We start from the raw sequence: 57,671 nt of genomic DNA, 5'->3' as shown, positions 1-57,671 counted from the left end.
CAAACGGCTAAAATTTCACAATCAGCGGGTGGAATTGGATTATCTATACACAATGTTCGTGCTACAGGTTCTTACATTCGTGGCACTAACGGTACTTCTAACGGTATTGTTCCTATGTTGCGTGTGTTTAATGATACGGCGCGTTACGTAGATCAAGGTGGTGGAAAACGTAAAGGAAGTTTTGCCATTTATATTGAAACTTGGCATGCTGATATTTTCGATTTCTTAGATTTGAAAAAGAATACTGGTAAAGAAGAAATGCGTGCCCGTGATTTATTCTTTGCAATGTGGACATCAGATTTGTTCATGAAACGTGTGCAAGATGATGGATTATGGACGTTAATGTGTCCAAATGAATGTCCAGGTTTATATGATGTCCATGGTGAAGAATTTGAAGCACTTTATACTTCGTATGAAGCAGCAGGAAAAGGTAGAAAAACCATCAAAGCACATGAATTATGGGAAAAAATTCTAGAATCGCAAATTGAAACTGGAACGCCATATATGTTGTATAAAGACGCAGCCAACAGAAAATCAAATCAGAAAAATTTAGGTACCATTCGTTCTTCGAATTTATGTACCGAAATTATGGAATATACATCAAAGGATGAAATTGCAGTTTGTAATTTAGCCTCGCTTTCACTACCGATGTTTGTTGAAAATGGAGCCTTTAACCACGATTTATTTTACACTGTTACTAAACGTGTAACTAAAAACTTAAATAAAGTAATTGATAGAAATTATTATCCAGTAATTGAAGGAGAAAATTCTAACAAACGTCACCGACCAATTGGATTAGGGGTGCAAGGTTTAGCGGATGCGTTTATCATGTTGCGATTACCATTTACAAGTGATGAAGCCAAAAAATTAAATCAAGAAATTTTTGAAACCATGTATTTTGCAGCAGTAACTGCTTCAATGGAAATGGCGAAAGAAGAAGGTCCTTATTCTAGTTTTGAAGGTTCTCCAATTTCTCAAGGAGAGTTTCAATATAACCTATGGGGAATTCAAGATTCCGATTTATCTGGTCGTTGGGATTGGGCAAGTTTAAGGAAAGAAGTAATGGAATTTGGAGTGCGTAACTCCTTATTAGTAGCACCAATGCCTACAGCATCGACTTCACAAATTTTAGGAAATAACGAAGCATTTGAACCGTATACTTCAAACATTTACACTCGTAGAGTGTTGTCTGGAGAGTTTATAGTAGTAAACAAACACTTACTAGAAGACTTGGTAAAATTAGGATTATGGACAGAAGATTTAAAACAAGAATTAATGCGTGAAAACGGATCCGTTCAAAATTTAAATATTCCACAAGACTTAAAAGAATTATACAAAACGGTTTGGGAAATGTCTATGAAAGATATTATTGACATGTCGCGTCACCGTGGGTATTTCGTAGACCAGTCACAATCGTTAAACTTATTTATGCAAAATGCAAATTATGCAAAATTAACATCCATGCATTTTTACGCTTGGCAATCGGGATTAAAAACAGGAATGTATTATTTACGTACAAAAGCGGCAGTTGATGCGATTAAGTTTACATTAAATAACGATAAAAAAGCAGAACCTATCCAAAATATTCAACCAAAAGAACAATTGGAAGTAGTGGAAGCAGCTGTAGAGCCAGTAAATGAAACCATGTCTGCGGAAGAATACAGAGCAATGATTGAACTAGCCAAAAATGCTGGCCCAGACGATTGCGAAATGTGTGGTTCTTAGATTAAGAATAAATTTAAATAGCATTCAAAACAGGTATTATTTTTAATGCCTGTTTTTTTATACCTTTGAAAAAAAAATCATGGCAAAGGAAAAAGGAGTTTATACAGGATTAATTGAACAAGATGCCGACGGGAATTTTTTCTGCGGTCCGTATCTGTTAGATTATAAATTAGTGGTTTCAAAGTTTAAAATTGGCGATGAGGTAAATCTGAAAACCGTTATTGAAAATCCAAGCGATAAAAGTTACGATAAGTATCCAAAAAAATCAAGTTTGTTTTTCTTATCTAATTTAAAAGAGTAAAATTAAAATCCTTCATTATGAAGGATTTTTTTATTTCTAAATTCCTATCTTCGTATTTCTAAAAACCGATTACAATGATGAAGTGGGAACAACTTTTGTCTTTAAAACGACAAGGCGACACGAGTAAAAGACTACGAAAAGAACAAGACGACACCCGTTTGGGTTTTGAAGTAGATTACGATAGAATTATATTTTCTTCCGAATTCCGTTTGCTTCAAGATAAAACGCAAGTAATTCCGCTTTCAAAAACAGATTTTGTGCATACGCGATTGACGCATAGTTTGGAAGTTTCGGTAGTGGGTCGTTCAATTGGAAGATTAGTAGGTAAAAAAGTGTTGGAAAAATACCCGCATTTGCAAGAAATTCATGGGTATCAATTAAATGATTTTGGTGCGATTGTTGCGGCAGCTTGTTTGTCGCATGACATTGGAAATCCTCCTTTTGGCCATTCAGGTGAAAAAGCAATTGGAGAATATTTTTCTACAGGAAGTGGGCAGAAATACAAGTCGGATCTAACTGAAAAAGAGTGGCAAGACATTGTTGATTTTGAAGGAAATGCAAATGGTTTTTCTATTTTAACATCAAGTAGAGAAGGTGTGGAAGGTGCTTTGCGATTGTCGTATGCGACTTTGGGAACATTTATGAAATATCCCAAAGAAAGTTTACCAAAAAAGCCAACTTCAAACATTTGTGATAAAAAGTACGGATTTTTTCAACAAGACAAACAATTCTTTCAAGAAGTAGCTTCCGAGTTGGGTTTGATTTCAAACAAATCTAATCCAAACGTGGGCTATTTTCGTCATCCTTTAGCCTTTTTAGTGGAAGCAGCAGATGATATTTGTTACACCATTATTGATTTTGAAGATGGCATAAAACTCGGTTTAATTAATGAAGATTTTGCGTTAGAATATTTAATAAAATTGGTTCAAAAATCTATCGATTCTAAAAAATATAATGAATTAAAAACCAAAGAAGACCGAATTAGTTATCTACGTGCTTTAGCTATTGGTAGCTTAATAAATGACGCGGTTTCTATATTTATGGAAAATGAATCAGAAATATTAAAAGGATCCTTTTCAGTTTCTTTACTGGAAAAAAGTCAATACAAAGCACAAATTTCAGATATTATTAATATTAGTGTGAAAAACATTTACCAATCCAAGGAAGTAATTGAAAAAGAAATCATTGGGTATAAAGTTATCCATACGCTTTTAGATGTTTTTATTCAAGCTTATATTAACACGTCATCTAATTCAGGTACTAATTTTGATAAATTAATCATGAATATTCTTCCCGAAAAATACAAAGTAAATAAAGAAACGATGTACGATAAATTATTAAATATTTGTCAGTTTGTTTCATTATTAACAGACGGAAAAGCGATTGAAATTTATAAAATTATCAATGCAGCTAAAATATAATTGAACAAAATAAAAAAGAATATTAATTTTTTTGTGTTTTATTCATTTATAGATTAATTTTGAGTTTTATTTTATAACCCAAACTGTTTATGAAAAAGAACTTACTTCTAGTTGTTGGAATTTCTTTATTTAATTTTATCAGTTGTACTGAATCAAAATTGATTAAATCAAAAGTAAATAAAGTATTAACTAAAGAAAATACCGTATTTAATACATCAATACCTAATCCAATTATACCGAAAGCTAAGTCAAACTCAGTTGAGTATTTAAAGCTAGTTTCAGTAAAGCCAATTTCTAAATTCGATGAATTAAGATCTTTACATGAATGTTATTTGTCTGAAAGTCCATACAAAGAAACTTTAAAAAAATCTAAAATTGAAAGACAAGCTTTAGGTCTTCCACCAAATAAATATTACGAAAGCGATTGGGAAGCAACAATGGATCCAACAATTGGAAGACCTACTCCTGAGAAACTTGAAATATTAAGACAAGAACTTGAAAGACAACGAAATGAAGATTTAACAGCTTTAAGAACTCCTGGAGATGGAATTGATAATAGCTGGATTGAACGTGGCCCTACAAATGTAGGTGGCAGAACTAGAGCTGTTATTTTTGATCCAAATGATGTTACAAATGAAACCGTTTATGCTGGTGGTGTAAGTGGAGGAATCTGGAAGAACACAAATATTTCTAATGAAAATTCTATTTGGACACGTGTAAATATTCCAGATAATTTAAATGTAACTTGTATTGCTGTTGATCCAAACAATCCAAGTATTTTTTATGCGGGTACTGGAGAATCATATGTTGGAGGCGATGTTACTGGAGATGGATTATGGAAATCAACAAATGGCGGAAATAATTGGGTAAAAGTACTCGGAGGTGTTTCGGGAGCTACTTATTTTCAATCAGGTTCATCTGTTACTGTAAATTCTCCAGCACTAAGTTCATTTTCTGCTATTGAGACAACTGATTTTGGTGCGCCTATTACAACAGCTATAACTTCTAATATTGTTTTGGTGGATGACGGCACTATGCTGCCTAATGAAGGTTGTGGGCCGTTTATAAATGCCGCAGCCGTAAATGGTAAAATTGCATTGATAAAAAGAGGAACTTGCCCGTTTATTCAAAAATGTACTAGTGCTGTTAATGCGGGTGCTATAGCTGTAATTGTCATCAATAATGTATCAGGAATTCCAGCAGCAATGGGTGGTGTAGATACTTTTGGAACAGTTACTATTCCCTCAGTTGCAATTTCACAATTAGATGGCAATTCATTAATTACAGCGCTTGAGAATGGGCCTGTAAATGTTACTTTAAACCCATTAAATTCTTCTATTCTTACTGCAAATTTTGTTCCAGGTATTCAACATATTAATGATGTAGCGATTAGAAATAATGCAGGGATTTCGGAAATATATGTAGCTGCAGCTTCAACTCCAACTGCTGGTGCACTTTTAGGGGGTAACGAATATGGTTTATATAAGTCTTCGAATCATGGTGTTACTTGGACAGAAGTTGCTTTACCTCCTACAAGCAATGGAAGTAAAACAGCTCCAAATGATATAGAAATTACTTCCGGGGGCAAAATATGGTTGTCCTCAACAAATAATTCATTGTATGGAGAGGGAGGCGGTAGAATTTTTTCTTCTTCAGATGGAATTACCTTTCAACAAAAACATAGCATCACATCGGGAGAAAGAACTCAAATTGCTGTCTCTAAAACAAACCCTGATAAGGTATATGTTTTAACTGAAATACCAAATTCTGTTGTTATAGTTAAAACACTTAATAGTTTTACAACTTCTACTAATTTACCATTACCTATAGATGCCGACACTGGAATACCTGCTTCAGATTTCACTAGAGGACAAGCTTTTTACGATTTATTAATTGCTGCTGACCCTGTAAATGATGAAGTGCTATATCTAGGAGGTATAGATTTGTTTAAGTCAACAAATGGAGGTACTTCTTATTTACAACTTTCTCATTGGTATGGAGGTTTTGGTTACCAAGATGTACATGCAGATCAACATGGATTAGCATTTGGAAATGGCCCTTCAGGTAATACTAAAATAGTATTTGGTAATGATGGCGGGGTATACTATTCTTCAGATGGGGGTTACTTAACAACTTCAAGAAATAACGGCTTTAATGTAACCCAATTTTATAGTGTGGGTGTAGCACCTGTAGGTGCAACAGGAGGGAATTTATTTAATGATTATTTTGCTGCAGGCGCACAAGATAATGGTACACAATATTTTTCTTCTGTAGCTTCTGGTCTCAATTCTAGTATTACAGCTCAAGGTGGTGACGGAGCATTTACAATGTTTGATCAAGGTGCAAATAAATATTTTATTTCAAATTATGTTTATAATCGTAGTATAAATAGAAGAACTACAGATGGAGCTGTAAAAGTAATAAATAGTGAATCTACAACTAATGGCGCATTTATTTGTCCAATGGTTTTAGATTCAAATCTAGATGTATTATTTTCCGATTACACCACTGGAACAACCTATCAAATTAGAAGATATACAAATGTTGGGTTAACTGGTACTGTAGTAAAAACTATTTTAACAAATCCACTGCTTACAAATTCACCTTCTGCTTTCGCCGTCTCTAAATATACAACTGGCTCAACTACATTACTTGTTGGTACTAGAAACGGAAAAGTTTTAAGACTCACCAATGCCAATACCACTCCAACTTGGACTGATATTTCATCATCAGCTTTTGTAGGAACAATATCAGATATTGAATACGGTACTTCAAATGATGAAATTTTTGTAACCATGAGTAACTATAATGTCACTAGTATTTGGTATACATCTAATGGTACATCAGCAACACCAACTTGGGTAAACAAAGAAGGGAATTTTCCTGACATTCCTGTAAGATGTATTCTTCAAAATCCATTATTACCTACTACAGAAGTGATTGTAGGTTCGGATTTAGGAGTGTGGTTTACAAATAATTTTAATGCAGCATCACCAACTTGGTATCAATCTTATAATGGAATGCGTAATGTGAAAGTTACTGATTTAGATTTGAGAAATGATAATGTAGTTTTTGCTGCAACATACGGTAGAGGCGTTTTCTCTGGAACATTTACAAATACGGTACTTAACAATGAAACATTCATCAATAATAAAAATGTTTCTATATATCCAAATCCAGTAAAAGATAATTTGAACATAAATATTAAAGATTTTTCTGGGGATATTTTAGTAAAAATTATGGATGTTAACGGTAGAGAAGTATTCAATAAATACATTAATAACTTTAACCGATCTAAAGAACTAGATCTTTCTTCATTTTCATCAGGAATTTATTTCTTGAAGTTAATAGGTGAAGATTTAAATTATTCTGAAAAAATTATTTTAGAATAAAAAATTTATAAGCTTACATAAAAAAAAGCCTGTCTACAAAGACAGGCTTTTTTTTATATAATTATGATTTATACTTTAACGGTAAATACACTACTTTTTTAGTTTCAAAAAAATCTTCAGTAAAAAAATCGGATAAATTATGCAGTTGAACGGTTTTATATGCGGCTAATTCTTCCGTTAAATCACCCCCTTTTAAATATAAAATTCCATTTTTTATTTCGTGATTCGAATTTTTCATTGTTTTATCTTTTGTCCATTTTACAAAATCTGGCATGTTAGTAACGGCACGGCTTACAATAAAATCAAATTCTTCTTTTACTAATTCGGCTCTTTTTTGCTCGGCTTTAACATTTTTTAAACCCAAGCCATTTGCCACTTCTTGAACCACTTTTATTTTTTTGGCAATAATATCTATCAAATAAAATTGTGCTTCAGGAAATAAAATAGCCAAAGGAATTCCAGGAAAACCACCGCCAGTTCCAACATCTAAAATTTTAGCACCAGGTTGAAATTGGATTACTTTTGCAATACCTAAAGAATGCAAAACATGTCTAGAATAAAGTTCGTCTATGTCTTTTCTGGAAATCACATTAATTTTAGAATTCCAATTAGTATACAAATCGTATAATTTTGTGAATTGTTCAAGCTGTATAGGCGTTAAATCGGGGAAATATTTTAATATCAGTTCCAAATTATTGTTTTTATTTGCAAAAATACAATTTTTAAATGATATGATATTTATCATATTAATTTTTCGAGAAATAGTAGTACATTTGTAAATTAATATTAAATATTTTAATGAAAATGCAAACACCAACTTTTTCAAGAACAGATAAAAATCAATTTTTTAAAATACTAAATAAAAGAGTTAATGACTACTTTAAAGAACACAACATCAATAAAACGGGGAATTGGAAGTTACATTTAAAAGCGGGCATTATGTTCGGTTTGTTTTTCATACCATTTTTTGTAATATTTTTCATTGACATTCCTGTTTTAGCTTATCTTTTTGCCTCTGTGATCATTGGTATCGGTATGGCCGGTGTTGGAATGAATGTTATGCACGATGGAAATCATGGTTCGTATTCTTCTAAAAATTGGCTAAATAAAATTATGGGTGGAAGTATCTATATTTTAGCTGGAAATGTGTATAATTGGCAAGTGCAACACAATGTTTTACATCACACCTACACCAATATTCCTGGTCATGACGAAGATTTAGATGCAGGAAGGGTGATCCGTTTTACTAAAGAAGCTACTTGGTATAAATTTCACGCTTTTCAACATTATTATTCTATATTTTTATATGGGTTGCTTACTATAAACTGGTGTTTAACTACCGATTTTAAACAGATGGCCGGCTATTTAAAAAGAAAATTATCTTATGGAAATACACCTAATCCAAAAACACTTTGGACCGGTTTAGTAATCTCAAAGATAGTTTATTTTAGTTTTTGGATTGTATTACCTTTAGTTTTTGGAGTTGCAAGTTGGTGGGTGATTTTAATTGGATTTTTCATCATGCATTATACTGCAGGTATTATTTTAAGTGTTGTTTTTCAATTAGCACATATTACTGATGATACCATTAACCCTCATCCAAACGAAGAAGGCGAAATCGAAAATACTTGGGCCATACACCAATTGTTAACTACCGTAAATTTTGCCCCAAAAAACTGGATAGTAAATTGGTATACTGGTGGATTAAATCATCAAATCGAACACCATATATTTCCGAATATTAGTCACATTCACTATGGAAAAATTGCAGAATTTGTAAAACAAACTGCTGCCGAATGCGATTTACCTTATTTCGAATATCAAACCATGAGAAGTGCTGTAATTGCACATTTCAAACACTTAAAAGAATTAGGGCAACAACCTCAATTAACATAAGAAAACTGAGACGCGATTTATCGCGTTTCTTCATTTATAGTACATTTAACAAATCAACATGAATCACATTTTATCTGAAAGAATTAACAATCTTGCGGTATCGCAAACTTTAGCAATGGCCGCATTGGCAAGAGAATTAAAACAACAAGGAAAAGACATTATTAGCTTAAGTTTAGGTGAACCAGATTTCAATACGCCTGATTTCATTAAAGAAGCAGCCAAGCAAGCTATTGATGAAAATTATTCTACCTACTCGCCTGTAGATGGATATTTAGAATTGAAAGAAGCTATTTGTACAAAATTTAAGAGAGATAATAATCTTAACTATACGCCAAATCAAGTTGTTGTTTCAACAGGTGCCAAACAATCCTTATACAATATCGCTCAAGTTATGCTTAACGATGGTGATGAAGTAATTCTTCCAGCGCCTTTTTGGGTTTCTTACTTTGAAATCATCAAACTTTCTGGAGGAATTCCAGTTGAAGTACCAACTTCAGTGGAAACAAATTTTAAAATCACACCAGAACAATTAGAAGCTGCCATCACACCAAAAACAAAAATGATGTGGTTCAGTTCTCCATGTAATCCTTCAGGTTCAGTATATAACAAACAAGAACTAACTGCTTTAGTTACCGTTTTAAAAAAATATCCAAACATTTACGTGGTTTCAGATGAAATATACGAACATATAAATTATACTCATGAATATTGTTCAATTGGTTCAATTGAAGGCATGGAAAACAATACCATTACTGTAAATGGTGTGGCCAAAGCATTTGCTATGACAGGATGGAGAATAGGTTATATCGGTGCTCCAGAATTCATTGCAAAAGCCTGTACAAAAATACAAGGACAAGTAACAAGTGGCGCCAATTCCATTGCACAACGAGCAACTATTGCGGCTTTACAAGTAAATCCTTCTCAAATAAAATATATGGTTGATGCTTTTCATAAACGCCGCGATTTAGTTTTCGGATTAATGAAAGAAATCCCAGGGTTTAAATTAACTAACCCAGATGGTGCATTTTATGTGTTCCCAGATGTATCAGCTTATTTTGGAAAAACAGTAAGAGGAACAGAAATTAAAGATGCTACAGATTTCGCTATGTATTTATTAGCAGAAGCCAATGTTGCTACTGTTACCGGCGATGCTTTTGGAAGTCCAAATTGCTTGCGTTTATCCTACGCAACAAGCGAAGAACTACTAATTGAAGCCCTAAAAAGAATCAAAGAAGCTTTAGTTTAATATTATTAAAAACGAAATGAGCCATTAAGAAATTAAGATAGTTAAGAAAAAACTTAATCAGACTTAATGGCTTAATGGTTTTTTAATTTTTTGAATAATCCCCTACAGGTTGGGCTTTCCGTTTTAATATTTTATTATAAATAATAGGATTTTCACTGTATTCTCTAACGCATATCCGTTTTCAAAACATAATCCAAAATGAAAAAAAAAATACTATTATTAGGTTCTGGTGAATTAGGAAAAGAATTTGTAATTGCCGCACAACGAATCGGACAAACCGTAATTGCTGTAGACAGCTATGAAAATGCACCCGCAATGCAAGTCGCACACGGTTTTGAGGTAATCAATATGCTTGACGGCGCTGAGTTAGACAGAATTGTAGCTAAGCATCAACCTGATTTTATTGTACCCGAAATAGAAGCTATTCGTACGGAGCGTTTTTATGACTATGAAAAACAAGGAATTACCGTCGTGCCATCCGCAAAAGCGGCTAATTTCACTATGAATAGAAAAGCCATTCGCGATTTAGCGGCTAAAGAGTTAGGTTTAAAAACGGCTAATTATCGTTATGCTACTTCATATGAAGCATTACAAAAGTCAGTTGCCGAAGTAGGAATGCCCTGTGTAGTAAAACCATTAATGAGTTCATCTGGAAAAGGACAATCTACTATAAAATCAAATGATGATATTGAAAAAGCTTGGAACTATGCAGTAGAAGGTTCACGTGGCGATATTGTAGAAGTTATTGTAGAGGCATTCGTAAATTTTCATTCGGAAATAACGCTTTTAACGGTAACTCAAAATAATAATTTGCCCACTCTTTTTTGCGCGCCAATTGGCCACCGTCAAGAGCGAGGTGATTATCAAGAAAGTTGGCAACCAGCCCGAGTTTCAGAAGTTACTATTTTAGAAGCACAAGAAATGGCAAAAAAGGTTACTGAAGCCTTAGGTGGTGCAGGGCTTTTTGGAGTAGAATTCTTCTTAACAAATGAAGGGGTATATTTTTCAGAATTATCACCAAGACCTCATGATACCGGAATGGTAACCTTAGCTAATACGCAAAATTTTAACGAATTTGAATTGCACTTACGTGCTATTTTAAGTTTACCAATTTATGAAATCACACAAGAAAGAGCAGGTGCCAGTGCAGTAATTTTAGCATCAGAAAATTCAGATCATCCCACTTTTTCAGGTATTGAAAACGTAGCGTTTCAGCCTAAAACAGATTTCAGATTGTTTGGAAAACCAACTTCTCGACCTTACAGAAGAATGGGCGTGGTGTTAAATTATGATAAATTAGATACGCCCATTGAACAAATTGTTGAAAAAGCAAAAAAAATGGCTACTTTAGTAACAGTAAATGCCTAAGAAAATGAAAAAAATAATAGTACTTGTTTTTGGTTGTTTATTTGCAGCCTCTTGTGGTCCTAGAAGATTAGGATGTGGTCCCAGAAGATGTGAAGTAAAAACGCCAACAACTGTTCATTCAGATATACACAAAATACAAGTTTCATAAATGAAAAAAAAGATTGAAATTTTAGCGCCCGCTAAAGATTTAATACAAGGAATAGCTGCTATAAATGCAGGTGCAGATGCCGTTTATATTGGAGCACCGTTGTATGGTGCCCGATCCAATGCTACCAATTCTATTGAAGATATTGCCGAATTAGTAAAATATGCACATTTATTTAATGCTCAGGTTTTTGTAGTTATAAATACAATTTTGTACGATAATGAATTAGAATCATGTCGTCAAATGATTTGGAAACTGTATCATATAAATGTCGATGCCTTGATTATTCAAGACATGGCCATTATGGAGATGGAATTACCACCAATTGTTCTTCATGCAAGCACACAAGCCAATAATCGTGATGCAGCTAAAATTAAATTTTTAGCCGACGCTGGAATAAAACGAGTGGTATTAGCAAGAGAATTAAATTTAAGTCAAATTAAAGAAATCAGCGAAGCTTCTGATGTAGAATTAGAATTTTTTGTTACGGGTGCTTTATGTGTTTCGTTTAGCGGAAATTGCTATATGAGCGTAGCCAATGGCGAACGTTCGGCAAATAGAGGTTCTTGTGCGCAAAATTGTCGTTTACCTTATAATTTAATTGATGGAAATGGCGATACATTAATTAAAAATAGTCACTTGCTTTCTATAAAAGATTTTGATGTTTCCAATCAAATACCAAATTTAGTTGCAGCTGGAATTTCGTCATTTAAAATTGAAGGCCGTTTGAAAGATATTGTATATGTAAAAAACAACGTATCCTATTTACGGCAAAAATTAGATGCTTTTTTAGCTGAAAATACTGATAAATATACCAAAGCATCTTCTGGAAAATGTACTTTCCAATTTGATGCTTCACTAGACAAAAGTTTCAATCGTGGCTATACTGATTATTTTGTAAATGAAAGACACCAAGCAATTGGCTCTTGGGATAGTCCAAAATCGAAAGGACAATATATTGGAAAACTAATCAAAACAGTTGGTAATTCCTACGAAATTGAAAACGGGGAATTACTAAATAATGGAGATGGATTGTGTTATATTAATTCTGATAATGAAGCGGAAGGTATTTATGTAAATCGTGCCGAAAACGGTATTGTGTATCCTAACGTATTAAAAGAAATTGCTGACGGGACTTTCATTTACAGAAATAACGATGCCGCTTTCATTAAAATTGTAGAAAGAGAAGATAGTGCGATAAGAAAAATAAGCACGACTTTAGTACTTAAAGAAAACGAAAATGGTTTTGAATTAATCGCTACAGATGAAGATGGAAATATTAGTAGGGCTACTTTAGAACATCCAAAAGAGCTTACCAAGAATAACGAATCTATAGCAGAAAATTTCAAAGTTAATTTAGCAAAAACTGGTTTTACTCCCTATAATGCGGATGAAATTACGATAGAATTTTCTCAAAATTGGTTTTTGCCGATTTCAAAGATTAACGAAATGCGAAGAACCGTTTTCGAACAATTATCGGAAATTCGATTAAATAATTATATTCGAAAAGAACATCAAATGGTGAAAACATCACATCCTTATCCCGAAACCAAATTGGATTTTATGTATAATGTTTCCAATAAAACGGCTCGAAAATTTTACGAACGTCACGGCGTAACTGAAATTGAAAAAGCATTTGAATTGCAATGGGATCCAGGAAAATCGCGTGTAATGACTACTAAATATTGTATTAAATACGAATTAGAGCGTTGCCCAAAATACCATCCAGAACATCGAGATAAAAAAGTAAAAGAACCTTTGGTGTTAAAACAAGGCGAATTAGAATACAAACTAAAATTCAATTGTAAACCTTGCGAAATGGAAATTTGGGAAAAAGATGCCGAATTTGAAATTGAGGATGAAGATTAAACTAAATTATAGACATGGAAAATACAGTTTTACATAAAGCAAATACAAGAGGTCATGCTAATCATGGTTGGCTAAATGCGTACCATAGTTTCAGTTTTGCAAGTTGGTACCATCCAGAAAGGGTACAATTTGGAATGTTAAGAGTTTTAAATGACGATACTATTGCTGCCGGAATGGGTTTTGGCACGCATCCACACGACAATATGGAAATTATTACCATTCCATTGGAAGGCGATTTGGCACACAAAGACAGTATGGGAAATGAATCTACTATTAAAACGGGCGATGTGCAAGTAATGAGTGCGGGTACTGGAATTCAACACAGTGAGTTCAACCCAAATGCTGATTTACAAACGAAATTATTTCAAATTTGGTTATTTCCAAAATATAGAAATGTAACACCACGCTATCAACAAATTACTTTAGATGTAGCCAAACAAAAAAATGATTTTGCACAAATTTTATCGCCAAATGCAGAGGATGAGGGCGTGTGGATTTACCAAGATGCCTGGTTTCATTTAGCTGATTTTAACGCGGGTTTTTCTAAAACTTATGAAATAAAAAAAGCAGGGAATGGCTTGTATGTGTTTGTAATTTCAGGAACAATTTCTGTTAACAGTCAGGAATTAGAAACTAGAGATGGTTTTGGAATTTGGAATTTACAAAATTTGGAAGTTACAGCCACAACGGATGCGAAGTTTTTATTAATGGAAATTCCAATGGATCAATAAACAGAATAAATGGTTCAATATACAACAACCGTAAAGGCTACTTTAGAAAAAGTATGGCAGCATTTAATTCTTAAAATTGAAAATCCAGAAAATTTTGTCCCTGGTATAAGTGATGTGTTTATTTTAGAAAAAAATGATGACTTTGTTATTAGAAAAATGACAGTTACCACGCCAGATAATACAACAACTTTAACGGAAAAGATTACTTTTATACCATATAAAGTAAGATTTTTGTTAGTAGAACATCCTAAATTTGAAGGCTATGTAGATAATGACATCAAACCAATTTTGGAAAATGAAACAGAAATAACTTTTACAATAAATTGGAAAGACAAAACAACGCAAACTGAAATTAATAATTTTGAATTGGTGAAAAATGCAGTAGAAAAAACTAAATCATATATAGAAGAAAACTTATGAAACAACCACCTAAATGGAAGTTTGCAATCATCGTATGGTTAGCCATTTATCCTACAATTACTCTAGTTAGTTTTCTGATTGGAGATATAATAAAAAGTTGGCCTTTGCCTTTTAAAACATTATTAATGACAGGAATTTTAGTTCCGTTAATGGTTTTTATTTTACTTCCTTTATTAAGAAAGCTGCTAGGAAACTGGCTGCATAAATAAAAAAGAAAGGGAAATTTCAAGTGAAATTTCCCTTTCTTTTTTATTTCTTTAAGCTAATATTTTCAAATGACGAAACATCAATAATTTCTTCAGAATCAATATCAAATGAAATCTTCACGAAATCTCCAACTGCTGTTATTGGTAATTGATTGGATATTTGTGAGGAACCTACAAAAATATTTGGATAATCTTTAACTGTAAAATAATAAAAACTATTTCCGTTTTTTACATCATTTTGAATTCTTACAATAGCAGATTCTATAATTTTTTTAGCCGATTTACTATCTAAATTTATTTTATTTCCAGAGGAATTAAATGCCGTTTTGTAAGCTGTTAATGCTTCACGCATGGTGTTTCCTGTTCCAACTATTGTGTAATCTGAAATGGAAACCATGGCATACATTTTTACTAAACCACCATTGTCTTTTAACGTCATTACATAGGTTGGAATGTTGTTAATATTATACGGAATAGGTAACGATGCTACAAATCCTTTTTCTTGTACTTTTCCTTGTGCCGAACTTTGAGCTGCAATTTCAGTAGCGCCACTTTGTTTGTAAAATGTAGTATGTTTGGTTCGTGTGTCCACTAATACAAACCCTACTGCAGATTCGTCTTTTCCTACGGAAGTAATTCCCGTATACCAATATGATTTATTGTCTTTTCCATACACTAACGTTAAATCTTCTGTAATCTGAAGCTTGTTTTCATTAGAAAAATTCCAATACCCTTTTACATATTCACCCCAATCATTTAATTGGTCTTTAATAAAAGATATCGGTTGAATTCTATCTACCCAAGCAGGAGTGTTTTTAATATTATATTCCTTTATTTCTCCGTTTTGTGCATTAACCACAACAACGCCTGTGGCATCATTTCCAGAAAATCCGACTTGTTTTTTGTATTTAGTAACCACCCAAAAAGGCATTCCTGCGTCATCAATTTCAAAAGAAAAATCAGTCAAACCAACTGTACTATAGCCATTAAAATATAAATAGCGATGTAAATTGCTTTGAAAATAGGCTTCTTGTTGGTATTTTAAAAATATTGGTTTTCCATTTACTTCTTGAACTAATTTCACATCTCTTTCGTTTGTTGCAGAAACCATTACATATCCAGTAGTACCTTTTTTATTGTTCAGCCATTTAAAAAATCCAGAATGTTCTAATGGAGCAATCCAAAATAATTTTCCGTTTACTTTTTGTATGTAAAATTCACCTAAGTGGGCTTGACTTCCTAAAGCAGCTTGACTTCCTAATATTTTTTCACCTAATAAATACGCTAAAGATTCATCTACAACTCGAATTTCATTCATAGAAATAGGTGCAATATGATTGGTTAATTTATCGCCATTTGTTACTTTACCAATTAAGTTTCTATAGTCTTCACTTCTAAAAATGGGGTGTGAAGTGAAAAATGGTAAAATAAATGCATAAATAATTGCAATACCTACTAATAAGGCTGGAATTTTCCAAAAAACCTGAACGGGTTTATAACTTTTTCCATCTGAACTAATTGTGAATTTAGAAAAAGTAAAAAATAATAATGCTGCGATTATGATAAATAAAACAGTTATTCCCGAAAAGCCATAACTTATTACTGGCAGAGAAATATAAAAAAAGAAAAGCGTTACTAGAAGTACTAATACTATTGGTAAAAATTTTTTCATTTTCATTTTTATTTAGAGTTTATAAATATTAGACATTAATTGGATGAGATTGTTACAAAATAAGTATTTTTGTTTTACGATTTAGAAAAACGAATCACTTTTAAATAATATATTATGAATGCATACATTTTTCCTGGTCAAGGAGCACAATTTACCGGTATGGGTAAAGATTTATATGAAACATCCGCTTTAGCAAAAGAATTATTTGAAAAAGCAAATGATATTTTAGGTTTCCGAATTACAGATATTATGTTTGAAGGCACCGCTGAAGAATTAAAAGAAACAAAAGTAACACAACCCGCTGTTTTTTTACATTCAGTAATTTTAGCAAAAACTTTAGAGAATTTTAAACCAGAAATGGTAGCAGGACATTCATTAGGTGAGTTTTCGGCTTTAGTTGCAAATGGTGCTTTATCTTTTGAAGACGCACTTTTGTTAGTTTCTAAAAGAGCATTGGCGATGCAAAAAGCTTGTGAAATTACCCCATCAACTATGGCTGCAGTTTTGAATTTAGAAGATAAAATTGTAGAAGACATTTGCGCTTCAATTGATGGCGTTGTAGTGGCAGCAAATTATAATTGTCCAGGGCAATTGGTAATTTCTGGCGAATATAATGCTGTGGAATTGGCTTGTGAAAAAATGAAAGAAGCAGGAGCCAAACGCGCTTTAATTTTACCTGTTGGAGGTGCGTTTCATTCACCAATGATGGAACCTGCAAGAGAAGAATTAGCTGCTGCGATAGAGGCTACTCATTTTTCAACGCCTATTTGTCCGGTGTATCAAAATGTGACTGCAAGCGCGGTTTCTGATGCGACTGAAATTAAGAAAAATTTAATTATTCAATTAACAGCACCCGTAAAATGGACACAATCAGTAAATCAAATGATTGCAGATGGGGCCGCGAGTTTTACTGAAGTTGGACCTGGAAAAGTATTGGTTGGCTTAGTAAATAAAATAAACAAAGAGGTAGAAACTATTTCTGCATAAAGAATAAAAAAAGCTCCGATAATTATCGGAGCTTTTTTATATAAAATTAACTTCTTATTTTCTGTTCCCATTTCCAAGCACTTTTTAAACTATCATCTAAATTTAGTGTTGTTTTCCATCCTAAAATAGTATTGGCTTTGTCCGTGTTAGCATAAGCTTCTGTAATATCTCCTTCTCGTCTTCCTACAATTTTATAATTTAGCTTTTGTCCTGTAACTTTTTCAAAAGATTGAATGACTTCTAAAACAGAACTTCCTTTTCCCGTCCCTAAATTAAAAATTTCTACTGAATCCATATTTTTTTTGTTTAACAAACGCTGCATGGCTATTACGTGGGCTTTTGCCAAATCTACCACATGAATATAATCTCTTACTGCGGTTCCATCAACAGTTGGGTAATCATTTCCAAAAACGGATAACTCTTGTCTTAATCCCATAGCAGTTTGTGTAATAAACGGGACTAAATTTTGAGGTACACCTAGAGGTAGTTCACCAATTTCAGCCGATTCATGTGCGCCAATTGGATTAAAATAACGTAATAAAATAGCATTTAACGCACTTACTCTTGAAGTATCAGTAATAATTTCTTCACCAATTTGCTTTGTGTTTCCGTAAGGTGACAGAGCGGTTTGAATAGGTGCGTCTTCTGTAATTGGCATTTTTTCGGCTTGACCGTAAACGGTACAAGAAGAACTAAAAATGAAATTTGCAGACGGTAATTTAGTAAGTTCCTGCAACATATAAATCAAAGCACTTATATTATTTTCGTAATATAATAACGGATTTTCAACACTTTCACCTACGGCTTTGCTTGCGGCAAAATGAATTACTCCAGAAATATCAGTATGTGTTGCAAAAAATTTTTGAACTGCTGCTTTTTCTCGTAAATCGATATTTTCAAAAATTGGTTTTTTACCAGTAATTCGTTCAATTCCAGTTAAAACTTCCAAAGAAGAATTGGAAAGATTATCAATTGCAATCACCTCAAAACCTTCATTCTGCAATTCTACAACGGTATGAGATCCAATAAAACCTAATCCTCCAGTGACTACTATTTTCATTTTTTTTAGCTTATGGCTAACAGCTAACAGCTAACAGCTGCATAAACTGAAAGCTAATTTAAACATATTCTAAAACCGTATCGGTAATAAATTTAATTTGTTCATCGTCTAATTCTGTGTGCATTGGTAATGCTATAACTTCTTTACATAACTGATTGGTAACTGGAAAATCTTCTTCGTTATAACGAACATCGGCATAGGCTTTCTGACTATGTAATGGAATTGGATAATAAATAGCACAAGGAATACCTTTTTCTTGTAAATACGCTAGTAATCCATCGCGTTTTCCATTGGTAATACGAATTACATATTGATGAAATACGTGACAATCGCAACTTTCGCAAATAGTTGGTGCTACGATATTTTTATTTACACCTAAGGCTAGCGTATATTTTCTTGCAGCATCTTGACGCGCACTGTTGTATGTGTCTAAATGTGGTAATTTTGCTTTTAAAACGCCCGCTTGAATACTATCTAAACGAGAATTTACCCCAACCACATCATGATGATATCTTTCATACATGCCATGATTTACAATTCCTCTAATATTATGTGCTAAATTGTCATCGTTTGTGTAAATCGCACCACCATCACCATAGCATCCTAAATTTTTTGATGGGAAAAAAGAAGTTGCGGCAACATGTCCAATAGTCCCCACTTTCTTTTTAGAACCATCTTTTGAGGTATAATCTGCTCCAATTGCTTGCGCATTATCTTCAATTACATATAAATTATGTGCGTTGGCAATTTCCATAATTGCATCCATATTCGCAGCACGACCAAATAAATGTACAGGAACAATCGCTTTTGTTTTTGGAGTAATGGCTTTACGAATACCTTCTAATGAAATATTCATATTATTCCTATCTACATCTACTAGCACTGGAGTTAATTGCAATAAAGCGATCACTTCAACGGTTGCTGCGAAGGTGAAATCAGCAGTTATGACTTCATCGCCAGGTTGTAATCCCAATCCCATCATCGCAATTTGCAAAGCATCCGTTCCGTTGGCACAAGGAATTACGTGTTTTACACCTAAATATTTTTCTAAATCTGCCTGAAATTGGTGTACTAAAGGACCATTTATATAAGTATTGTTGTCTAAAACTTCTTGAATAAACGCATTTACTTCGTCTTTTATTTTTTCGTATTGACTTTTTAAGTCAACCATTTGTAATTTTTTCATCTTCCTAATCTAATTTAGTCAAGCAAAAGTAAGAAATTCTGCTTACATTTTTTGTGTTACATAAAAGAAACGTAATTTAGCAACATAAATTAGTAACATGTCATTTATTTATAACTTTATACTCCTTTTTGCTTCGCAGCTTTTAAAGATTTTGGCGCTTTTTAGTCCAAAATTAAACTTGTTTGTAGAAGGAAGAAAGTCCGTTTTTGAAACGTTACAAAATAAAATTCAAGAATTTGATAAAACAATTTGGTTTCACGCAGCCTCTTTGGGAGAATACGAACAAGGTTTGCCTGTTATTGAGAAAGTAAAACAAAAGTATCCAAATCATAAAATTATAATTACCTTTTTTTCGCCTTCAGGATACGAAGTTCGAAAAAATAATACTGTCGCAGATGTTACGGTATATTTGCCTTTGGACACCATTGCTAATGCTAAACAATTTTTAAAAGTAGTGCATCCAGAAATGGTGTTTTTTATTAAGTACGAATTTTGGCCGAATTATCTTAAGGAATTAAAACATCAAAACATCAAAACCTATTTAATTTCTGGAGTTTTTAGAAAAAATCAGGCTTTTTTTAAGTGGTATGGTGGATTTTATAGAAACGCACTGAAAACATTTACCTATTTTTTTGTGCAGAATGAAACTTCAAAAAAATTATTACAATCTATAGGTTTTGAAAACGTAAAAATTTCTGGAGACACCCGTTTTGATAGGGTAGTGACCCTTTTAGAAAAAGAGAATACGTTAGATTTTATTGCGGAATTTAAAAATAATCAGCCAACAATTGTAATTGGTAGTAGTTGGCCAAAAGATGAAGAACTATTAGTAAATTACATTAATAAATCTTCAGAAAATGTAAAATTTATAATTGCACCGCATAATATCAAAGCGGAGCAAATAAAAAATATCAAATCCCAAATAACAAAATCTTCCGTTTTATTTTCAGAAAAAAGTAATATTGATTTATCTAGTTTTCAAGTTTTTATAATTGATACAATCGGAATTTTAACTAAGATTTATTCTTATGCAGATATTGCTTATGTTGGTGGGGGCTTTGGAAATCCGGGGGTACATAATGTCTTAGAACCCGCTACTTTTGGAATTCCAATTGTTATGGGGCCAAATTTTTCACACTTTGCAGAAGCTACAGCTTTAGTTGGTTTAGAGGGTTGTGTTTCAATAAAAAATCAATCAGAATTAAATGATGCGTTAAACTTGTTATTACAAAACGAAGACGAACGAGTTGAAAAAGGTCACATTTGTAGTACTTTTGTGCAAATGAACAAGGGCGCGACAGAACATATATTGAGGAATATCTCTTAATAAAATATTAAAAATTGACACAATTTTACTTATTATATTAACTTGCACGCATTAAACTAGTATCCTATGAAATTTTTAAAATTATTTTTAGTATTATTTATTGTTCAAACGCAAGCCCAACAAGGGGGTATGTGGATTCCATCTTTGTTGCAAGGTATGAACGAGAACGAAATGAAAGCTTTAGGTTCTAAACTTACAGCGGAACAAATTTATTCTATAAATAAATCCTCATTAAAAGACGCCGTTCCTCAATTTGATGGCGGTTGTACCGCAGAAATGATTTCTTCTAAAGGCTTATTGTTAACGAACCACCATTGTGGGTATGACAACATACAAAATCATTCTACTGTAGAACACGATTATTTAGCTAACGGATTTTGGGCTTATAAAATGGAAGAAGAACTTCCAAACCCAGGAGTTGTCGTTACTTTTATTGTGAAAATAGATGATGTAACCCCAAAAGTATTTGAAGGTTTAGCCGCTTTAACTTCAGAAGCAGAAAAACAAAAGAAAACTCAAGAAAATATTGCAGCTTTGAACAAATCGTATGTAAGAGAAGCTTGGCAAGATGTTACAGTACGATCTTTTTATGATGGAAATCAATATTTATTATTCGTTACAGAAAACTTTAAAGACATTAGATTAGTGGGTGCGCCGCCAAGTTCTATTGGAAAATTTGGTTCGGATACAGACAATTGGGTTTGGCCACGTCATACGGGAGATTTTTCTTTATTCAGAGTCTATGCGGATAAAAATAATCGTCCAGCAGCGTATTCAAAAGATAATGTGCCGTATACCCCTAAACATTTTTTCCCGGTTTCTGCAAAAGGAATCCAAGAAAACGATTTTACAATGGTCATGGGTTATCCTGGTAGAACTTCAGAATATTTACCTTCTTATGCTGTGGAGCAAATAGTAAACGATTTAAACCCAGCTCGAATTGAAGTTCGTGATGCGGCTTTAAAAGTTCAAGATGGTTTTATGAGAAAAGACCAAGCAATTAAGATTCAATATGCTTCAAAATATGCAGGAGTAGCCAATTATTGGAAAAAATGGATTGGAGAGCGCAAAGGATTAATTAAAGCCAATGCAGTTGGTGCAAAACAGGTTTTTGAAAAAGACTTAACAGATAAAATTATCAAAGCAGGAAAGCAAGCAGAATATGGAAATTTATTAGCTGATTTTGCAATAAATTACGCTGCTATTAAAGAATATGCCATTGCAAGAGATTATTACACAGAAGTAGTTTTAAGAAATACTGAAATTTTATCTTTTGGATACCGTTTGTTTCAATTAGAGCAAGTGTATAATTCAAAAGGAGAACAGGCTTTTAATGACAGAAAAACGAATGTAATGCAAGCATTTGAACCTTTATATAAAGATTTTAATGCCCAAGTTGATGAAAAAGTTTTTGAAAAATTAATTGCTATTTATAGTAAAAAATCGCCACAACAATTTTTGCCTGAAAGTGTAAAAGGAGTGGATGCTACTCAATTAGCAGCTGAAATTTTTAAGTCGTCTAAGTTAACTTCATATGCTGGTTTGAACGAACTGTTATCTGGAGATGCCAAAACGGTTTTGGAAAGATTAAATCAAGATAAAGGTTTCGCTTTTGTAAAAACACTTGCAGAAGCATATAACAAAAATGTAGCGCCAAAATATGACGAGATTAATTTGAAAAATATAGCTACACAACGAACCTATATGAAAGCCATTTTAGAGTTAAGTCCAAAATCGGCGAGAATTTTTCCAGATGCTAATTCTACTTTGCGTGTAACGTACGGGAAAGTAAAAGGATACAAACCAAGCGATGCGGTTGTGTATTCTCCGTTTACGTATTTAGATGGTGTGATGGAAAAATACGTGCCTGGAGATTATGAATTTGACGTACCACAAAAATTAATCGATTTGTATAATGCAAAAGACTATGGTAAATATGCTGATAATGGTAAAATGCCAGTAGCTTTTATTGCTACAAATCATACCACTGGAGGAAATTCTGGAAGTCCAGCTTTAGACGCCAATGGAAACTTAATTGGATTAAATTTTGACCGTGTTTGGGAAGGTACCATGAGCGATGTGTATTATTCTCCAGATATTTGTAGAAATATTATGGTAGATACACGTTATATTCTATTTATTATAGATAAATATGCGGGTGCTAAAAATTTAATTGAAGAAATGAAAATCATTTATAATCAACCAAATACACCTAAAAACAAAGGAAAATAAGCTTTGTTTTCTGAGTGATACTATATGAATTGTGTAAGAATTGAAAAATAAATTAAAAAAAATAGAAAAAAGTATTTGACATTTAATTTTTTTTATATCTTTGCTTCATAAATAATTAACCTTTATAATTAAATTAAGATGAAAAAAGTTGTTTTAAGTTTAGCATTCGTTGCTGCTGTATTAGTTTCTTGTAACAAAAAAGCGGATGAAACTCCAGCTGCTGATTCTACTGCTGTAGATACTACTGCTGTTGTAGCTGATACTACTGCTGTTGTTGCTGATACTGCTGCTGTGAATACAGATAGCGCTGCTACAAAAACTGAAGAAGTTAAAGAAGAAGTTAAAAAATAATATTTGACCTTCTTTTCGAAAAGAAATCAATCCCGACTAAGTCGGGATTTTTTTTGCCCAAAAGTGAACGAAATTCCAGAAAAACTCATTTTGCATAACGCTAATTATGTAAGTTTTGTATTTAATTAAATGATGATAAATAAATCTTTGCGCATTTCTGAGTTTTTTTGTGAATCTCTGCGAAACAACTTTTAGTTATCCAAAAACATTTTCTGCAGAAGGAAAAATATCTTGTGATTTTGAAAAATCTAAATATTCGGCTTTAGCTCCATATTTTAAAATTTCATGGATGCCTTTTTCTAACATTAATTGGGTGGAATACTTTCTGCTAACAGCAACTTCTTTATCATTTAAAATGATTTTAAAGTAAAATTTCCCTGCAGGCGAACGAAATCGCATAAAAAACAATTGTTCTATTGATTTTTTTAGTACTTCAATTTCTTCTTCACATTCAAATCTTAATTCAAATGCATTACTAATAAAAATGGTTTTTCCTCTACGAGAAGTTAATTCGTATTTGTAATGTCCGCTGGGTTTTTTGCTGATTACAAAAGTTGCCATCTAAGATTTAATTTTTTGAAAAAAAGATATTGAATCTATTTTTTAGAATTACTATAAACAAAAAAAGCTCCAAACATAGTTTGAAGCTTTTAGTACTCAAGGCGGGACTTGAACCCGCACGGGCATTACTACCCACTGGATTTTAAGTCCAGCGTGTCTACCAATTCCACCACTCAAGCATGTCTGCTTTTTGAATTTTTTAGCTAATTTTAGAAAAAATTAATTAAAGTTATTCTCAAGCATCTTATTGTGTAAACACAACAATTGGTATTTTTATACTATTGAGCGAAAAACGGGGCTCGAACCCGCGACCTCGACCTTGGCAAGGTCGCGCTCTACCAGCTGAGCTATTTTCGCAATTTTTAAGGAACGTGAGCATTTCTTTCGTAATGCGAGTGCAAATATAATATATATTTTTATTCTCACAAGTAGTTTTACTAAAAATATCCAATCTTTTTTTTAATGATTTGAAAGTGAAAAAGTTATATTAATTTTATTTTTTTGTTAACATTCTTTTTATCTCATTGAGTTTCATTAATGCTTCAACGGGCGTTAACGTATTAATATCAATATTCATAATTTCTTCTTTCAGTTCCTCTAATAAAGGATCGTCTAAGTTAAAAAAACTCAATTGCAATTCCTCTTTTTCGGCCTTAATTCCGTTTAAAACTTCTCCAGAATGGTCTTTCTCTAATTTTTTTAATATTTTTTGTGCTTTCTGAATTACTGTTTGTGGCATTCCCGCCATTTTTGCTACGTGTATACCAAAACTATGTTCGCTTCCGCCTTTTATTAATTTTCTAATAAATAAGACGGTATCTTTTAATTCTTTTACAGAAACATTAAAATTTTGTACTCGTGTAAAAATCGCTTCCATTTCATTTAACTCGTGATAATGCGTAGCGAAAAGCGTTTTTGCCTTACTTGGGTGTTCGTGTAAATATTCGGCAATAGCCCAAGCAATTGAGATTCCGTCATAGGTTGAGGTACCTCTTCCGATTTCGTCTAATAACACCAAACTTCTCTCGGAAATATTATTCAGAATAGAAGCCGTTTCATTCATTTCTACCATAAAAGTAGATTCTCCCATAGAAATGTTATCACTTGCGCCTACCCGTGTAAAAATCTTATCTACAACTCCCATTCTTACTTGTGCTGCAGGAACAAAACTTCCCATTTGGGCCAGTAACACAATCAAAGCCGTTTGTCGTAAAATTGCTGATTTTCCAGACATATTTGGTCCCGTAATCATAATTAATTGCTGGGTTTGTCTATCTAAAAAAACATCGTTTGATATATAAGGCGTTCCTACAGGAAGTTGTTTTTCAATTACCGGATGGCGTCCTTCTTTAATATCCAAATCATAACTATCATCTATTTCGGGTTGTACGTATTTATTTTCAACAGCCATTTGTGCAAAACTTTGAAGACAATCTATTTGCGCAACTAAATTTGCATTTAACTGAACCGGTTTGATATAGGTTGCCATCCAATTGACTAATTGTTCGTACAACATACTTTCTAATTGCGAAATTTTATCTTCTGCACCTAAAATTTTCGATTCATATTCTTTTAATTCCTCTGTAATGTATCGTTCCGCATTAACTAAAGTTTGCTTTCTGATCCATTCCGCTGGAACTTTATCTTTATGTGTATTTCGTACTTCAATATAATATCCGAAAACATTATTAAATGATATTTTTAGAGAAGGAATTCCTGTAATCTCGCTTTCGCGTTTTTCTAATGCTTCTAAATAGCCTTTTCCTGTTGAAGAAATGGCTCGTAAATCATCTAATTCTGTGTTAACCCCGACCGCAATGGCGTTTCCTTTATTAATAGCTACTGGCGCATCAGGATTTAAAGTAGTTCCTATTTTTTCTCGTAACAATTCGCAGGCATGCAGACTATCACCAATGGTTTTTAACGCTTCATTTTTTGATTGTAAAGCCAACGTTTTAATTGGAATAATAGCATCTAACGAGTCTTTTAAGTGAATGACTTCTCTTGGAGAAACTTTTCCAGTGGCTACTTTTGAAATTAAACGTTCTAAATCGGAAATTTGTTTTATTTGATATTGAATTTGATGTAATTCTTCTGAATTTTCGTTCAAATACGCCACTACTTCGTGTCGACCTTTAATTTTATTGATGTCTTTCAATGGCAATGCCAACCAACGTTTCAATAATCTTGAACCCATTGGCGAAAGTGTTTTATCAATCACATCAATTAAAGTTACCGCATTAGGATTATAACTATGATATAATTCTAAATTTCGAATTGTGAATTTGTCCATCCATACATAAGCGTCTTCTGCTATTCGTTGGATGTTTGTAATATGTTGAATTTTATTGTGTTGCGTTTCTGATAAATAATATAAAATGGCACCTGAGGAAATCACAGCTTCATTGAAATCGTCTATACCAAAACCTTTTAATGAATTGGTTTGAAAATGTTTCGTTAAGCTTTCAAAAGCAAAATCTTCTTTATATATCCAATCTTCTAAATAGAACACGTGAAAATCTTCTCCAAAATGCTGTTTAAAATCCGCTTTTTGTTGTTTCGAAACCAACACTTCACTTGGTCTGAAATTTTGAAGCAACTTGTCAATATATTCTTCGTTTCCTTCAGCGGTTAAAAATTCACCTGTTGAAACGTCCAAAAATGATATTCCATTAGTTTTTTTTCCAAAAAAAACAGCGGCTAAAAAATTATTTGATTTCGAATGTAAAATGTCGTCGTTAAAAGAAACTCCAGGAGTTACTAATTCGGTAACGCCCCTTTTTACTATAGTTTTTGTCATTTTCGGATCTTCCAATTGATCACAAATGGCAACACGTAATCCCGCTTTGACTAATTTTGGCAAATAGGTATTTATGGAATGATGCGGAAATCCTGCTAAAGCGGTTTCACTTTCACTTCCATTTCCACGTTTGGTCAAAGTTATCCCTAAAATTCTGGAAGCTCGAATGGCATCTTCACCGAAAGTTTCATAAAAATCGCCCACACGAAACAACAAACATGCATCAGGATATTTTGCCTTAATGGTGTTGTATTGTTGCATTAACGGAGATACTTTTGGAGTAGAATCTTTTATTTCGGATGCTGATTTTTTAGCCACAACGTAAAAATTTAGTGAAGGCGAAGTTAGTAAATTCAAAATGCAATAGCAATTAGAAACTCAAAATTCAATTTTAAGTTGAAAAGTTTGGAACACAGATCTAAAAAATTATATAAATTATGGTAATTTCTTCAATCTGCGTCTCTATTTCAAAATTGGCACATCAACATATTGACGAATTGAAAATTATCTATACTTTTGCAAGATGAGAAAATTAGCCAACGCCGAGTTAAATCGAATCAGTAAAGAAGCATTTGCTGAAGCAAAAAAATCACCATTAATTATTGTGTTAGACGACATTAGAAGTTTGCATAATATTGGATCGGTTTTTAGAACTTCGGATGCTTTTTTGATTGAAAAAATCTATTTATGTGGTATTACGGCAATTCCGCCAAATAAGGAAATTCATAAAACCGCTTTGGGCGCAACGGATACAGTAACTTGGGAATATGCTAAAGATGTTTTGGAAGTTGTTGCTAAATTGAAAACAGAAAATGTTAAAGTTTATTCTATTGAGCAAACCGAAAACGCAATTATGTTAGATGATTTTGAGCCTGAAATGAAAACAAAATATGCTTTAATTTTTGGTAATGAGGTAAAAGGCGTTTCTCAAGAGGTTATTAATGTCTCTGATGGAGTTATAGAAATTCCACAATTAGGGAGCAAACATTCTTTGAATATTTCAGTTAGCGCAGGAATTGTAATTTGGGATTTATTTCAAAAGATGTTAAAAAATAAATAATTCTACTTTCTTATTGTACCTTTGACAAATGATTAAGTTTTTAAAATCACTTTATTTCTTTTTATTTTCTATAGCAATAGTCGCTCAAAATGCAGCACCTATATTGCAAGCTACTGGAAATCAAGTGTATTGTCCTCAAACTTCTTTGCCGATTGTTACTTCTATGACTATTACAGATACTGATGATGTTGGTATTGCTGCTATGTACATTCAAATTTCGTCAGGTTATGTTTTTGGACAAGATGTGTTAACCTTAACCGGTACTCATCCCGCAATTACTTCTTCTTGGAATGCCACAGAAGGGAAATTAACCTTAAGCGGAACAAGTGGCGATCCTACTTATTTACAATTTAAAGCAGCTATTGAATCGGTGGTTTTTACAAACTCATCCTTAAATCCAAGTGGGCAACGTATTTTTTCTATTACTGTAGGGCAGGCAAATTATTTAGAATCAACAGATCATTACTATCAATATATTCCAAATACGGGAATAACTTGGACAAACGCTAAAAATGCTGCAGCTGCATCAACTTATTATGGTTTACAAGGGTATTTGGCTACAATTACTACTGTTGAAGAAGTCCAAATTTCTGGTGTGCAAGCATCTGGAGCAGGATGGATTGGAGGTTCAGACGAAGCAAATGAAGGGGTTTGGAAATGGGTTACAGGTCCAGAATTAGGTACTACCTTTTGGAATGGCGCTGTGAATGGTAGTTCTCCAAATTTTGCTTTTTGGAATGCAAATGAACCAAACAACCAAGGCGAGGAAGATTATGCGCACGTTACAGCACCAGGCGTAGGACAGCCCGGTTCGTGGAATGATTTAAGTAATGTTGGTGCCTCAAGTGGGAATTACCAACCAAAAGGATTTATTGTTGAATATGGCGGAATGCCTGGTGATCCCATTTTGCAGATTTCTACAACTTCTATTATCACAATTCCTATTATATCTAACCCATTAGGCGCAAATAGATGTGGTTCAGGTTCCGTTTTACTTCAAGCTACTTCCAACATTGGAAGCTGTAATTGGTACACTACACCAACTGGAGGAACGCCAATTTTTTCAGGAAATTCATTCAATACACCAGTATTAAATACAACCACTAGCTATTACGTCGATGCTTTTCCAGTAGGTTGCGGTTTCGGAAATAGAATACAAGTTACAGCTACTATTAAACCCGTTCCAGTAATTAGTTTTATAGCCCCCAATCCTGTATGCCAAAACACCAACATTACAATTCAAGCTAATACAACGATAGGTGTTTTAAATTGGTATGATTCTAATACAAGTTTGACACCAATTTTTACAGGAACATCATTTACGACACCTAACTTAAACGCATCGACAACTTATTATATTGAAGCAATAAGCAATGGTTGTCAATCTAACAGAATTGCAATTCCAGTTCAGGTGGTTCCTGCTCCTACAGTAGTGGATGAAACGATTATTTTTTGTGAGAATACATCCGTAACGCTCCAATCTGGAATACCGGGGAGTTCTTATTTATGGTCTACAGGAGCAACTACACAAAATTGTACTGTTGCCTCAGCAGGTGCGTATTCAGTTGTAATTACAACGCCTTTAAATTGTAATTTAACCAAGAACTTTACAGTTGTTGAACATACGGCACCAGAAATTACTTTAATAAAAGTGGAAGGATTTACAGCCGAAATAAGTATAACTGGAACAGGAATTTTTGAATATTCTTTAGATAATATTCATTTTCAGAGTTCTAATGTTTTTAACTTTATTGTGGGAGGCGTTTATACTTGTTATGTTAGAGAAATAGGAACAAATTGTGGATACGATTATAAGAATTTTGTGGTGCTTGATTATCCAACATTTTTTACACCTAACGGGGATGGATTTAACGATTATTGGAAAATAAACGGTATGAATCTATTTACTAATGCTATTATTACTATTTTCGATAGATATGGAAAACTAATTACAGAGTTAAATACTAAAAATCCCTATTGGGATGGAAGATTGAATGGTGAAATTGTTCCGTCTTCAGATTACTGGTTTGTAGCAAATTTAGGAAACAATACACCAGAAATAAAAGGTCATTTTACTTTAAAAAGATAATTTCTATTGTATTTTATTTTTAATTTCAGTCATAATATAAATATAATCTTCTTGATTCTTCACGAAATCTAAATCAGAGACATCTATAATTAACGCATTAATATCGGTTTGTGACTTAATATAATCTAAATATCCTTGGTTTATTTTTTCTAAGTAATTAGAAGATATATCTTGTTCGTAGCTTCTTCCACGTTTTTTTATGTTAGCTAATAATCGATCGGTATTTTGGTACAAATAAACATATAAATCAGGTTTTGGCATTTCTTTATATATAATATCAAACATGGTTTTGTACAAACGAAATTCGTCTTCCTGTAAAGTAACTTTTGCAAATATCTGCGATTTAAAAATATGATAATCGGCGACAATAAAATCTTTAAACAAATCAAATTGTGCTAAATCATCGGATAATTGTTGGTATCTATCTGCCAAGAATGACATTTCTAAAGGAAAGGCATAACGGTTTTGATCTTTATAAAATTTTGGTAAAAACGGATTGTCAGCAAATCGTTCTAAAATTGTTTTTGCATTACAGTCTTCCGCAATTTTTGTGGCCAATGTAGTTTTTCCTGCACCAATGTTTCCTTCAATAGAAATGTAATTTAGTGGTTTTAATATAATGTTATGAAAAGGGTTTTTTAATGTTCCAATTTCTTTAATTTCCGAAGTGTCTTCACAAGAAATAAGTAATTCAGAAATGGTTTTATTTAGTTTTGGATGTTTCCATTTTGGCGCAATGTCCAGCATTGGAAATAAAACAAATTTTCTATTTTGTAAGTGAATGTGCGGAACCTTCAAATTTTCAGTTTCAATACTTTCCTCATTAAAAGAAATAATATCAATGTCTATACTTCTAGATTCATACTGTTGATTATTTGTTCTGATTCTTCCTAGTTTTTTTTCTAATTTTATAATCTCATTTAGTATTTTTTTTGCTGATTTATGAGAGTGAATTGTAACCGCACAATTATAAAACACATCACCTTCAAATCCCCAAGCGGGAGTTTCGTATACTTTTGAAACGTCAACTACTGTTGCTATAAAATTATGTATAGCCATTATACAAGTCTGCAAATTTTCAAATTTGTGACCCATATTTGTTCCTAAAGAAAGTACTATTATATTTTGTGATTTCATATTTTGTAAAAACAAATCTGGTTTCTACCAGTGTTTTTTTTATTCAAACAAATTAACAAACTATTTTACATTTTTATTCTACAAAAGCTGAATATTTTTGAAGATGATTATTTTATAAAAAATATAGATTTGTTTTCATCCATATGTTCTGTTTATTTTCATAATTCGTTATAAATTTTTTAATTTTCATGTAACATTTTGTTTTAAATTACTACAAATGTGTAAATAATTTTAATTAATATGAGTTTTTTTAAGAATGTATTTGCAACAATTGTAGGGTTGTTTTTGTTTATTTTATTAAGTTTTTTCTTTCTAATTGGGCTAGGTGCTTTAATTGGTAGCGGTGACGATGAGGTAAAAATAAAAGACAATTCTGTAATCCTGTTAGATTTAGCAAAAATTAATTTTGATTATGCTGGTAAATATGAGTCGGATAGCCCATTCAGTAATTTACTTTTAGGAAAAGACAAAGTTGGTTTTATAGAAGTTTTAAACGCAATTGATGCTGCAAAAAAAGACAATAAAATTAAAGGCATAACTATAATAAATAACCAATCTAATTTAGGATTAGCCCAATGTAAAGAACTTAGAGATAAATTAGAAGATTTTAAAAAATCGAAAAAGTTTGTGATGGCATATGCTACTATTTTTTCTCAAAAAGAATATTATATTAGTTCTGTAGCGGATGCTATTTATTTAAACCCCTCAGGTGAAATGGATTTTAAGGGTTTAGGAACAGAAATGTTATTTTATAAAAATTTCCAAGATCAAACGGGTTTAAAAATGGAAATTATTCGTAATGGAAAGTTTAAAAGTGCAGTAGAACCTTTTTTAGCTCAAGAAATTAGTAAAGAAAACAGAGAACAAGTTACTTCTTTGTTGCAGTCTTTATGGAATTCTATGGTTACGGATATTTCTAAAAACAGAAATGTTTCCGTAGCTCAATTAAATTCCATTGCAGAAAGTTTATTAGCAAGAACGCCACAAATGGCATTGGCCCAAAAATTAGTTGATGAAGTTGCCTATGAAGATGAGTTTAACAACGTAATTAAATCTAAATTAAAAGTTACAAAAGAGGACGATATTGAGTCAATTTCAATTACAGATTATGTATCTAATTCTTCTAATAAATCTGAGGATTATACAAAAGACGATATAATTGCTGTAATTTATGCACAAGGTGATATTAATGGCGGAGAAGGGGATGTAGATTATATTGGTGAAGGTTCTATCAATCGTTCCTTAAAAGAAGCAAGAGAGGATGATAATATAAAAGCAGTTGTACTGCGTGTAGATAGCCCGGGAGGTAGCGCTTTAGTTTCAGATTTAATTTGGAGAGAAATTGAGTTAACCAAAAAAGTAAAACCTGTAGTAGTTTCTATGGGAAATTTAGCGGCATCTGGCGGTTATTATATCGCTTGTAATGCCAATACTATTTTCGCAGAACCAACAACAATTACAGGGTCAATTGGTGTTTTTGGAATGTTACCAAATGTTCATGGTTTCGCAACAAAATATGGCGTAAATGCAGAACAAGTACAAACGCATAAAAATGCTATAGGCTATAGTATTTTTGAGCCTATATCAGAGGAATATAAGTCATTTGCATCGGAAGGAGTTGATCGAGTTTATAAAACATTTATTAATCGAGTGGCTGTTGGAAGAAAAATGACTATCGATCAAGTAGATGCTATAGCGCAAGGTAGAATTTGGACGGGTACAGATGCCATAAAAAATGGATTAGTAGATAAATTAGGGAATTTAGATGCCGCTATTGCCCATGCCGCTATTTTGGGAAATTCAAAAAGTTATAGAACGGAAAATTATCCAGAATATAAAAAAGATTTTGATGAGATTTTTGATGCGTTTGCAGGAGCAAGTATATACAAATCTAGAGAAACGATGATGAAAGAAGAATTGGGTGAAGAAAATTATTATTTACTTAAAAAAGCGAAAGTATTGCAAAACAGAAAAGGTATACAAATGTTATTGCCTTTTAATTTGAATTTGTAGTATTGCATTCTAATCACTCTATCAAATAAAAAAAACGCCATTCTTAATAGTCTGGCGTTTTTTTTGCAATAATCAAGTTTTTTATTTTTAAAATTAACCTAAAAATGGATAACTAAAATGTTCTGGTGTAACGAAAGTTTCTTTTATTGTTCTAGGAGACACCCATCGTAATAAGTTTTGCGCTGAACCTGCTTTGTCATTAGTTCCAGAAGCTCTTGCTCCTCCAAAAGGCTGCATTCCCACAACAGCACCAGTTGGCTTGTCGTTAATATAGAAGTTTCCTGCTGCATTTTGTAAGGCTACCGTTGCTTCTTCTATTGCATATCTATCAGTGCTTAAAACGGCTCCCGTTAATGCATATTCTGAAGTTTGATCTATTAAAGTTAATGTTTCCGCCCATTTTGCATCTTCGTATACATAAATTGTAATTACCGGTCCGAAAAGTTCTGTTTCCATTGTAGCGTATTTCGGATTTGAAGTTAAAATAACTGTTGGTTCAACAAAATAACCTTTAGATTTATCGTAATTTCCACCTATAATAACTTCTGCGTCAGCATCTTTTTTAGCTTGATCTATATAACTCGCTAATTTATCAAATGAACCTTCGTGAATTACTGCAGTTATAAAGTTTGTAAAATCTTCTGGCGACCCCATTTTCATTGAATTCACGTCTGTAATTAATTGTTCTTTAACTGCAGGCCACATAGATTGTGGAATGTAAGCTCTTGAAGCTGCTGAACATTTTTGGCCTTGGAATTCAAAAGCACCACGAGTAATAGCTGTTGTGACTTGTTTTATATTAGCTGAAGGATGTGCAAGTACAAAATCTTTCCCACCAGTTTCACCTACAATTCTTGGGTATGTTTTATAGTTGTGAATGTTAGTCCCAATTTTTTTCCAAATTTCTTTGAAGATAAACGTGGAACCCGTGTAGTGTATTCCAGCAAAATCAGGAGAAGCTAAAACGGTATCTGTAATCATTACTGGATCTCCAAAAACAACATTAATTACACCGTCTGGAACGCCTGCTTCTTTAAATACATCTATAATAATTTTTGCAGAAAATACTTGGCTATCGCTTGGTTTCCATACTACTACATTACCCATTAATGCAGCACTGGCTGGCAAATTTGCAGCAATTGCAGTAAAATTAAAAGGAGTTACAGCATATACAAAACCTTCTAAAGGTCTGTATTCGACTCTATTCCACATATCGGAATTAGAAGCAGGCTGGTCTGCATAAATTTGCGTCATAAATTCTACGTTGAAACGTAAAAAATCAATTAATTCACAAGAGGCATCAATTTCTGCTTGGTGTATGGTTTTTGATTGTGCAATCATGGTAGCCGCATTTATTTTTGCTCGATAAGGTCCAGCAATTAATTCAGCAGCTTTTAAAAAGATAGCGGCACGTTGTTCCCAAGCCATATTTGCCCATTTTGTTCGGCTTTCTAATGCATTTGAAATGGCTTTTTCGACATGTGTTTTTTCAGCTAAATGATACGTTCCAACCACGTGTTGGTGATCATGGGGTGCCGACATATTTTTGGTGTTTCCAGTGAAAATTTCTTCGGAACCAATGTATAAAGGCACATCAATTTTTGAATTCCACATGGTTTTGTAGGCTTCTAAAACACTTGTTTTTTCTGGAGAATTTGGTACGTAGCTCTTTACTGGCTCGTTTACCGCTTTGGGTATATTAAAAAATCCTTTTAACATGTATTAGATTATTAGATGATTAGACAAATTAGATTTTTAAATAAAAAACTTAGACAAAAGTACAAAGGATAAATTGAATTCTAAAATAAATTATTACCCTTGAAAGTTTAGGTATAATTAATTAATTGCATAAGGAACAACTAATTTAAATGTAGGAATTTGAACCTTAAAATATGTATTATTTGAGAAATTTGCCATCGTATAAAAACCATTCATAGCACCTATAGTACCTTTTAACATACAACCTGAAGAATACACATATTTTTTTCCTGGAGCGAGTATAGGTGTTTGACCTACTACGCCTTCGCCTTCAACGGTTTCTACATTATTTAGGGTGTCAAAAATATCCCAATGGCGGGCTTGTAATTGCACTACATCTGAACTTAAATTTTCAATAGTAATTTGATAGGAAAAGGCATGCAACATTTGATACTCTTTGTAGTAAATGCCTTCGTAGTTTGTAATCACCGAAATTTTAATATTACTTGTAATTTGAGTAACCATTTGTAATTTCTATTAAATAAAAGTTATTGAAATAGGAGGGTAAAATTAATTCTTAATATCCGTACTATTTGCCCTTCCTATACCGATAATTCTGTCATAACGTTCCGCGCCACCTCGATAATATACTAAAACAATGTATTCGTTTTCAGTTTGATAAAAGTTGCCGTCAACAGCATTTTGTTCATCAATTTTTCCGTTTTTATCTACTAAAGTGTATTGATAATTGGTAAATCCTTGTTTTAATAAAATGGGTTTTTCAAATGTTTTTGTCTCGGAATTATATTCCATTTTGTATTCATCTGAAATTTGATAATTGTTAAACATTCCTGTTACATAAATTGATTTTTCTAACGGATTTACATCTGTAGTCAAACCAAAATACACCCAAGAATAATCAGCTTCAATTGAATTTTGAGCGGCATTTAAATTGTTTACAAAGAAGTTTCCGTTTATGTCCGGAAAATAGGTGTAAATTTTATTTTTTCTTTCTTCGTTAGTGTATAAAATGGTATTATAAATATCTCCAGAAGTTACTTTAAAAACCGAGTTAGAAGCCCCTCGAATATTTTTGTTTTCGAAATTTAAAAATTCATTTCCAGCCCAAAATTGGGTTTCTTTATTATATCTGTAAATCAATTGTGTGCCAATCGTATATTGTGGTTTGATATGATGAATAGCGGAACTTAATTTTCCATTTTGAAAAATAGAAACCTTAATGTTTTCCTTTGGATTTTGTAAAGGCTTGTCTTTGTAATCTATAAAAAATTCAATATTTTGTTTTTTATTTACAGTTTCCATATCACGAGAACGTCTGATAGTAATCCCTACAGCCGTTTCGTCTTCGTAAATAATAAATTTTTTTGAAAACACGATTTCTTGATCTTCATCAAAAATTTTTACAATATAATTCCCGCTTTTGATAATTTGATTGAATTTATTTGGAAAACTCAACGTGTAATGCGAATAAATTTGCAAACAGTTTAACGAGTTTTGATAGTTTTGAATCCGTTGATTATCTAAACCATTTAAATATTCATTTTTTAGTAATTGACTTGGTGTCCAATCGTAATTGTATTGCTCAATGGTATAAAAATAATCGGCTTCGTTACCGTATAAATCATCAAATTGCAAATCGAAATTTTCACCCAATCTAAAAAACGGAATGGTATTGTTTACATTCTGCGAAAAAGTAACCGTTTTAATATTGTAAGGTGGCACTACTTCTTTTTCTTGTGAAAAAACAAAAGTTGTAGTTACTATCATAAAGATTTTTAATAATTGCTTCATAAATGTTATTTTCAATTCATAAAGGTATAAAAACTAATCTAAATATAATTATTTAGATACCACAGGAATAATTTCGCCTTTTGCCAAACAATATTTTTCTACTAATTCAGAAGGTAAATTATTTGTATAATCTACTTCTTCCACTCGGAAACCAATACTTCTTAATTTGTCAAAATAATCTCTTCCATATATTCGAACGTGGTCATATTGCCCAAAAATTTTAGCACGTTCTTTTTGATCGGTAATCGAATCATCAGAAAAAGTAATGTCTCTATTTAAGTCTTGAGGGATTTGAAAAATTCCCATTCCACCTGGTTTCATTACTCGGTATAATTCTTGCATCGCTTTTGTATCATCAGGAATATGTTCTAACACGTGATTGCATAAAATAATGTCGTAGGTATCATCTGGAAACGGTAACTTGCAAATATCTGCTTTTACATCAGCCAATGGCGAAAGTAAATCGGTAGTTGTATACTCTAAATTGGCTTGTTTTTTAAAACGTTTGTAAAATTCTTGCTCTGGGGCAAAATGTAAGACTTTTATTTTTTCTGATTTAGTAAAAAAGTTAGTTTCATTTTGAAGATATAACCATAACAGACGGTGTCTTTCTAATGATAAGGTACTCGGTGATAACACGTTGTTTCTTTGAGTGCCATACCCATAAGGCAAAAACATTCGAAAGCTTTTACCGTCAATTGGATCGGTAAATTTATTGCCTTTTAAAAGAAATGCAATAATTGGTCGTGCTACAATACTCAATCTAATTAAAATAGGACGCGGAATGGTATTCAGAATAAATTTAAATATTTTTTTCATATTGTTGTTTCACAAAGAAATTATGAACACAGATTTTCACAAATTTCACTGATTTGATTTTATAAAATTAAACGTTTATATTTTAAACTATCTTCACCAAAATTAGCTAAAATTCCAATCTTTTTTTTTGAAGCCGCAAGATAGTTTAATACTTGTTTTGTTTCGCTATTTGTTAATTCGTATTGGTTTTACAATACTAACGGCACACTTCTTAATCCGTCTTCTTCATGGCTTACAATTCCTAAAGCTTCATAAATGTATGCGAAAGTAGAAAGTAATTCTGGTTTTCCGTTTACGATAGCTACATCGTGTTCAAAGTGTGCGGAAGGTTTGTTGTCAGCCGTAGTGATGGTCCATCCATCTTTATGTTGCACAATGTTTTTGGTGCCTAAATTTATCATTGGTTCGATGGCAATTACCATTCCGTTGACTAATTTTTTTCCATGCCCACGTTTTCCATAATTCGCTACTTCTGGATCTTCGTGCATTTTTCTGCCTAAACCGTGTCCGCATAATTCTCGAACTACACCATAGCCGTGACTTTCACAATAGGTTTGTATAGCATATCCAATATCTTCCACACGATTGCCTACTTTTGTTTCTTTAATTCCAACATATAAAGATTCTTTGGTAACTTGTAGTAGTTTTTTGGTTTCTTCAGCTACTTCACCAACCTCAAAAGTATAGGCATGATCACCGTAAAATCCATTTTTTAAACTTCCGCAATCTACAGATATAATATCACCGTCTTGTAAAGGAGTGTTGTTTGGAATACCGTGCACTACTTGCGTATTTGGACTCATACATAACGAATTCGGGAAACCATACATACCTAAAAAGGCTGGCTCGGCACCATGGTCTCGAATAAATTCTTCAGCTAATTTATCTAAATATAGTGTGGTAACTCCGGGTTTAATTTCCTTTGCAATCATGCCTAACGTTTTGGAAACAATTAGGGCACTTTCACGCATTAATTCTATTTCCTCAGCAGTTTTTATTATAATCATCTTCTTGATATTGAGACTGCAAAAGTAAAAAATTAATCTGGATTTGCTATTGTTTTAAACAAATCGGCGTTGGAAACATAAAATCTATTTTCGATTGAAATTTTTGATAATTGTGCCAGAACTAAATTGTTTTCTCGTGTATTTATTAAAAACAACGAACTTTCTCCCATATTAAATAATCGTTCTTCGGAATTTAATAATGTTGAATTGTCTTCTACCAAGTCTGTAATTAGGTTTTCTTGTCTTTTTAAAGATTGAATTTCAGCTTTTTGCGATTCAATTTTGTTTATTAATTGTTCTTTTTCAAAATTTAATCCAAATTTTTCCGATTCAATTTTTTGTTTGGTTAATTTTAAGCTACCTCGTTCTTTTCTTAAAAATAATGGTAGTGCAACATTTACTCCAAATTTATAATCTTGAAATCGAAATTCTTGAAATTGGTTTGTGTTTGATAAATAATTATAGCCCAAATCTACTTTTGGTAGTAATTGATTGGCTTTTAATTTTCTATCTACTTCAAGCATATTAATCTTATAATTAATAGCATTTATTTTAGGATGATTTTCTGTTTGAAAATTTATTAAGTTCAGTTCATTGGTGTTTAAATACTCTTGAATATTTTTAAATAAATTTATTTCAGGATACATATTTTCTTCTAATTCAATTGGAACAGCATTGTTTGTCCACAAAAAATTAGATAGTTCTAAACGTGCTTTCGTTAGTTTTAGAAGTGCATCTTCTTTGTTTAATCGTCTGTTTTTTACGATAATATTTGCTTCCACACTGTCAATTGCTGCTTTATCGCCTTGTTCAATTAGTGTTTTAATTCCGGTTAATCGTATTTCAGCATTTTTTAAATAGGTATCGTATAATGTAAATTCTTCATAATTTTTTTTCCAATTAAAATAGGAGATAGCGGCTTGGTGCAAAATATGTATGGCTTGTAATTTTCTTTCAGCCACACTCAAATTAACGTTTATTTTTGCTTTTCGTAAATCGGCCATTCTTTGATTAATAAGAAAACCTTGTAAAAGCGGAATGGAGATTCCAGCGTAATTTAAACCATCTGTTGGTGTGTTATTTTCTGGATTTAGAAAGGTACCTTCATTACTTTCAAAACCGCCATTAAATTCAATTCCGTACCAAGTTGGAATTTTAAATCCACCATTAAAAACGGAATAATATTTTTTATCACCGAATTCTTTATTGTTAAAATCGGCTTCTAATTTTGGGTCAAAAGCACCACGGGCCATTAATAAATTGGCTTGCGCTTGCGAAATTTCCAAATCGGCAATTTTTACTAAAGGATGAAATTTTTTCACCATTCCCATATACTCGTTAAAGGACATTTCACTTGTAACTTGAGCATTTACAGTATGTATTGCAAAAAATAGTATAAAATAATAAAATTTCATTTTTGTGTTATTTTTCAGAAACATCTTTACTTTTTTCTTTAGTTGTTTTGTAATAGTTTGGTGGAAATCCATTAAGTGTTCGCCAAACTTCGAACCAAATAGGAACTTCATTTAAAAGCGCCATAGTTTGTGCTCCAGATCCGATACTTAATTGTTTCGGCCATTTATGTTTGTCGGTTTCATCAGGTGCAATTAAAATTCGGTATTTCCCATTTTCTGAAATAAAATTTTCAATAGCTACAATTTTTCCACCAAAAGTTCCGTAAGATAAATTTGGCCATCCTGAAAAGACAATTGTTGGCCATCCATCAAACCAAACACGTACTTTTTCGCCTTTTTGAATTAAAGGAAAATCATTTGGAGAAACATACGTTTCTACTGCAATATCATATTTTGCTGGCATTATACTTACAATTGGTGTGCCTTCTTTGATGTTTTCACCTAGCCCAGATTTTAATGCACGGTTAACATAGCCATTTTGAGGTGCTGTTATGTAATACATGCCGTTTCTTATTTTGTAATTTTGATATTGGTTTTCCAATTTGTTTACTTGTGCTTTTGTGTCATATTTATTGCTTTGTGCCGTAAATTGATCACTTTGCGCTTTTGAAAATTTCTCGGAATATTCAGCATTAATTCGACTAATTTCTACTCGTGCGTTGATCAATTCGTTTTCGCTACTTAATAATTTATTTTCTTGGGTAATTATTTTTGCTTCAATTTCTTGTAATTTTAAACGTTTTTCTTCTACATCGGTTAACGGTTTTAATCCTTCTTTATTTAGTTGAACGGCACGTTTAAATTGCGTGTTGGCAATTTTTATTTGTGTTTTTATAGCTTCTAAATCCATGCTATCGCTTTTTATTTTAAGAATAGCTTGTTTTATTTTGTTTTTAGCTTGTTTTGATTTTAAGTTTCTTTCATTATTTATAGCACCCATTTGCGAGCCTAATGCTTCAACTTTGCCTTCGTAAGCATCAACAGCATCTACTTTAGCATCCATTTGATTTTTTGTATTTTCTACCAGATTTGGATCTAAATAATCTTCTTTTATTTCTGATATGAATAAAATAGTGTCGCCTTTTTCTACATAATCACCTTCATTAACATACCATTTTTCAATTCTTCCTGAAATTAATGATTGTATAGTTTGTGGTCGTTGATTTGGTTTTAAGGTGGTAACCGCCCCAGAACCTGATATGTTTTGTGTCCAGGGTAAGAATATAACAACTACACATAAAATTGAAAAAACAACTAATACTTTGTTTAGTATTTTATAATGTTTTGGATTATTAAGTTGTTGTACGGCACTATGTTTTTCTAAATTAGAAACTGGAATGCTGTTTTTATTTGAAATATTTAACATATTTATATTTTTTTAAAATCCTTACTAATTTTACCTTCATTTAAAGTGATAATTCGGCTGCATTTTTCTTTAAAGTACTCATTTTTAGAAACGGCTATTATCGTCCATTTTTGATCTTTATGCAATAAGAAATCAATGATTTTTTTGGCAGTTTCTGAATCTGTTTTGTCTAGAGAATTTTCAAAAAATAAAATTCTTGGTTCATTTATGATGCTTCTTGCAATTAATATTTTTTGCATATTGGATGACGAAAGTTGTTTCCCATCAGATGATATTGGTGTTTGTAATCCTAATGGCAATGTTTTAATAAATGTGGTTAAATCCACACCATCTAAAGCCCATTTTAGTTTACTATTTTCTATTTTTTGGTTAAAGGCTATGTTTTCTAAAATTGTTCCTTCAAAGAGCGATTCGCCATAAAGAATACTACCAAAATGTTTGCGATAATCGTTTATGTTTACTTTGTTGTAGGTGTCGTCATTGATAATAAAATGACCTTTTGTTGGTTGTAATAAACCGCTCAATAATCGTATTAAAGTCGTTTTTCCCGAACCATTTTCTCCTTCAATTATAATTCTTTCCCCTTGATTAATTTCTAAGTCAATATTTTCTAATACATTTTCATTTTCAAACTCAAATTTAAATTCAACATTTTCCAAGGTAATAGATAAATTAGAAAAACACGAATTATTTTCAATTGACATATCCTCTACAGGTTCTAATTCTAAATCAGTGATTTGTCCAATTTTTTCAACAGATGTTAGTACGTCGTAAAAGGTTTCTAAACCTAAAATTATTTTTTCAACAGAATTAATTACTAATAAAATAATAATTTCTGCCGCTACAAACTGTCCAATATTCATTTTTTGATTAATTACTAAAAAGCCACCAATAAGCAATAAACTCGAAGTAATTAATGCTTTAAAAATTAATAGTTGTGAAAATTGTCTTTTTATCACGTTAAAATGCTTTTCTCTATAACCTAAATATTTTATTACCAGACTATTGTTTTTTTCTAAAGCAAATTCAAGATGTTTTGGGTTTTTAAAACTAAAATTATTTTTTGCTAATTCTAATAACCAGTTGGCTACTTTATATTTCGATTTAGATTCTTTTAAACTTGTTTGTAATCCTGATTGGTATGAAAATTTGAAAATTAAGTATAATAAGATAGCTAGAAAAATTCCGAATAAAATAAAAAACGGATGGTACAACGAAAGTAAAATGATACCAAAAAATATTTGCAAAAACGCGGAAGAAAAATCTATGAGTAGTTTTGATGTTCCTTTTTGAATAGAAATAGTATCAAAAAATCGATTCGCCAATTCAGACGTTTGCGAATTATGAATTTCATTAAATTTTAATTTTGGTATTCTATACGCAAATTCAAACGAAGAGCGTATGAAGATTTTTTGTTGTAAATTTTCTGAAATACGCAATTGCATTAAGGATAAAATTCCTGCAAAAATTACCCCAATTACTACCAAAACTACCAAAACAATCCAAGACACACTAATTCTTCCAGCTTGAATAAAATTAATTATTGCCTGAATCCCTAATGGTAATGATAAACTAATTAAACCCGAAAAAATGGCATATGAAAATATTTGTACGATATCTTTTTTATCTAATCGTAATAGATTAAAAAATCTTTGAAGTGGAGTCATAGTTATTTATTTAAAAGGTTTTCAATTAAGTGAACATAAAAATCGGATGCACTTACTTTTTCATTACAATTAGTTATTGTTTTTAAATGATTTTTTAAAAAATGTTGGTGTAAAGCGCCCTCAATAATTGATGAAACCAAACTTTTTGAGTAGGGATATTCCGGATTAATATCCATTATCATTCTTTCTATTCTATAATTTACTTGCTTGTAAATCAAGAAAAAGCCTTTTTTGTTTTCTTCGTCAACTTGCTTGCTGTGTAAAGTTTTTGTAAATTCTTCTATAATAATTTTATTTAAAATAGCTTCATTAATATGTTCTGTTACACAATCGTCTTCAATAGTTTCAGTAACAATTGCAATTGCTTTTTTCAATTTTTCAATTTTATTTTCAATATTATTGGTAGAAAAGACCAAGCGATACTCTATCCAAGCCCAATACCAAGAAGATAAATACACCAATAATTTATGTTTGTTTTCAAAATATCGGTAAATAGAACTTTCGTTCGAACCAATTTTTTCGCCTAATTTTTTAAATGTAAATTCTTCAAAACCAATTTCGTCTATAAGTAAAATACTATTTTGAATAATTTTTTTCCCTAAATCAGACGTTTCAGGATCTTTTACGAACGTTTTTGGATTGACTTGTATTTTAATATTTGCTAATAAATCTTGCATAGATTAATAATTTAAAATGCAAATATAATAGTAATACTATTAATATATAATAGTTTAACTATAATTTAAGAAATTTTCATAAAAAAAACCATCATAAAGATGGTTTTTTAGTGTCTTAAAAAAAATTAGTTTTTCTTTAATTCTAATTTTTCAGCAAAATAATCACAAAAATCGGTCATAGCGCCCGCCATTTTTTCATCTCCAGTAGCACGTTGAAACGTATCCGTCATAGCTACTAAAGTTTGATGGAAAAATATTTTCATTTCATCCACTGGCATATCTTTTGTCCATAAATCAATACGAAGCGTTTCTTTTGCTTTTGCATCCCAAATGGATAATAAAACCGTTTTGGCTTCTTCGTTATTTACGCCACCATCTTGTGCTGACCAAGTTAATTTTTCTGGGACATTATTTTCGTCTAATGCTATGTTTACTTTAATTTCAGATGTTTTGCTCATTTTTATTAGGTAAAAGGTTTTGGGTAAAGGGAATAGGGTAAAACAGTAAAATAACTACTTACTGTTTTTTTGGTTTGTATTTCGATTTGTTAAAAATAACGGTTGGTTCTGTTTTTAATAATTGGTCTAAAGTTACATCATTGTTTTCCATATAACTTTTTACAATTTGCCAACCTAACCACTGACCAATTCTTCCAGGCGATTCTCTATCAATTTCCAAATAGAATTTTGTAAATGGTCCGTCTTCTATAAAACGTTGGTAATTTTTTATATTATTATCGTACAACAGTTTTTCATCAACTAAATAACTCCACATTTGAAATTCATTTTCTAAACAGAATTTTTCTTGCAGTTCTGTATATCCAATTTTTTGATAATTAGGCGTTTCAGGAAGTAAAATGTCTTTTAAATAATGTAATTTTCCATAATAAATCATTTCACTAATTAATGTTTTGTCTTGTGATGGCACTATTTTTCTGTAGGCAAAATTAGTTACTAAATCCGGTGCTATTTGATGCGGTTCTAAGTTGGCTTTTTGATATTCAGCAAACGGTTCATAAAATTTATGATTTTTTCCTAAATACGTATCTAGTGAAATTAAAATTAAATCATTCGTGTAAAACGATTTTTTATCAATCAAAACTTCATTCACTAAAGTAATTACTCGTGGTGTTTTTTCTTCAGGAAAATAATGTTTAATTCTCGAAACCAACATTTCTAAATCGTCTTCAATTTTTGAATTATCTGGAAATTGTTTCGAAACTTCTACATTTAATTCTTTAAAAATAGGATCGTTTAATTTGGCATACCAAATTGAATCTGGAAATTGCTTTGGAAATAAAAATGGATATTGATTTTTTAATTCTGGTAAAGTTTTTGGAGTAGCCGCCGCATATAATTTATCGAAACGTTCAATATTTAAATCTACTGATTTTTTGATGTCTACAATTTCAACGGCATCCTTTTTTTTACATTGCAGGAAACAAAAAACTGAAATTAGCAAGAAGATTAATTTTTTCATCGTATGAAATTTACTATTTTTATCAAAAATTACTGAACTGCAAATATATAATTATATACCTAAATTATTTATTAAAATTATGTCAAATAAAACAACGCTACATTTAGAAGAAATTCATACTTATATTGTCAATTGGCTGAAAACTTATGCACAAAATTCTGGTGTAAAAGGTTTTGTTATTGGGATTTCTGGTGGAATTGACAGCGCCTTAACCTCATCATTATGCGCACAAACGGGTTTTCCGGTATTGTGTGTAGAAATGCCAATTCATCAAGCAGAAAGTCACGTAAATAGAGCGAATGAACATATTCATCAATTAAAATCTCGTTTCCCAAACGTGTTTAACGAAAGAGTAGACTTGACACCAAGTTTTGAAACGTTTAAAAACAGCGTACCAACTAGTGAAAATGAGGCAGCTTTAGCTTTAACATTAGCCAATACCAGAGCGCGTTTACGAATGACAACTTTGTATTATTTGGCTGGAATTCACGGGTTTTTAGTGGCTGGAACAGGAAACAAAGTAGAAGATTTTGGGGTAGGTTTTTACACAAAATATGGTGATGGTGGGGTAGATATAAGTCCGATTGCTGATTTAATGAAAAGCGAAGTAAGACAATTGGCTAAATTTGTAGGTGTACCTGAAAGTATTTTAATTGCTAAACCAACTGATGGACTTTTTGGCGATGACAGAAGCGATGAAGACCAATTAGGCGCTTCTTATGACGAGTTAGAGTGGGCGATGGAAGCCATTGAAAATGGAAAAACCATTGAAAATTTTGTTGGAAGAGAAGCGGAAGTATTTAAAATATACCAGCGATTAAATAAAGTGAACCAACATAAAATGCAACCCATTCCTGTTTGTGAAATTCCAAAATATTTGAAAAACTAAAAGTTTAGTTTAAAATCGAGCTAAAACCCGACCTAAATTTTTTGCAATTACGGAAGTTAACGATATGTAATCTTTAATAGTGGTGAGAATTTCTGAATTATCGATAGAAATATCTGTAGTAATTTTGTTTTTATTTTCTTCAATAATGCTATTTAATAAATACCATCTGTAAGATAAAATAGTTTCATTTACACTTTGTGCTAAATTAATGTTTTTATCTTCCACTACGATTTTTCTACTTTCCCATTTGTGTAAAACATCTCGTTCTTCAAGCATTAAAATTGAGGTGATTTTATTGGCTATTTCTGGTGAAGTTTGCGAAATATATTTATCAATTTCAAATTCGATATTTTGATTGTAGTAATTGATTATATCGGAGTAAATGGTTTTAAAAATTGGGTTTGACAACTCAATTTCGTCTTCTTGAAGTGCCAAATATATTTTTTCGTATACTTTATACGAGTTGGTTTCTTTTACTTCTACAATGTTTCCTGCATCGTCTTTTGATAAAAATGTTTCAGTAAAATCATCTGTTTTAGAACCGTTAATTAATAATATTTCTATAATTTTTTGTTCCAATTCGTATAAAATATCAATTTTTTCAGGTTGTAATTGCACATTGTTTTTATGAACTTCAAATGCTTTTTTCTCTTCGGTATATTTTTTATTGGCTTCAGAAATATCTTTCTTAAGCATTTGAGCTAACGTGTTATACAATACTTCTTCTGAAATATCCATAATGCGCGAACATTCTTTAATGTATACTTCGCGTTTAATTGTGTCAGAAATTTTAGAAATACTATTTACCATATCTCTAATTAATTCTGCTTTTTTTATAGGGTCATTATTGGCTTCTTTAATTAATAAATCAGCTTTAAACTGAATAAAATCTTTTGAATTTTCGTCTAAATAGTTTTTTAAAACGTCAAACGAATTGTTTTTGGCAAAACTATCGGGGTCTTCACCATCCGGAAAACTACAAACTTTTACGTTCATTCCTGCTTCCAGAATTAAATCAATTCCACGGATAGAAGCGCGTAAACCTGCAGCATCACCATCAAAAAGTACGGTAATATTATTGGTTAATCGGTTTACCAAACGAATTTGGTCTGCTGTTAATGCCGTTCCAGATGAAGCAACAACATTTTCAATACCGCTTTGATTAAACTGAATCACATCGGTATACCCTTCTACTAAATAACAATTGTCTTGTTTGGCAATCGCTTGTTTGGCTTGAAAAATTCCGTATAAAACTTTACTTTTATGATAGATTTCGCTTTCTGGCGAATTTAAATATTTCGCCGCTTTTTTATCGTTAGTTAAAATTCTACCACCAAAGCCTAAAACGCGGCCACTCATACTTTGGATAGGAAACATGACACGACCTTTAAAACGGTCAAATGTTTTTCCGTCTTCTTGTTTTATAATGGTTAAACCTGTTTTTTCTAAATACTCTAATTTGTAGGCTTTTCCTAAGGCTTCTTTGGTAAACGCATCCCAGATATCAGGAGAATAACCCAACTGAAACTTTTCGATAGTTTCTTTTGTAAACCCTCTTTCCTTGAAATAAGACAAACCAATTGCTTGTCCTTCATCGGTATGGAGCATAGTTTTATGAAAATAATCTCTGGCAAATTCTGAGACCAAATACATACTTTCTTTTTCGTTTGCTTGTTCGATATCTTCATTAGAAACAATGGTTTCTTCGACTTCAATTCCGTATTTGTTTGCTAAATATTTAATCGCTTCTGGATACGTAAAATGTTCGTGTTCCATTAAGAAAGTAACCGAATTTCCACCTTTTCCAGAACTAAAATCTTTCCAAATTTGTTTCACTGGTGACACCATAAAGGATGGCGATTTTTCGTTTACAAACGGCGAAAGTCCTTTCATATTACTTCCGGAACGTTTGAGTTGTACGAAATCGCCAATGACTTCCTCTACACGAGCTTGGTCAAATACTTTTTCTATGGTTTCTTTAGATATCAAAATGTATTGCGATAATTTGAAAATGAGGTAATTTGAAAATTCAAAGTTCGTAAAAATACACATTATTAAATTAAAAGAAAAAAACCTACAAGAAATTTCCTTGTAGGTTTTGAAAAAAGCATTTTTTATAACTCAAATTTAATTGACCGTTTGTAAAGACGAGAATGATTTAAAAAAGGTTGTATAGGTATTGTTTTTTTATTGAAATTGAATTTTGACATTTTTTTTGCTAGTGTCTAAATCTTTCTTTCAATAACGTAATTTACCATCAAAATAAGGGAATCTTTATATATTGATTCAGGAAAATCTTGAATAAGAAGAAGTGCTTCTTGTTGAAATTGCACCATTTTTTGTTCGGCATAAGATAATCCTCCCTGATTTTTTACAAAGGCAATTACTTCTTTTACTCGTTTTTTATCTTTATTGTGATTTTTTATCGAATTGATAATCCAACTTTTCTCTTTTGAAGTGCAATTGTTTAAGGTATAAATTAATGGTAAGGTCATTTTTTGTTCTTTGATGTCAATGCCTGTTGGTTTTCCGATAGTATCTTCAGTATAATCAAATAAATCATCTTTAATTTGAAACGCCATTCCAATTAATTCACCAAATTTGCGCATTTTTTCAATAGTTTTTGCTTTTTCAGGCGCCACTGCACAAGCTCCTAGTGAACAACAAGCAGCTATTAGTGTAGCTGTTTTCTGACGAATGATTTCGTAATAAATGTCTTCTGTAATATCTAATTTTCTGGCTTTTTCTATTTGTAGCAATTCACCTTCACTCATTTCTCTTACCGCTACAGAAATTATTTTCAATAAATCAAAATCATTATTATCAATTGAAAGTAACAATCCTTTAGAAAGTAAAAAATCACCAACTAAAACTGCAATTTTATTTTTCCAAAGGGCATTTATTGAAAAAAAACCACGACGTTTATTACTGTCGTCTACTACGTCGTCATGCACTAAAGTTGCGGTATGAATAAGTTCAATAACCGAAGCGCCTCTATATGTTCTGTCATTTACGGTACCGCCTGAAATCATTTTTGCGGTTAAGAACACAAACATGGGTCGCATTTGTTTTCCTTTTCGGTTGACAATATAATGTGTAATACGATTTAATAAGGCGACTTTTGAAGACATAGCTAATTGAAACTTTTTCTCGAAAAGTTCCATTTCGTAGGCTATGGGTTCTTTTATTTGCTCCGTTATTTTCATTACCTCAAAGATACTACACATTAAAGGATTAGAAAAATATTTTTTTAAATTAAACCTTTTTAGTATTTTTGAGTCTAATTTACTGAACATTAAATTTTTAAAGATGAAAAAAATAGCAAAATTTTTATTTTCAATAGTAGTATTGGTTGCTTTCACAGCTTGTGAAAAAGAGAATGAAGTTACTCCGGATACGTTAACTTCGGCAGACGCTTTAGTAAATGCGAAAATTGATATGGCAAGTGACGACATATCAAATATTACAGATCAATTATTTGATAATGTTGATGGAAGTACTATTTCATATAGAGGTGTAAATAATGACAATTCGGTATTTTCAAATTGTGCTATAATTACAAGATTGCCAGCATTTGGAACGGTTATCACTCCAGGAACTCAAGTAACAAAAACCATTAATTTTGGAACAACAGGATGTCAATTAAACAATGGAAATATTGTTAAAGGGAAAATTATTATTAGTTTCGTTCATCAACCAACAGCGGTTTCTCATACAGTAACTTATACATTTGATAATTTTTATCACAACAATATTAAATTTGTTGGAACAAAAACATTTACTCGTTCTTTAACAGCTGCAACTGCAACATCTGCTCCACATCCTATCGTAGTTATGTTGTTGGATATGACTATTACAATGCCAAACGGAGATGTTTATACACGTGTAGGAACCAGAACAAGAGAATTAGTAGAAGGATTTAACACCACTCAAATTTTCGCAGATAATATATATAAAATTACAGGAAACTGGACTACTACACATCCAAACGGAACGGTACAAACAGCAACAATTACAACACCTTTAAGAGCTAGAATGAGTTGTTTAGCACCGCAAAATCCTAAACCAATATTGGTTTTAGGAGTTATTACTTTTGTTAAAAATGGGGTAACTGCAACTTTAGATTACGGTAATGGAGATTGTGATAATACTGCCGTATTTACAATCAACGGAAATTCATATACAATTACTATTGGTAATTAATTGATACAACACATATTCATAAAAAAGGAGAAGCATTGCTTCTCTTTTTTTTATGATTTGTTAGCTAATTGGCCGCAAGCGGCATCAATGTCTTTTCCTCTACTTTTCCTTACTTTTACAATAATATTGTTTTTTTCTAAAGCGGTAATATAGTCTTTTGTAGCTTGTTCACTAGCTTGATGAAAATCGCCATCATCGATAGCGTTGTATTCAATTAAATTGACCTTACAAGGCACATATTTACAAAATTTTACTAAGGCATCAATAGAAATTTTGTCGTCATTAATTCCTTTCCAAACAACATATTCATAAGTAATTTTGCTTTTGGTTTTGGTATACCAATATTCTAATGCTTCGCGTAGTTCAGTTAAAGGGAAACTTTTAGTAAATGGCATAATCTCATTTCGAGTGGCTTCAATAGCCGAATGTAATGAAACTGCTAAATTAAATTTCACTTCATCATCTGCCATTTTTTTAATCATTTTGGAAACCCCAGACGTAGAAACGGTAATTCGTTTTGGCGACATCCCTAAACCTTCGTTTGACGTAATCATGTCAATGGCTTTCATTACGTTGGGGTAATTCATTAATGGTTCGCCCATTCCCATAAAAACAATATTTGAAAGTGGTCTGTCGTAATACAATTTACTCTCGTTATCAATGGCTACTACTTGGTCGTAAATTTCACCAGGTGTTAGGTTTCTCATTCGTTTTAATCGGGCAGTAGCGCAAAAATTACAATCTAAACTGCAACCAACTTGACTGGAAACACAAGCAGTTGTTCTCGTTTTAGTTGGAATAAGAACACTTTCAACAATTAAATCATCGTGTAAACGCACCGCATTTTTTACAGTTCCGTCTTCACTGCGTTGCATCGTATCTACTTTTACATGATTAATTACGAAATTGGCTTCTAACATAGCGCGAGTTTCTTTCGAAACATTCGTCATGCTTTCAAATGAATGTGCACTTTTACTCCACAACCATTCATAAATTTGATTGCCACGAAACGCTTTATCGCCATTAGCGACAAAGAAATCTCTTAACTGCTCTTTAGATAAGGCACGTATGTCTTTTTTTTCTGCTTGCATACGGCAAAAGTACTACTAATGTGCCAATTAATCAATTTTCATAATACCAATTTAATGATACGCTGATTATATTAATTTTAGAAATTTTTTTAATCTGTGTTTAAAACAATTGAATTTGTACTTTTGTACTTTGAAATTTATAACAGTTATGCACTTTATATCAGAAGATTTAGAAAATTACGTAACCAATCATTCGCAACAAGAACCAGAATTGTTGGTGCAATTGAATAAAGAAACGCATCAGAAAATTTTGCAACCACGAATGTTAAGTGGCCATTTTCAAGGCAGGGTTTTGAGTATGTTGTCTAAAATAATTCATCCTAAATCTATTTTAGAAATTGGAACCTATACAGGCTACGCTGCTTTATGTTTGGCAGAAGGTTTACAAGAAAACGGAACCTTAGATACCATTGATATAAATGAAGAGTTAGAAGAAATTCAAAAAAAATATTTTAATTTATCTGAGTATTCCAATCAAATCGTGCAACATATTGGTGATGCCATTGAAATTATTCCAACGTTAAATAAAAAATTTGATTTGGTTTTTATCGATGCAGATAAAGAAAATTACATTAATTATTTTCATTTGATTGTGCCTTTGATGAATAAAGGCGGCATCATTTTATCCGATAATGTATTGTGGAGCGGAAAGGTTTTAGAAGAAGTTAAAACTAACGACAAAAGCACACAAATTTTACTTGATTATAATAAAATGATTAATGAAGATTCTCGTGTAGAAACCGTCTTATTGCCCATCCGAGATGGCTTGACGGTTACTCGTGTGTTGTAGGCATAATAAATTTATTTGAAATTTTTTCAAATAAAAAATAAAATAACCACCCCGTTAAACTACCAAAAGCATATCCTGAAATGATATCTAAAGGATAGTGTAGCCCTAAATAAATTCTACTGTAAGCAAAAATTAATGGATACAGAAATAAGAGGTAACTGTATTTATAGTGTTTTCTTAAAATTAAAAACACAAACATCATGGCCGCTGTTGAATTTGCTGCGTGTCCAGAGAAATAACTAAAGGTATCGCTATCTTTTACTACTCTTATTAAGCCCACTAAAGTATCATCATTACAAGGACGTAATCGTTGTACTGAAAATTTAATTACATCTGTAATTTCATTAGTAAACGCAATTAATGTAGCAACTATTAGGATGGCTATTCCCAATTTTTTCGTTCCTAATTTTTTATATAAAATAAAGAGTAAAATTAAAAAAAATGGAGTCCAATTGATTTGTTTGGTAATTAAAAGCCAGATAGCATCAAAAGGTGTTGCTCCTAAATTATTGAGATAAATAAATAATTTTTTATCTAAATGAATTAAGTAATCCAGCATTACATTTGACGTTTTATTGGTCCAGTAGCGTTTTCAATATCTTCTTTTATTTCCGTAATGGGATTTGAAATTTCCACAGGATTGATATATTCTGTCATGCTTTTTTTTGCACTAGCAATTTCATCTGAAATGCCGCCAGTTAAACTTTTTAAATCAAGTCCGTTTTCTTCGGAACCTTTTTGGATTTCATGTTTAATTTCATTGGTAGCGTTTTTTAATTGCGCTATACCTTTACCCAACGTTCTTGCAATTTCCGGAATTTTATCTGATCCAAAAAGCATTAGAATTACAAGTAATATAAAAAAAATTTCGCCTCCGCCAATACCGAACATAGTTTTGTGTTTTATGAATTACAAAGGTAATAAAAGTTATGAAATTAATACTAAAAAATAAAGCCGTCATTGACGGCTTTATTTTTATTATTTCTTTTCTATTTGTTCAAATTTATCCACAACGGCTTCTTTTGGCCAAGTATTATTGGTAACATCAATATCAGCTGTTTCTAATTTTGGGTCCAATTGAATTTTTACTACTTTTTTTTCTGTTGCAAAAACACGTTTTGCAGTAGTATTATTTCTTCTCCAAATTTGAACTGGAAATTTATGAGTTTCAGTGGTACCGTCTTCAAATTGTAATTCGGCAATAATTGGCATCATTAAACTTCCTGGTTTGTCAAATTCTACTTCGTAAAAATATTTTGGATTTTTTAAAGCGGCTTTCTCTTCCGCGTTATAATTTTTGTTTAAATACTCATTTAAAGCCATCACTTTTTCGGTTTCAAGTGCTGTTTTTGATTCTGGTTTCAATTCGGGACTTTCACTATTTACTAAGTAAATCATTGGTCCGCTGTTTGGCATTCTTCTTCCTCTTCTGTTCACGGCTGCAGCCGCTTCTTTAGAAGCATCTTCTGTCACATAAAATTGTTTTACGTTTTTAATTCCTAAATCTACTACATCAGTAGAATAGAACCAACCTTTCCAAAACCAGTCTAAATCCACTGCTGAAGCATCTTCCATGGTTCTAAAAAAGTCTTCTGGAGTAGGGTGTTTAAATTTCCAACGGTTCGCATAGGTTTTAAATGCGTGGTCAAATAATTCGTGTCCCATAATCGTTTCACGTAAAATATTTAATCCGGTTGCTGGTTTTCCGTAAGCATTTGCACCAAAATTATATACTACATCTCCATGGCTCATAATAGGTTCTAAGAACTGTTGGTTTCCTTTCATATAAGGAACAATAGATTTTGCAGGACCTCTATCTGCTGGGAAATTTTTGTCAAATTCTTGTTCGGTTAAATATTCTAAAAAGGTATTTAGACCTTCATCCATCCAAGTCCATTGTCTTTCGTCAGAATTTACAATCATTGGAAAGAAATTATGTCCTACTTCGTGAATAATAACCCCTAACATTCCATATTTTACTCTATCGCTAATTTTTCCATTTTCATCTGGGCGACCGAAATTCCAACATATCATTGGGTATTCCATTCCTTGATCTTCTGCGGAAACGGAAATGGCTTTTGGATAAGGATATTCAAATGTATATTTTGAATAGGTTTTTAAAGTGTGAGCTACAGCTATTGTAGATAAGTTTTCCCAAAGCGGATTGGCTTCTTTTGGGTACATAGAAATGGCCATTGGTTTGCTATTTCCAACTTGAACTGCCATTGCATCTAAAATAAATTTACGTGATGTAGAGAATGCAAAGTCTCGCACGTTTTCTGCTTTTAAATGCCAAGTTTTTTTAGTAGTTGCGAAGCTTTTCTCTGCAGCAGTTGCTTCAGCTTGATTAACAATAATTACAGGTTTATCAAAAGAATTTTCAGCTAATTGCCATCTTTTTTCTTGTTCTGCAGAATAGACTTCGCTTCTGTTTTGTAAAACCCCAGTACCATCTAAAATATGATCGGCAGGAACAGTAATTTTAACATCATAATTTCCAAAAGTTAAAGCAAATTCACTTCTTCCCCAAAATTGCATATTTTGCCAACCTTCTACATCATTATATACGCACATTCTTGGATAAAATTGAGCAATAACATAAATTTTATTTCCATCAGGAAATACTTCATATCCAGATCGACCATTTCCGCCATCTTTCATGTAATCGTTAATATTGTACCACCATTTGATTGAGAAAACTACTTTTTCTCCTTTTTTTAAGGCTTTTGGTAAATCAATACGCATCATAGTATTATTTATGATGTATTTCATGGCATTACCTTTTTCGTCTTTCACATATTCTAAGTTAAAACCGCCATCAAAACCTTTACCCATATATGTTTTGGTGAAGTTTTCTACTGAAGTAGCTTGAGGCATTGTTTGAGAATCAATTAAAGGCGTTTGTGAGTCTCTTCTTGCTATATTTTGATCTAATTGCACCCATAAATAGTCTAAAGATTCAGGGGAATTATTATAATAGGTAACGGTTTCACTTCCATACATTTTGGATAGTTTGTCGTCTAATTCTAAATTAATTTTATAATCCGCACGTTGTTGGTAATAGGCTGGACCTGGTGCACCAGAAGCCGTTCGAAACATATTAGGCGTAGCCATTTCGGCATACATTTGACTAAATTTATTAATATCAGTGTGCCCTTGAGGTTCTTTTTTAGTTTCTTCTTTTTTTACCTCTTGTGCAAAGCCGATAAATGACGCGAAAAATAAGAAAACGATTAAAATTAGCTTTTTCATAATTATTTGTATTTCAGTTTTTGGTTGGTTTCTGTATTAGTAAACAAAATTGTTTTTTTGTTTCCATTAATGTTCAAATGTACTAAATTTTGTTGTTCATTAAAAATATCGGATAAAACATTATTGTAAATGTCTAATTCTTTTAAATTATCTTTAAAAGGAATTTTCAAGTAGCAAATTACAATATTATCTTCTTGTTCTTTAGATAAAAACTGTAGTGTTTGAATTTTATTATTGATTTTAATTTTTAATTTTTCGGATAAATAAATAGTGATATAAGTGTTTGCATCTGATATTTCATCATTTGTGGTAAGATAAAAATGTTTGTTGTGTTTTTTATATAACGCCTTTTCTAAATCGTCAATAAATAATCTTGCAGTAATTTGAACCGCTTTTTTTTCTTTAAAATAATCTATTTGAAAAACCCCAACATAAAATTTATGCAAAGTAAAAGCACTCAGAAACGAAAACAATATTATCAGTAAACTTAACTTTATTTTATTCATTTTTTTTTGGTTCTGATTCTGTTTTTGGAATAGAATTTTCTTCTGTACTTTTTTCTGGTTCAACTGGTTTTGGATAATAGGGTTGTAAATTTTTCAATTTCAAAAAATCAACTGCAAGCGCGCTCATTCTAAAAGAAATTAGCGTTTTGTTTTTCGCTTTGGCTGCGTTTTTTAATTCTTCATCTTCTACAATATAAAAAACAAATCCTTGTACATATTCTTCTGGAATGTGTAATTGATTCATAATATATTCGGAATCAAAGTTAGTATTTATTTTATATTGTAAAAATTCTTTTCTTTCAACTTCTAATTCTGCTTTTAATTGTTTGGTTCTCCCAGAAATAGCGTTTATTAATGGATCAATACCAAAAGCGGTATTTAAGCCAAATTGTCCGTTAAAATCACCTGCGGTTTTCAAACGTCTTTCAGCTGGCGTGTATTTTTTTTGTCCTTTAGGAACCAATCCTAAAGATTCTGCAGTGATATCATCAGCATTCGTAACCATGATTTCTTGTATATGACGCGTGTAAATGTCTAATTTTATAAAAAGTAAATCTTTACCAAAATCCTTTTTTGTAATGATGTGTTTTTTGCCAACTAAATGAATGGCGCTAAACATAATAGTGTCATTTACTTTTGCTTTTATTTTAAAATAGCCTCCTTTTCCAGAAATTGTATTAGTTTTGTTTGAAATATTTACAATAGTAATACCTTCATTGTCGTTGGTTTCCACAATAATTTTTCCCTTAATTATAGAATCATTTTGTGAAACTACTATTTGGGAGACAAAGAGTAAAATTATTTGAATGTATTTTTTGATAAGTAAAAGAATTAATTTTTTTGTAAAAATAAAAGAACAAAAATACAATCCTTATAAAATTTTGTTAAGAATAGAGTAAAATTTGTAAAGTATATGAAAAAAGTTATTATAGCAAGCACCTCCACCTTATTCGGTGGCACCTATTTAGATTATTTATTGCCTGTTTTGAAAGAACACTTTGCAACTACTTCCAATCTAGTATTTATTCCTTTTGCCCGACCTGATGGAATTACGCACGAGGCATATACAGAAAAAGTAAAACCGTTTTTTAAACAATTGAATATTGAAGTAAAAGGAATTCATGAATTTGAAAATCCAATCGATGCGATACTAAAAGCCGAAGCTATTTTTACTGGCGGTGGAAATACGTTTGTATTGGTAGCTATGTTGTACAAATATAATTTATTGGATGTCATTCAGAAAGTGGTTGAAAACGGAACGCCTTATTTAGGAACCAGCGCAGGAAGTAATATTTGTGGTTTAACTATGAATACTACAAATGACATGCCGATAGTATATCCTCCGAGTTTTAAAACGTTGGGATTGGTTTCTTTTAATTTAAATCCTCATTATTTAGATCCAATAGAAGGTTTGCGGCACATGGGTGAAACTAGAGAAACTAGAATTAAAGAATTTCATTACTATAATTCGCAACCTGTTCTAGGATTAAGAGAAGGCAGTTGGTTGGAAGTATTGGGAAATAAACTAACGTTGAAAGGAGCTTTATCTGCTAGATTGTTTCAACAAGGCAAAGCGCCAATTGAAATAGAAACAGGAGCCGATTTAAGTGATTTAAAATAAAAAAAGCCTCAATAAATTTGAGGCTTTAGAGCGAAAGACGAGGGTCGAACTCGCGACATTCAGCTTGGAAGGCTGACGCTCTACCAACTGAGCTACTTTCGCATGGTAGAATTTTAAAATTCAATAAGTTTTAGAGCGAAAGACGAGGGTCGAACTCGCGACATTCAGCTTGGAAGGCTGACGC

The 57,671-nt window shown here is 31.9% G+C and carries 48 protein-coding genes, 4 tRNA genes and 1 pseudogene (2 of these 53 running past the window's edge); 22 read left to right on the top strand and 31 right to left on the bottom strand.

The window, feature by feature from the left end; all coding sequences use genetic code 11:
- From ABWP60_RS00855 to ABWP60_RS00840, 4 genes are all read left to right on the top strand, one after another.
- Nucleotides 1-1,725: the 3' portion of a ribonucleoside-diphosphate reductase subunit alpha gene (locus tag ABWP60_RS00855; protein WP_353147162.1), read on the top strand. 705 nt of this gene lie to the left of the window's left edge; 1,725 of the gene's 2,430 nt are visible here — the last part of the coding sequence; its start codon lies beyond the left edge, outside the window; the stop codon is at nt 1,723-1,725.
- A 79-nt stretch (nt 1,726-1,804) separates the two neighbouring features.
- On the top strand, nt 1,805-2,026 hold the full coding sequence (locus tag ABWP60_RS00850) for a hypothetical protein (RefSeq protein WP_353147159.1): 222 nt from the start codon (nt 1,805-1,807) through the stop codon (nt 2,024-2,026).
- 77 nt (nt 2,027-2,103) lie between these two features.
- Entirely contained in the window at nt 2,104-3,447 is a 1,344-nt protein-coding gene (locus tag ABWP60_RS00845) for a deoxyguanosinetriphosphate triphosphohydrolase (protein WP_353147790.1), read from the top strand.
- An 89-nt stretch (nt 3,448-3,536) separates the two neighbouring features.
- Nucleotides 3,537-6,839, top strand: a complete 3,303-nt coding sequence (locus ABWP60_RS00840; protein ID WP_353147156.1) for a PA domain-containing protein — start codon at nt 3,537-3,539, stop codon at nt 6,837-6,839.
- A gap of 61 nt (nt 6,840-6,900) precedes the next feature.
- On the opposite strand, the gene rsmG is transcribed toward ABWP60_RS00840, so the two are convergent.
- The gene (rsmG, locus tag ABWP60_RS00835) at nt 6,901-7,530 is read right to left on the bottom strand and encodes a 16S rRNA (guanine(527)-N(7))-methyltransferase RsmG (protein ID WP_353147153.1); all 630 of its coding nucleotides are present in this window, start codon (nt 7,528-7,530) and stop codon (nt 6,901-6,903) included.
- 107 nt (nt 7,531-7,637) lie between these two features.
- On the opposite strand from rsmG, the gene ABWP60_RS00830 reads away from it, so the two are divergent.
- The 7 genes from ABWP60_RS00830 (at nt 7,638) to ABWP60_RS00800 (ending at nt 14,723) form a co-directional block, all read left to right on the top strand.
- Nucleotides 7,638-8,735 carry a fatty acid desaturase family protein gene (locus ABWP60_RS00830; RefSeq protein ID WP_353147150.1) on the top strand — a complete coding sequence of 366 codons (1,098 nt, stop codon included), beginning with the start codon at nt 7,638-7,640 and terminating at the stop codon, nt 8,733-8,735.
- A gap of 58 nt (nt 8,736-8,793) precedes the next feature.
- Nucleotides 8,794-9,981: a pyridoxal phosphate-dependent aminotransferase gene (locus tag ABWP60_RS00825; protein ID WP_353147147.1), complete on the top strand. Its 1,188-nt coding sequence runs from the start codon at nt 8,794-8,796 to the stop codon at nt 9,979-9,981.
- A 198-nt stretch (nt 9,982-10,179) separates the two neighbouring features.
- Nucleotides 10,180-11,349 carry a formate-dependent phosphoribosylglycinamide formyltransferase gene (gene purT, locus ABWP60_RS00820; protein ID WP_353147144.1) on the top strand — a complete coding sequence of 390 codons (1,170 nt, stop codon included), beginning with the start codon at nt 10,180-10,182 and terminating at the stop codon, nt 11,347-11,349.
- Nucleotides 11,350-11,497: 148 nt separating this feature from the next.
- Nucleotides 11,498-13,363 carry a peptidase U32 family protein gene (locus tag ABWP60_RS00815; RefSeq protein ID WP_353147141.1) on the top strand — a complete coding sequence of 622 codons (1,866 nt, stop codon included), beginning with the start codon at nt 11,498-11,500 and terminating at the stop codon, nt 13,361-13,363.
- A gap of 14 nt (nt 13,364-13,377) precedes the next feature.
- Nucleotides 13,378-14,094 (top strand): pirin family protein, encoded by a 717-nt coding sequence (locus ABWP60_RS00810; RefSeq protein ID WP_353147138.1) that lies wholly within the window; start codon nt 13,378-13,380, stop codon nt 14,092-14,094.
- A gap of 9 nt (nt 14,095-14,103) precedes the next feature.
- Nucleotides 14,104-14,514, top strand: a complete 411-nt coding sequence (locus ABWP60_RS00805; protein ID WP_353147135.1) for an AtaL-like protein — start codon at nt 14,104-14,106, stop codon at nt 14,512-14,514.
- A complete protein-coding gene (locus ABWP60_RS00800) occupies nt 14,511-14,723 on the top strand; it encodes a putative antibiotic biosynthesis monooxygenase (protein WP_353147132.1) in 213 nt (70 codons plus the stop codon). The genes ABWP60_RS00805 and ABWP60_RS00800 overlap by 4 nt, the downstream gene beginning before the upstream one ends.
- A gap of 40 nt (nt 14,724-14,763) precedes the next feature.
- Here ABWP60_RS00800 and ABWP60_RS00795 read toward each other — a convergent pair whose 3' ends face one another.
- A complete protein-coding gene (locus ABWP60_RS00795; RefSeq protein ID WP_353147130.1) occupies nt 14,764-16,392 on the bottom strand; it encodes a hypothetical protein in 1,629 nt (542 codons plus the stop codon).
- A 114-nt stretch (nt 16,393-16,506) separates the two neighbouring features.
- Between ABWP60_RS00795 and fabD the strand changes: the two genes are divergently transcribed.
- On the top strand, nt 16,507-17,379 hold the full coding sequence (fabD, locus tag ABWP60_RS00790; RefSeq protein ID WP_353147127.1) for an ACP S-malonyltransferase: 873 nt from the start codon (nt 16,507-16,509) through the stop codon (nt 17,377-17,379).
- A gap of 46 nt (nt 17,380-17,425) precedes the next feature.
- Here the strand turns inward: fabD and galE are convergent, their stop codons facing one another.
- Both galE and ABWP60_RS00780 read right to left on the bottom strand, forming a co-directional pair.
- Entirely contained in the window at nt 17,426-18,439 is a 1,014-nt protein-coding gene (gene galE / locus ABWP60_RS00785) for a UDP-glucose 4-epimerase GalE (RefSeq protein ID WP_353147125.1), read from the bottom strand.
- A 58-nt stretch (nt 18,440-18,497) separates the two neighbouring features.
- Nucleotides 18,498-19,625, bottom strand: coding sequence for a DegT/DnrJ/EryC1/StrS family aminotransferase (locus tag ABWP60_RS00780; RefSeq protein WP_353147122.1), 1,128 nt, complete (start codon nt 19,623-19,625; stop codon nt 18,498-18,500).
- Between the two features lie 97 nt (nt 19,626-19,722).
- Between ABWP60_RS00780 and ABWP60_RS00775 the strand changes: the two genes are divergently transcribed.
- The 3 genes from ABWP60_RS00775 (at nt 19,723) to ABWP60_RS00765 (ending at nt 23,535) form a co-directional block, all read left to right on the top strand.
- The gene (locus tag ABWP60_RS00775) at nt 19,723-20,952 is read left to right on the top strand and encodes a 3-deoxy-D-manno-octulosonic acid transferase (protein ID WP_353147119.1); all 1,230 of its coding nucleotides are present in this window, start codon (nt 19,723-19,725) and stop codon (nt 20,950-20,952) included.
- A 66-nt stretch (nt 20,953-21,018) separates the two neighbouring features.
- Nucleotides 21,019-23,184 carry a S46 family peptidase gene (locus ABWP60_RS00770; RefSeq protein ID WP_353147116.1) on the top strand — a complete coding sequence of 722 codons (2,166 nt, stop codon included), beginning with the start codon at nt 21,019-21,021 and terminating at the stop codon, nt 23,182-23,184.
- Between the two features lie 138 nt (nt 23,185-23,322).
- Nucleotides 23,323-23,535: a hypothetical protein gene (locus tag ABWP60_RS00765; RefSeq protein WP_353147113.1), complete on the top strand. Its 213-nt coding sequence runs from the start codon at nt 23,323-23,325 to the stop codon at nt 23,533-23,535.
- Between the two features lie 195 nt (nt 23,536-23,730).
- Here the strand turns inward: ABWP60_RS00765 and ABWP60_RS00760 are convergent, their stop codons facing one another.
- From ABWP60_RS00760 to mutS, 4 genes are all read right to left on the bottom strand, one after another.
- On the bottom strand, nt 23,731-24,096 hold the full coding sequence (locus ABWP60_RS00760) for a DUF1508 domain-containing protein (RefSeq protein ID WP_353147110.1): 366 nt from the start codon (nt 24,094-24,096) through the stop codon (nt 23,731-23,733).
- 93 nt (nt 24,097-24,189) lie between these two features.
- Nucleotides 24,190-24,275: transfer RNA gene (locus ABWP60_RS00755), tRNA-Leu, on the bottom strand.
- Nucleotides 24,276-24,380: 105 nt separating this feature from the next.
- A tRNA-Gly gene (locus ABWP60_RS00750) sits at nt 24,381-24,453 on the bottom strand.
- Nucleotides 24,454-24,589: 136 nt separating this feature from the next.
- Nucleotides 24,590-27,157: a DNA mismatch repair protein MutS gene (gene mutS / locus ABWP60_RS00745; RefSeq protein WP_353147787.1), complete on the bottom strand. Its 2,568-nt coding sequence runs from the start codon at nt 27,155-27,157 to the stop codon at nt 24,590-24,592.
- Nucleotides 27,158-27,419: 262 nt separating this feature from the next.
- On the opposite strand from mutS, the gene ABWP60_RS00740 reads away from it, so the two are divergent.
- The gene (locus tag ABWP60_RS00740) at nt 27,420-27,956 is read left to right on the top strand and encodes an RNA methyltransferase (RefSeq protein ID WP_353147107.1); all 537 of its coding nucleotides are present in this window, start codon (nt 27,420-27,422) and stop codon (nt 27,954-27,956) included.
- Nucleotides 27,957-27,984: 28 nt separating this feature from the next.
- Nucleotides 27,985-30,045 (top strand): Ig-like domain-containing protein, encoded by a 2,061-nt coding sequence (locus tag ABWP60_RS00735; protein WP_353147104.1) that lies wholly within the window; start codon nt 27,985-27,987, stop codon nt 30,043-30,045.
- Between the two features lie 3 nt (nt 30,046-30,048).
- On the opposite strand, the gene folK is transcribed toward ABWP60_RS00735, so the two are convergent.
- The gene (folK, locus tag ABWP60_RS00730; protein WP_353147101.1) at nt 30,049-31,182 is read right to left on the bottom strand and encodes a 2-amino-4-hydroxy-6-hydroxymethyldihydropteridine diphosphokinase; all 1,134 of its coding nucleotides are present in this window, start codon (nt 31,180-31,182) and stop codon (nt 30,049-30,051) included.
- Between the two features lie 240 nt (nt 31,183-31,422).
- On the opposite strand from folK, the gene sppA reads away from it, so the two are divergent.
- Nucleotides 31,423-33,195, top strand: a complete 1,773-nt coding sequence (gene sppA / locus ABWP60_RS00725) for a signal peptide peptidase SppA (RefSeq protein WP_353147098.1) — start codon at nt 31,423-31,425, stop codon at nt 33,193-33,195.
- Between the two features lie 93 nt (nt 33,196-33,288).
- Here the strand turns inward: sppA and pruA are convergent, their stop codons facing one another.
- The 12 genes and pseudogenes from pruA to gldB all read right to left on the bottom strand — a co-directional run bounded on the left by pruA (nt 33,289) and on the right by gldB (nt 45,135).
- Nucleotides 33,289-34,914 carry an L-glutamate gamma-semialdehyde dehydrogenase gene (pruA, locus tag ABWP60_RS00720; protein WP_353147095.1) on the bottom strand — a complete coding sequence of 542 codons (1,626 nt, stop codon included), beginning with the start codon at nt 34,912-34,914 and terminating at the stop codon, nt 33,289-33,291.
- 117 nt (nt 34,915-35,031) lie between these two features.
- Nucleotides 35,032-35,418 carry a Co2+/Mg2+ efflux facilitator ApaG/CorD gene (apaG, locus tag ABWP60_RS00715; RefSeq protein ID WP_353147092.1) on the bottom strand — a complete coding sequence of 129 codons (387 nt, stop codon included), beginning with the start codon at nt 35,416-35,418 and terminating at the stop codon, nt 35,032-35,034.
- A 45-nt stretch (nt 35,419-35,463) separates the two neighbouring features.
- Nucleotides 35,464-36,705 carry a type IX secretion system plug protein gene (locus ABWP60_RS00710; protein ID WP_353147089.1) on the bottom strand — a complete coding sequence of 414 codons (1,242 nt, stop codon included), beginning with the start codon at nt 36,703-36,705 and terminating at the stop codon, nt 35,464-35,466.
- 48 nt (nt 36,706-36,753) lie between these two features.
- Nucleotides 36,754-37,524, bottom strand: a complete 771-nt coding sequence (locus ABWP60_RS00705; RefSeq protein ID WP_353147087.1) for a class I SAM-dependent methyltransferase — start codon at nt 37,522-37,524, stop codon at nt 36,754-36,756.
- 59 nt (nt 37,525-37,583) lie between these two features.
- Nucleotides 37,584-37,691: pseudogene (locus tag ABWP60_RS00700) on the bottom strand (GxxExxY protein); the annotation flags it as partial.
- Nucleotides 37,692-37,712: 21 nt separating this feature from the next.
- Nucleotides 37,713-38,531, bottom strand: coding sequence for a type I methionyl aminopeptidase (gene map, locus ABWP60_RS00695; RefSeq protein ID WP_353147084.1), 819 nt, complete (start codon nt 38,529-38,531; stop codon nt 37,713-37,715).
- A gap of 32 nt (nt 38,532-38,563) precedes the next feature.
- The gene (locus ABWP60_RS00690; protein WP_353147081.1) at nt 38,564-39,946 is read right to left on the bottom strand and encodes a TolC family protein; all 1,383 of its coding nucleotides are present in this window, start codon (nt 39,944-39,946) and stop codon (nt 38,564-38,566) included.
- A 7-nt stretch (nt 39,947-39,953) separates the two neighbouring features.
- Nucleotides 39,954-41,312 carry an HlyD family secretion protein gene (locus ABWP60_RS00685; RefSeq protein WP_353147078.1) on the bottom strand — a complete coding sequence of 453 codons (1,359 nt, stop codon included), beginning with the start codon at nt 41,310-41,312 and terminating at the stop codon, nt 39,954-39,956.
- 2 nt (nt 41,313-41,314) lie between these two features.
- Nucleotides 41,315-42,979 (bottom strand): peptidase domain-containing ABC transporter, encoded by a 1,665-nt coding sequence (locus ABWP60_RS00680; protein WP_353147076.1) that lies wholly within the window; start codon nt 42,977-42,979, stop codon nt 41,315-41,317.
- 2 nt (nt 42,980-42,981) lie between these two features.
- Complete coding sequence (locus tag ABWP60_RS00675; protein ID WP_353147073.1) at nt 42,982-43,656, bottom strand: TetR/AcrR family transcriptional regulator; 675 nt, start codon at nt 43,654-43,656, stop codon at nt 42,982-42,984.
- A gap of 125 nt (nt 43,657-43,781) precedes the next feature.
- The gene (gldC, locus tag ABWP60_RS00670) at nt 43,782-44,114 is read right to left on the bottom strand and encodes a gliding motility protein GldC (protein WP_353147071.1); all 333 of its coding nucleotides are present in this window, start codon (nt 44,112-44,114) and stop codon (nt 43,782-43,784) included.
- 58 nt (nt 44,115-44,172) lie between these two features.
- Nucleotides 44,173-45,135 carry a gliding motility lipoprotein GldB gene (gldB, locus tag ABWP60_RS00665; protein ID WP_353147068.1) on the bottom strand — a complete coding sequence of 321 codons (963 nt, stop codon included), beginning with the start codon at nt 45,133-45,135 and terminating at the stop codon, nt 44,173-44,175.
- A gap of 79 nt (nt 45,136-45,214) precedes the next feature.
- On the opposite strand from gldB, the gene nadE reads away from it, so the two are divergent.
- Complete coding sequence (gene nadE / locus ABWP60_RS00660; RefSeq protein ID WP_353147065.1) at nt 45,215-46,024, top strand: NAD(+) synthase; 810 nt, start codon at nt 45,215-45,217, stop codon at nt 46,022-46,024.
- 9 nt (nt 46,025-46,033) lie between these two features.
- On the opposite strand, the gene dnaG is transcribed toward nadE, so the two are convergent.
- Both dnaG and ABWP60_RS00650 read right to left on the bottom strand, forming a co-directional pair.
- Entirely contained in the window at nt 46,034-48,013 is a 1,980-nt protein-coding gene (gene dnaG / locus ABWP60_RS00655) for a DNA primase (RefSeq protein ID WP_353147062.1), read from the bottom strand.
- Nucleotides 48,014-48,249: 236 nt separating this feature from the next.
- Entirely contained in the window at nt 48,250-49,230 is a 981-nt protein-coding gene (locus ABWP60_RS00650) for a polyprenyl synthetase family protein (protein WP_353147059.1), read from the bottom strand.
- A gap of 103 nt (nt 49,231-49,333) precedes the next feature.
- Between ABWP60_RS00650 and ABWP60_RS00645 the strand changes: the two genes are divergently transcribed.
- Complete coding sequence (locus ABWP60_RS00645) at nt 49,334-50,227, top strand: hypothetical protein (RefSeq protein ID WP_353147056.1); 894 nt, start codon at nt 49,334-49,336, stop codon at nt 50,225-50,227.
- A 50-nt stretch (nt 50,228-50,277) separates the two neighbouring features.
- On the opposite strand, the gene rlmN is transcribed toward ABWP60_RS00645, so the two are convergent.
- The gene (gene rlmN / locus ABWP60_RS00640) at nt 50,278-51,318 is read right to left on the bottom strand and encodes a dual-specificity RNA methyltransferase RlmN (protein ID WP_353147053.1); all 1,041 of its coding nucleotides are present in this window, start codon (nt 51,316-51,318) and stop codon (nt 50,278-50,280) included.
- Between the two features lie 148 nt (nt 51,319-51,466).
- On the opposite strand from rlmN, the gene ABWP60_RS00635 reads away from it, so the two are divergent.
- Nucleotides 51,467-52,108 (top strand): O-methyltransferase, encoded by a 642-nt coding sequence (locus tag ABWP60_RS00635; protein ID WP_353147050.1) that lies wholly within the window; start codon nt 51,467-51,469, stop codon nt 52,106-52,108.
- Here ABWP60_RS00635 and ABWP60_RS00630 read toward each other — a convergent pair.
- The 5 genes from ABWP60_RS00630 to ABWP60_RS00610 form a co-directional block, all read right to left on the bottom strand.
- Complete coding sequence (locus ABWP60_RS00630; protein WP_353147048.1) at nt 52,092-52,667, bottom strand: phosphatase PAP2 family protein; 576 nt, start codon at nt 52,665-52,667, stop codon at nt 52,092-52,094. The two genes, ABWP60_RS00635 and ABWP60_RS00630, sit on opposite strands and share 17 nt — an antisense overlap.
- Nucleotides 52,667-52,999, bottom strand: a complete 333-nt coding sequence (locus ABWP60_RS00625; RefSeq protein WP_353147046.1) for a Sec-independent protein translocase subunit TatA/TatB — start codon at nt 52,997-52,999, stop codon at nt 52,667-52,669. The genes ABWP60_RS00630 and ABWP60_RS00625 overlap by 1 nt, the downstream gene beginning before the upstream one ends.
- Nucleotides 53,000-53,086: 87 nt before the next feature.
- Complete coding sequence (locus tag ABWP60_RS00620; protein ID WP_353147044.1) at nt 53,087-55,360, bottom strand: M1 family metallopeptidase; 2,274 nt, start codon at nt 55,358-55,360, stop codon at nt 53,087-53,089.
- Nucleotides 55,361-55,362: 2 nt separating this feature from the next.
- The gene (locus ABWP60_RS00615; RefSeq protein ID WP_353147042.1) at nt 55,363-55,866 is read right to left on the bottom strand and encodes a DUF6702 family protein; all 504 of its coding nucleotides are present in this window, start codon (nt 55,864-55,866) and stop codon (nt 55,363-55,365) included.
- On the bottom strand, nt 55,859-56,599 hold the full coding sequence (locus ABWP60_RS00610) for a hypothetical protein (RefSeq protein ID WP_353147040.1): 741 nt from the start codon (nt 56,597-56,599) through the stop codon (nt 55,859-55,861). The genes ABWP60_RS00615 and ABWP60_RS00610 overlap by 8 nt, the downstream gene beginning before the upstream one ends.
- Nucleotides 56,600-56,779: 180 nt before the next feature.
- Here ABWP60_RS00610 and pepE point away from each other — a divergent pair, with 180 nt between their 5' ends.
- Entirely contained in the window at nt 56,780-57,487 is a 708-nt protein-coding gene (gene pepE, locus ABWP60_RS00605) for a dipeptidase PepE (protein ID WP_353147038.1), read from the top strand.
- A gap of 29 nt (nt 57,488-57,516) precedes the next feature.
- On the opposite strand, the gene ABWP60_RS00600 is transcribed toward pepE, so the two are convergent.
- Nucleotides 57,517-57,589, bottom strand: a tRNA-Gly gene (locus ABWP60_RS00600).
- A 32-nt stretch (nt 57,590-57,621) separates the two neighbouring features.
- Nucleotides 57,622-57,671: transfer RNA gene (locus tag ABWP60_RS00595), tRNA-Gly, on the bottom strand; it runs 123 nt beyond the window's last position.

The sequence above is a fragment of the Flavobacterium sp. genome, assembly GCF_040402895.1.
Taxonomy (GTDB): Bacteria; Bacteroidota; Bacteroidia; order Flavobacteriales; family Flavobacteriaceae; genus Flavobacterium.
Note: the sequence above shows the minus strand (reverse complement) of the source record. Positions and strands in the feature narration are given on the sequence as shown.

Bases quoted from the DNA above. Each gene is read 5' to 3' on its own strand.
- map (WP_353147084.1), bottom strand. From the start codon at position 38,531: ATGATTATAATAAAAACTGCTGAGGAAATAGAATTAATGCGTGAAAGT.
- ABWP60_RS00815 (WP_353147141.1), top strand. From the start codon at position 11,498: ATGAAAAAAAAGATTGAAATTTTAGCGCCCGCTAAAGATTTAATACAA.
- ABWP60_RS00645 (WP_353147056.1), top strand. From the start codon at position 49,334: ATGAAAAAAATAGCAAAATTTTTATTTTCAATAGTAGTATTGGTTGCT.
- ABWP60_RS00615 (WP_353147042.1), bottom strand. From the start codon at position 55,866: ATGAATAAAATAAAGTTAAGTTTACTGATAATATTGTTTTCGTTTCTG.
- pruA (WP_353147095.1), bottom strand. From the start codon at position 34,914: ATGTTAAAAGGATTTTTTAATATACCCAAAGCGGTAAACGAGCCAGTA.
- ABWP60_RS00625 (WP_353147046.1), bottom strand. From the start codon at position 52,999: ATGTTCGGTATTGGCGGAGGCGAAATTTTTTTTATATTACTTGTAATT.
- ABWP60_RS00805 (WP_353147135.1), top strand. From the start codon at position 14,104: ATGGTTCAATATACAACAACCGTAAAGGCTACTTTAGAAAAAGTATGG.
- nadE (WP_353147065.1), top strand. From the start codon at position 45,215: ATGTCAAATAAAACAACGCTACATTTAGAAGAAATTCATACTTATATT.
- ABWP60_RS00680 (WP_353147076.1), bottom strand. From the start codon at position 42,979: ATGACTCCACTTCAAAGATTTTTTAATCTATTACGATTAGATAAAAAA.
- ABWP60_RS00845 (WP_353147790.1), top strand. From the start codon at position 2,104: ATGAAGTGGGAACAACTTTTGTCTTTAAAACGACAAGGCGACACGAGT.
- gldC (WP_353147071.1), bottom strand. From the start codon at position 44,114: ATGAGCAAAACATCTGAAATTAAAGTAAACATAGCATTAGACGAAAAT.
- apaG (WP_353147092.1), bottom strand. From the start codon at position 35,418: ATGGTTACTCAAATTACAAGTAATATTAAAATTTCGGTGATTACAAAC.
- ABWP60_RS00760 (WP_353147110.1), bottom strand. From the start codon at position 24,096: ATGGCAACTTTTGTAATCAGCAAAAAACCCAGCGGACATTACAAATAC.
- ABWP60_RS00635 (WP_353147050.1), top strand. From the start codon at position 51,467: ATGCACTTTATATCAGAAGATTTAGAAAATTACGTAACCAATCATTCG.
- ABWP60_RS00780 (WP_353147122.1), bottom strand. From the start codon at position 19,625: ATGAAAAAATTACAAATGGTTGACTTAAAAAGTCAATACGAAAAAATA.
- purT (WP_353147144.1), top strand. From the start codon at position 10,180: ATGAAAAAAAAAATACTATTATTAGGTTCTGGTGAATTAGGAAAAGAA.
- fabD (WP_353147127.1), top strand. From the start codon at position 16,507: ATGAATGCATACATTTTTCCTGGTCAAGGAGCACAATTTACCGGTATG.
- ABWP60_RS00830 (WP_353147150.1), top strand. From the start codon at position 7,638: ATGAAAATGCAAACACCAACTTTTTCAAGAACAGATAAAAATCAATTT.
- gldB (WP_353147068.1), bottom strand. From the start codon at position 45,135: ATGAAAAAATTAATCTTCTTGCTAATTTCAGTTTTTTGTTTCCTGCAA.
- ABWP60_RS00795 (WP_353147130.1), bottom strand. From the start codon at position 16,392: ATGAAAAAATTTTTACCAATAGTATTAGTACTTCTAGTAACGCTTTTC.
- ABWP60_RS00735 (WP_353147104.1), top strand. From the start codon at position 27,985: ATGATTAAGTTTTTAAAATCACTTTATTTCTTTTTATTTTCTATAGCA.
- ABWP60_RS00705 (WP_353147087.1), bottom strand. From the start codon at position 37,524: ATGAAAAAAATATTTAAATTTATTCTGAATACCATTCCGCGTCCTATT.
- ABWP60_RS00620 (WP_353147044.1), bottom strand. From the start codon at position 55,360: ATGAAAAAGCTAATTTTAATCGTTTTCTTATTTTTCGCGTCATTTATC.
- ABWP60_RS00810 (WP_353147138.1), top strand. From the start codon at position 13,378: ATGGAAAATACAGTTTTACATAAAGCAAATACAAGAGGTCATGCTAAT.
- ABWP60_RS00850 (WP_353147159.1), top strand. From the start codon at position 1,805: ATGGCAAAGGAAAAAGGAGTTTATACAGGATTAATTGAACAAGATGCC.
- ABWP60_RS00675 (WP_353147073.1), bottom strand. From the start codon at position 43,656: ATGCAAGATTTATTAGCAAATATTAAAATACAAGTCAATCCAAAAACG.
- ABWP60_RS00775 (WP_353147119.1), top strand. From the start codon at position 19,723: ATGTCATTTATTTATAACTTTATACTCCTTTTTGCTTCGCAGCTTTTA.
- ABWP60_RS00800 (WP_353147132.1), top strand. From the start codon at position 14,511: ATGAAACAACCACCTAAATGGAAGTTTGCAATCATCGTATGGTTAGCC.
- ABWP60_RS00840 (WP_353147156.1), top strand. From the start codon at position 3,537: ATGAAAAAGAACTTACTTCTAGTTGTTGGAATTTCTTTATTTAATTTT.
- rlmN (WP_353147053.1), bottom strand. From the start codon at position 51,318: ATGCAAGCAGAAAAAAAAGACATACGTGCCTTATCTAAAGAGCAGTTA.
- pepE (WP_353147038.1), top strand. From the start codon at position 56,780: ATGAAAAAAGTTATTATAGCAAGCACCTCCACCTTATTCGGTGGCACC.
- mutS (WP_353147787.1), bottom strand. From the start codon at position 27,157: ATGCAACAATACAACACCATTAAGGCAAAATATCCTGATGCATGTTTG.
- ABWP60_RS00710 (WP_353147089.1), bottom strand. From the start codon at position 36,705: ATGAAGCAATTATTAAAAATCTTTATGATAGTAACTACAACTTTTGTT.
- folK (WP_353147101.1), bottom strand. From the start codon at position 31,182: ATGAAATCACAAAATATAATAGTACTTTCTTTAGGAACAAATATGGGT.
- sppA (WP_353147098.1), top strand. From the start codon at position 31,423: ATGAGTTTTTTTAAGAATGTATTTGCAACAATTGTAGGGTTGTTTTTG.
- ABWP60_RS00685 (WP_353147078.1), bottom strand. From the start codon at position 41,312: ATGTTAAATATTTCAAATAAAAACAGCATTCCAGTTTCTAATTTAGAA.
- ABWP60_RS00740 (WP_353147107.1), top strand. From the start codon at position 27,420: ATGAGAAAATTAGCCAACGCCGAGTTAAATCGAATCAGTAAAGAAGCA.
- ABWP60_RS00770 (WP_353147116.1), top strand. From the start codon at position 21,019: ATGAAATTTTTAAAATTATTTTTAGTATTATTTATTGTTCAAACGCAA.
- ABWP60_RS00630 (WP_353147048.1), bottom strand. From the start codon at position 52,667: ATGCTGGATTACTTAATTCATTTAGATAAAAAATTATTTATTTATCTC.
- ABWP60_RS00765 (WP_353147113.1), top strand. From the start codon at position 23,323: ATGAAAAAAGTTGTTTTAAGTTTAGCATTCGTTGCTGCTGTATTAGTT.
- ABWP60_RS00650 (WP_353147059.1), bottom strand. From the start codon at position 49,230: ATGAAAATAACGGAGCAAATAAAAGAACCCATAGCCTACGAAATGGAA.
- ABWP60_RS00690 (WP_353147081.1), bottom strand. From the start codon at position 39,946: ATGAAATTTTATTATTTTATACTATTTTTTGCAATACATACTGTAAAT.
- galE (WP_353147125.1), bottom strand. From the start codon at position 18,439: ATGAAAATAGTAGTCACTGGAGGATTAGGTTTTATTGGATCTCATACC.
- ABWP60_RS00825 (WP_353147147.1), top strand. From the start codon at position 8,794: ATGAATCACATTTTATCTGAAAGAATTAACAATCTTGCGGTATCGCAA.